Consider the following 57671-nt stretch of genomic DNA (forward strand, 5'->3'; position numbering starts at 1 on the left):
GTCCGTCGGGCGCCGGTCTGGGCCGAGGCGTCGCACCGGGAGATCTCGTACGCCCTCTGCGACGACCGCCGCACCCTGCTCTGGTTCGCCAACCAGCGGGCTGTGGAGTACCACCCGACGCTGGCCACCGTCGCGGACCTGCACCGCCCGACCCACCTGATCCTGGACCTGGACCCGCCGGACGGCGACGGGTTCCGCGCGGCGGTCGCCGCGGCTCTGCTGGTCCGCCAGGCGCTCGCCGACGCCGGCCTGGCCGGTGCGGTAAAGACCAGCGGCGCCAAGGGCGTGCACGTCTTCGTGCCGGTGACCGACGAGGCCACGGCCGAGGAGTTGGCCGCCGCCACCCGGGCGCTCGCCGTCCGCGCCGAGCGACTCGACCCGGCGGTGGCCACCACGGCGTACATCAAGGAGGACCGGGGTGGCCGGGTCTTCGTGGACGCCACCCGGGCGGGCGGGGCGACCGTCGCTGCCGTGTACAGCCCCCGGCTGCGCCCCGGGATGCCTGTCTCGTTCCCGGTCGACTGGGCCGATCTGACCGAGGTGACCCCCGCCGACTTCACCATCCGGACCGCGCCGTCGCTGCTCGCCGACGGCGACCCCTGGGCCGCGCTGATGCCGGCCCCACAACCGCTTCCCACCGATCTGGTCGCCGAGGGCCGGACCATCCCGGTGGCCCGGGTGCAGGCCATGCACGAGGGCAAGCGGCGGGCCCGCGCCCGCCGCGAGGCCGGCTGACCGACTCGTCGGCCCCGCTCGCGTCCGCGACCGGCCGATTGTCGGTGGGTTGTGGCACGATTTCCCAGGTGAGCAGCAAACCCGACGCGACGCAGCGACTGGGCGACCTGGCGCGGCTGCGCCGGGTCCGCGACCGGATCGACCGGGAGTACGCGCAGCCGCTGGACGTCGAGGCGCTGGCCCGTGGCGCGCACATGTCGGCCGGGCACCTCAGCCGCGAGTTCCGGCTGGCCTATGGCGAATCTCCCTACAGCTACCTGATGACCCGACGGATCGAGCGGGCGATGGCCCTGCTGCGCCGTGGCGACCTGAGCGTCACCGACATCTGTTTCGCGGTGGGTTGTTCGTCGTTGGGCACCTTCAGCACCCGCTTCACCGAATTGGTGGGGGTGCCGCCCAGCGTCTACCGGCGGCAGGCGGCGCAGGCGACGGCGGGCATGCCGTCGTGCGTGGCGAAGCAGGTGACCAGACCGGTCAGGAATCGAGAAGCGCGGGTCACCGAGCCGCAACTAGCGTGACCAGCATGGACATCACCATTCACTCAAGCTTCCTTCCGCACACCGATCCGGAGGCCTCCCTGGTCTTCTACCGTGACATCCTCGGTTTCGAGGTCCGCCTCGATGTCGGCTACGAGGGGATGCGGTGGATCACGGTCGGGCCGGTCGGCCAGCCCAGCACCGCCATCGTCCTGCACCCACCAACCGCCAACCCCGGCATCACCGACGACGAGCGGCAGACCATCCTCGAGCTGATGGCCAAGGGCAGCTACTTCGGCGTCAACCTGGCCACCACCGACCTCGACGCCACCTTCGCCAAGCTGGAGGCCAGCGACGCCGAGGTGGTCCAGGAGCCGACCGAGCAGCCGTACGGCGTGCGCGACTGCGCCTTCCGCGACCCGGCGGGCAATATGGTCCGCATCCAGGAAGTGCGCTGAACCGTCCGCGCCCGACACAGGGAGACACGATGAGCACGGCCAGCAAGCCGCACGTCGCCGACAGTCACGACCTGATCCGCGTGCAGGGCGCGCGCGTGAACAACCTCAAGGACGTCGACGTCGAGATCCCGAAGCGGCGGCTGACCGTCTTCACAGGTGTCTCCGGCTCCGGCAAGAGTTCGCTGGTGTTCGGCACCATCGCGGCCGAGTCCCAGCGGATGATCAACGAAACCTACAGCGCCTTCCTGCAGGGCTTCATGCCGACGCTGGCGCGGCCCGAGGTCGACCTACTGGACGGCCTGACCACGGCGATCATCGTGGACCAGGAGCGGATGGGCGCCAACTCCCGCTCGACGGTCGGCACTGCCACCGACGCCAACGCGATGCTGCGCATCCTGTTCAGCCGCCTCGGGCAGCCCCACATCGGCTCGCCCAACGCGTACTCCTTCAACGTCCCCTCGGTGAAGGCGACAGGTGCGATCACCGTGGATCGCGGTGCCGGCAAGACGAAGACCGAGAAGGCGACCTTCAACCGGCTCGGCGGCATGTGCCCGCGGTGCGAGGGCATGGGCGCGGTGACCGACATCGACCTGTCGGCGCTCTACGACGACAACCTCTCGCTCAACGAGGGCGCGATCACCATCCCGGGTTACAGCATGGAGGGCTGGTACGGCCGGATCTTCCGTGGCTGCGGCTACTTCGATCCGGACAAGCCGATCGCGAAGTTCGGCAAGCGGGAACTGCACGACCTGCTCCACCGGGAGCCGACCAAGATCAAAATCGACGGGATCAACCTGACGTACGCGGGCCTGATCCCATCGATCCAGAAGTCCTTCCTCGCCAAGGACATCGACGCGTTGCAGCCGCACATCCGCGCTTTCGTGGAGCGTGCGGTGACGTTCACGACCTGCCCCGAGTGTGCCGGCACCCGGCTCAGCAAGGAGGCCAGGTCGTCGAAGATCAAGGGTAAGAACATCGCCGACGCCTGCGCGATGCAGATCAGCGACCTCGCCGCCTGGGTACGGGAAATCGAGGAGCCCTCGGTGACCCCGCTGCTGGCGGGCCTGCAACACCTCCTCGACTCGTTCGAGAAGATCGGGTTGGGCTATCTCTCGCTCGACCGGCCGTCGGGCACCCTCTCCGGCGGCGAGGCGCAGCGCACCAAGATGATCCGCCACCTCGGCTCCTCGCTCACCGACGTCACCTACGTTTTCGACGAGCCGACCATCGGGCTGCACCCGCACGACATCCAACGGATGAACGAGCTGCTGCTCCAACTGCGCGACAAGGGCAACACCGTGCTGGTCGTGGAGCACAAGCCGGAAGCCATCGCCATCGCCGACCATGTCGTCGACCTCGGGCCCGGTGCCGGCACGGACGGTGGGACCGTCTGCTACGAGGGCACCGTGGCGGGCCTGCGGGGCAGTGGCACCATCACCGGCCGCCACCTCGACGACCGGGCGGCCCTCAAGGAGACGGTGCGGAAACCCGCCGGCAAGCTGGAGATCCGGGGCGCCACCGCCAACAACCTCCAGGACGTGAACGTCGACGTACCCCTCGGGGTGCTCGTCGTCGTGACCGGCGTCGCCGGCTCCGGCAAGAGTTCGCTGGTGCACGGGTCGATCCCGGCCGGCGCGGGCGTGGTGTCGATCGACCAGGGCGCGATCCGCGGTTCACGGCGCAGCAACCCGGCCACGTACACCGGGTTGCTCGACCCGATCCGCAAGGCGTTCGCGAAGGCCAACGGTGTGAAGCCGGCGCTGTTCAGCGCCAACTCCGAGGGCGCCTGCCCGAGCTGCAACGGCGCCGGCGTCATCTACACCGACCTCGGGATGATGGCCGGGGTCGCCGCCCCCTGCGAGGACTGCGAGGGCAAGCGGTTCCAGGCGTCGGTGCTGGAATACCGCTTCGGCGGTCGCGACATCAGCGAGGTGCTGGCGATGTCGGTGACGGAGGCCGAGAAGTTCTTCGGCGCCGGCGAGGCGCGTACGCCGGCAGCGCACGCCATCCTCAATCGGCTCGCCGACGTCGGGCTCGGCTACCTGAGCCTGGGGCAGCCGCTCACCACCCTCTCCGGCGGGGAGCGGCAACGACTCAAGCTGGCCACCCACATGGCCGAGAAGGGCGGGGTCTACGTCCTCGACGAGCCGACCACCGGTCTGCACCTGGCCGACGTCGAACAACTGCTCGGCCTGCTCGACCGCCTGGTCGACGCCGGCAAATCGGTGATCGTCATCGAGCACCACCAGGCGGTCATGGCGCACGCCGACTGGATCATCGATCTCGGCCCCGGCGCCGGCCACGACGGTGGCCGGATCGTCTTCGAGGGCACACCCGCCGACCTCGTCGCCTCCCGCTCCACCCTCACCGGCGAGCACCTGGCGGCGTACGTCGGCAGTTGAGCGAGAGCCGTCGCCGCCGGTCGAACGTCTACGCGACCGGCGGCGACGGCTCGCGCTGTGCCGTCCTGGCTGCGAGGACCCCGCAGGTGGCGGTGAGCAGCCCGAGGACTGTCGTGGTCGGGTTGACGTACCCGGGCACGGATGAGGTGACATAGGTGCCGCCGCCGCTGAGGCGGCACTCGAAGCGGATCGGCAGGTAGCTGACCTCGTACCCGTTGACCTGGCTCGCCCGCTGCGGCCCGGCCTCCCGACAGGGTTCGATCGGGAAGGAACCGGCGCCGCCGTCCTCTGCCCGCATCACCGCGTAGCCGAGGTGGAGCAGCCCCCACGCGTACATGGCGACGGTGCCGGCCCCGGCGAGGAGCGCCACCGTCCGCAGCCAACCCCGCCGGTCGCGCTCGCCTCTCCGGAACGCCGATTTGATGCCACGGACGGTGAGGACCGTCGCGGTGACAGCCCCGGCGAGTGCGGCGAGGAGCAACACGAGAAACAGCATGGCGACATTCTTGATCACCTGCGCTCGCTGGCCGCCGCGCGGCTCCCCTGTTCGATCGACAGCTTGGCTCGACCCGGGTCGTCGCCGTAGCCGACCAACAGCCAGTAGGTCATGTCGTCGAGGACGAACCGCGCCTGCTCACTCGGCAGCAGCTCGGCCACCGTAATGCCCGGCGGTTCGCTGATACGAACATCCTGATCAACGCCACCCTGCCCGGGCCTGGTCGCGACCGCCTTCACCGGCTTCCACGGCTCGCGCACCCCCGAGCAGGGCGCGGCCACAGCGATCCGGCTCGCCACGCTGCCCGACGACGGCCCGTCCGCCGCGTTCTTCGACGACGAAGGCGTCATCCCCTGGTAAGGACGATCCCTACCGCATGTCGAAGCGGACAGGCTGGCACCGATGTCGTGGGAGGTAGCAACACAGGTACCTGAGCGGCGTCCAACGATGCTGACCCCCAGAACCGAACAGGGCGGCTCCCAATCCCGGACCGCCCTTCGCAATGCCGGTGCGCAGGACTTCGGAAATCAGTGCAGTCGACTTCGGAAACCGACACTTGGCGTCCAACGCGTGTCAGGATGAGCCGAACCGGCGCATTGCCCCCGGCAGGAGCCGTGGAACATGGGAACGACTACGTCGGAGACGTTCCTACTTAAGCTAGTAGCCCTGTCTCCGAGAGGGTGAGACCGGGCGCCGTCTCGCGGGAACCGACGGACGGGCCGGAGGCGGCGAGGTCGAGGAGCGTCATCTTGTCGTGGTCCGGGCTGCCGGGCGGCGCCATGTAGATGACGAGGCGCTGGCCTTGTGCGCGGTTGAGGGACAGCCCTTCGTGCGAGAGCGTCATGGTGCCGACCTCCGGGTGTCGGAGCGTCTTCTCGCCGTCGCCGATCGTGTGCACCTCGTACCGCTCCCAGAGCCGATTGAAGTCGGGGCTCTTGACGATTAGCTCACCTACAAGTGCGGCGAGATCCGGGGCATCCGGATCGGTGCCAGCGATCGCCCGCAACTGGGCGACGCACCCCTTGGCCTTCTGTTCCCAGTCCGCCCACAGCTCGCGGGCAGCTGGGTGCAGGAAGGTGTACCGGACGGTGTTCCGCTGCCGCTCCGGCCAGTCAGCGAGGCCGTAGAGCAGCCGCAGCCCGCCGGGATTGGCCGCCAGCAGGTCGTTGGTGCGGCTCACGACGTACGCCGGGTTGGGCCGGAGCGTCTCCAGAAGCTGCGTGACGGTCGGACGGACCCGCCGTGACGGCAGGGGACGGGGCTCGGGCGCACGCCGCGCCGCCCGCGCCGCCAGCTCGTGCAGGAAGCCGCTCTCCTCCTGGTTGAGGCGGAGCGCGTCGGCCAGCGCCTCGACCACGGAGGGGCTCGGACGGGTTTCCTTGCCGCGTTCCAGACGTATGTAGTAGTCGATGCTCACACCGGCCAGCGCCGCCACCCTCATGTTGCCGGTCGGCCGTAACCGACGGGACGCGGTGACGGGGATGTCTGGCGCGGGGCCGGGTAATGCTCAACCTGAGGGAGCCGGGCGGCGCACGTCGTGAGGGCGCTCCTCGCATCGCCCCGGCCGGGTAAGGGGCGCCTGGTTCTTCGACCCCCGTCCTCGCTCCACCGCATGAACCAGTGGTGCTCACGGAAGCCTGTCTCGTCGGCCTCAAGCTGTCGGAAGATCTCCTCCGGCGAGTGCTCTGGGAACGGACCGGCCGGACCTCGCGCTGACCTACCCGCGGTGCGGCACAGCGCAGGTAGTGGCACAGTGAAGGTACATAGGCGACGTTGTCATCGGTCGTCAGCCGTCTGCCCGCAGCCCACACGTCAACGATGCGAAGGGCAGCGGATACGGCCTCGCCGACCTCTATGGCAAAGGTTGCCCGGTCACCGACACGTAGGGCGGAGAAAAACTTGGCGCGTATTTGGTGCGGACACCCGTAGAGGTCCGTTTTTGGCCATACACAGTCGTACAGATGTGCAAAAGCCGCTGGCCTGTCTCGGCAGGTCAGCGGCTTCGTCGTGCTGGTGATCGGTGGTGCCCCCGGCAGGATTCGAACCTGCGCCCCCGCCTCCGGAGGGCGGTGCTCTATCCCCTGAGCTACGGGGGCTCAGCGACTGGAGAAGACTAGCAAACCTCCCCTGCGTACGCCGAATCGGTATCGGGTGAGCCGATCGTGTCGGACCGGCCCACCCGGTGCTCAGGCGGCTACCGCCCGCCCGCAGCTGGGCAGCGGGTGCAGGACGATTCGCCGAGGGAGCCGGCGCGGCCACTCGTTGCGCGGCCAGGAGCCGTCCACGATCAGGTGGACGGTGCGCTGCTCCTCGCCGCTGAGCCGCAACACGAAGTCGCGGGGCAGCGGCGGGTCCACCGTCGGCGTGGTGATCATGAAGCGCACCCGACCGCGAGACGAGACAGCGGAGATGACGTCCGCCGCCGGCATCGTGCCGCGCAGCCGGACCCGGCCGATCCAGTAGACCTCCGCGAGGTGCTCCTGGGCGGCCCGGGTGATCGCCGGGTACTCGCTGCGGACCCAACGCTCGACCGCGCTGACGCAGAGACCGCAGGCCCGCTCGCGCGGCTCCCGCGGACCCAACCCCCAGGCCCGCAGGTACGCCCCGACCGCGCCAGCGTCCAACGGCAGGTCGAAGCGCCGCTGGATGAGCGTGGTGAGGCTCTGCCGCGTCCACAGCTCCTCGTCCAAGCCGAACTCGTCGGGGTGGACGCCCCGCAGCGTGTCGATCAACTCGAGTTCCTGTTCGCGGCTGAGCATTCCCGGCTCGCCCTGCCGCTGTCCGCGACGGACGGCTGCCACCGCCCCGTCACCACCGATGGTGTGGCGTCGGCACCAACTGGTGACCGAACGCCGTGCGTCTCTGAGTGCAACCCCCACGTCTTGGGCAACGAGCACGAATCGCAACTGGTCACGATATGTGGGTAGAAAACTCTCTAAGCAACGTAATCGCCTGTGCCACGCAAAACACCCATAGGGTACAAAGTAGGGTGATTGCCCCAGATGGGCGGCCGGCCCGCCTAGATCGACTCGGGTTTCTGGAAGTCGGGGTGTCCCAGCCACGCGGACAGCGCGGTTTCCTGAAAACCGAGTCGATCAAGACAAGGCCGTGGGGTGCGTTGGTGTCGACATGGCACCAGGCCCGCGTCACCGCCAACCTCGGCGGGGACGCGGGCCTGGTGCGCCCGTTCGGTCGGTCAGCCCTTGGCCTGCGCCTGGAGCTGCCGGAGGTTGTTCAACTCGGTCTGCTGGGTGTTCTTCATGGTCTGTGCCACCCGCACCACCTCGGCGTTGTCGGTCGCGCCCAGCGCCGCGTCGATCATGTGGATGCCGCCCAGGTGGTGGTCGTACATCAGGGTCAGGAACTGCCTGTCGACCTCGATGCCCTGAGCGTTGCGCAGGGCGGTCATCTGTTGCGGCGTGGCCATGCCCGGCATCAGCCCGTCCTTGACGGTGGCCCCGTCGGACATCCACGACATCGGCGGCTTCGACCCGGTCGGGCTGAGGCCCCATTCGCGCAGCCAGGTCTGCATCGCGCCGATTTCGCCCTGCTGCCCGGTGGCGATGTCGACGGCGATCTGGCGTACCTCGGGGAGGGTCGCCGACCGGTACGCGATCAGGCTCATCTCCACCGCCTGCGCGTGGTGGGTCGTCATGTCCCGGGCGAAGCCCGCCTCGACCGAGGCGTCACCGGGGCGGGTGAGCCGCGGGGTGAGCAGACCGCCCGCGTAGCCGAGGAGGAGCCCCACCACCAGCATGATGGCGAGAGCCAGCACGCCGTAACGCGACGCCGGGGCCCGGCCGCCCTCGTCCGGGGCGGCCGGGATCTCGTCGTACTCGCTGTCGGTGGTTGCCGGAGCGGTCATTGCCGTCCTTACTGGGTGGGCGGTTGTTGCTGCTGCTGAAGCTCACGCGGCGTGGTGCCGGTGGCGGTGATGCCGGTGTTGCAGAGCGCCGTGGGGCCCTCGACGGAGGCGTTCACCCGCAGGTCCTTGATGAACTCGTCGATCCGCGAGTCGTCGGCGTTGTCGACCTTGAGCTGGTAGCCCCAGGCCTGCAGCGAGATCGGCTTGTCCAGGCCCTCGTACGGGCTCATCAGCGTCTTCTCGACACCGCGCACCTTGCCGGCGAGCTTGTCGACCTGGTCCTTGGGCAGGTCGGGGCGGTACGTGATCCACACCGCGCCGTGCTCCAGGCTGTGCACCGCGTGCTCGTTGGCGATCGGGGCGTCGTACACGTCGCCCATGCAGTTCTGCCAGGCGGCGTTGTGCACCCCGCCCACCGGCGGCGAGTACTTCCAGGTCAGCGGGCCCGACTTGTGCGACTCGTACTTCAGGCTGTCCTTGTCGGTCTTGCGGATGTTGACGATGCCGTCGATGGCGTTGGCCCGCTTGTCCCACGGCTTGGAGCCCTGGAACGACGCCCAGGCGCCGTACCCGATGATGCCGGCCGCGAGCACGCCCACCGCGACGAAGAGCGCGATCGGCCCCCAGGCGCGGCCCTGGCTCACCTTGACCGGGGTGACCGGCTTGCGCGGGCCCTTGCCGCCGGCCCGGGGGGAGCCCGTCGGCTTGCCGGAACCGGCCTTGGCGCCGGGCGCCGGCCGGCCCGCGGCCGGCTTCTTGCCGGTGCTGACCACGGTCGGGCGGCGCTCAGGGCCACCCGGGGTGCTGATGCTCATCGTGCCTCGTCAAGTCGGTCGGGCAGGGGAGTGGCGGGCCGGATGACGCGCAGGGGAGCCGCCGAGTGCCCGAGTCTACCCCCGATAACATGGTTGGGTGACTCCTGCAGAACTAGCCTCGGTCGTCCTTGCCGCCGCCCACGCCATCTTCGAGCAGCGGGGGCTCGACCGCGCGGCGCTGCCGGCGAGCACGGTGGTGGAGCGACCGCGCAACCCCGAGCACGGCGACTACGCCTCGACGCTCGCGCTGCAGTTGAGCAAGAAGGTGGGCGTCCCGCCCCGGGAGCTGGCTACGGCCCTGGCCGACGAGCTGGGCCGGGCGCCGGGTGTCAAATCGGTGGAAATCGCCGGGCCGGGCTTCCTGAACATTCGGCTCGACGCCGCCGCGGCCGGTCAGCTCGCGCGGGTGATCGTCGAGGCCGGCGCGGAGTACGGCCGCAGTGACCGGCTCGCCGGCGAGAAGATCAACCTGGAGTTCGTCTCGGCGAATCCGACCGGGCCGGTGCACATCGGCGGGGTCCGCTGGGCGGCCGTGGGTGACGCGTTGAGTCGGCTGCTGCGGGCCACCGGCGCCGACGTCGGCACGGAGTACTACTTCAACGACGCCGGTTCGCAGATCGACAGGTTCGCCCGCTCGCTGCTCGCGGCCTCGAAGGGTGAGCCGGCACCGGAGGACGGCTACGGCGGGGCGTACATCGCCGAGATCGCCGCCGAGGTGCAGGCCCGTCGGCCGGAGGTGCGCTCGCTCGACGACGACGCCGCCCAGGAGGTCTTCCGGGTCGAGGGCGTCGCCTTGATGTTCGACGAGATCCGCACCTCGTTGCGCGACTTCGGGGTGGAGTTCGACACCTACTTCAACGAGAAGGACCTGCACGACCGGGGTGAGCTCGACCTGGCGTTGAACCGGCTGCGTGAGCAGGGGCACCTCTACGAGTCCGAGGGCGCCACCTGGCTGCGCACCACCGACTTCGGCGACGACAAGGACCGGGTGCTGCGCAAGTCCAACGGCGAGTGGACGTACTTCGCCGCGGACTGCGCCTACTACCTGGACAAGCGTGAGCGCGGCTTCGAGCGGGTCGTGATCATGCTGGGCGCCGACCACCACGGCTACATCGGCCGGATGAAGGCGATGTCCGCCTGCTTCGGCGACGACCCGGAGCGCAACCTGGAGATCCTCATCGGGCAGCTTGTCAACCTGCTGCGCGACGGTGCCCCGATGCGGATGAGCAAGCGGGCCGGCACCGTGATCACCCTGGAGGACCTGGTCGAGGCGATCGGCGTCGACGCCTCCCGGTACGCGTTGGCCCGCTACTCCAGCGACTCCCCGATCGACATCGACATCGAGCTGTGGACCCGGGCGACTCGCGACAACCCGGTCTACTACGTGCAGTACGTCGCCGCCCGTACGGCGGGTGTGGCCCGCAACGCCGCCGAGGTGGGGCTGGTCCCGGGCGACGCCGAGGCGTTCCGCCCCGAGCTGCTCGATCATGAGAAGGAGAACGAGCTGCTCAAGGCGCTCGCCCAGTTCCCCGCGGTGGTGGCGACGGCCGCCGAGCTGCGGGAGCCGCACCGGGTGGCCCGCTACCTGGAGGAGAGCGTCGCCGCCTCCTACCACCGGTTCTACGACAACTGTCGGGTGCTGCCGCTGGGTGACGAGGAGATTACCGACCTGCACCGCGCTCGGCTCTGGCTCAACAACGCCACCCGCACGGTGATCGCCAACGGCCTGTACCTGCTCGGCGTCTCCGCTCCCGAGAGGATGTGACATGAGGGCTCATGAGGCCGGTGCGCTGCACGCGGACATCAACAACCAGGGGCCGGCCTGGCTGCGTACCCCGGCCGACGTCAACGCCCTCGTGCCGGCGCTGTGGCCGCGGTCGGTGACGCGCGGCGCCGACGGCGCGGTCGCGGTCGCGGGCCTGAGCGTCCGCGACATCGCGGCCGAGTTCGGCACCCCGGTGTACGTCCTGGACGAGGCCGACCTACGGTCGCGCTGCCGCGACTTCCGGGCGGCCTTCCCCACCGAGGACGTCTTCTACGCGGGCAAGGCGTTCCTCTGCCGGGCGGTGGTCCGGATGATCGCCGAGGAGGGGCTGCACCTGGACGTCTGCACAGGTGGCGAGCTGGCCACCGCCCTCTCGGCCGGAATGCCGCCGGAGCGGATGGGCTTCCACGGCAACAACAAGTCGGTCGCCGAGCTGGGCCGGGCGCTGGACGCCGGGGTGGGCCGGATCATCGTCGACTCGTTCACCGAGATCGACCGGCTCACCGCGCTGGCCCGTGAGCGTGGGGTCCGGCCCCGGGTGCTGGTCCGGGTCACGGTGGGCGTCGAGGCGCACACCCACGAGTTCATCGCCACCGCCCACGAGGACCAGAAGTTCGGCTTCTCGCTGGCCGGTGGCGCCGCCGCGAACGCCGCGTTCAAGATCCTCGATGAGGGTGTGCTGGAGCTGCGCGGTCTGCACTCGCACATCGGCTCGCAGATCTTCGACGCCAGTGGCTTCGAGGTCTCGGCCCGGCGGGTGCTCGCCCTGCAGGCGCAGATCCGCGACGCGCGCGGGGTGGAGCTTCCCGAACTGGACCTGGGTGGCGGCTTCGGCATCGCGTACACCACCCAGGACGACCCGGCGACACCGGAGGATCTGGCCAAGCGGCTTCGCAAGATCGTCGATTCCGAGTGCGCCGCGGAGAACCTGGCTGTGCCGCACCTGTCGATCGAGCCGGGCCGGGCCATCGTCGGGCCGGCCGTGTTCACCCTGTACGAGGTGGGCACGGTCAAGGACCTCGACGGCCTCCGGACGTACGTCAGCGTCGACGGCGGGATGAGCGACAACATCCGCACCGCCCTCTACGACGCGTCCTACTCGGCGACGCTGGCCTCGCGGGCCTCCACCGCCCAGCCGTTGCTCGCCCGCGTGGTGGGAAAGCACTGTGAGTCCGGGGACATCGTGGTGAAGGATGAATTCCTGCCCGCCGACGTGCAGCCCGGAGATCTTGTCGCGGTGCCCGGCACCGGTGCGTACTGCCGAAGCATGGCCAGCAACTACAACCATGTGCCCCGGCCACCGGTGGTCGCGGTGCGCGACGGCCAGGCGCGCCTGATCGTCCGGCGGGAAACCGAAGAGGACCTGCTCGCATTGGATGTTGGATGACGTCACCTGTGCGCTTGGCGCTGCTCGGCTGTGGCACCGTCGGCCAGGAGGTGGTCCGGCTGCTGCACGAGCAGTCGGCCGACCTGGCCGCTCGGATCGGCGCCCCGCTGGAGATCGCCGGCATCGCCGTCCGTCGGCTCGGCCGTGACCGGGGTGACCTGCCGGTCGACGAGGCCCTGTTCACCAACGACGCGCTCGGCCTGATCAAGCGCGACGACGTGGACGTGGTGATCGAGGTGGTCGGTGGCATCGAGCCGGCCCGGAGCTGGCTGGTCGAGGCGCTGCGCGCCGGCAAGAGCGTGGTCACCGCCAACAAGGCGCTGCTCGCCGAGGACGGCGTGGCCCTGCACGAGGCGGCGGCCGACGGCGGCGGCGACCTCTACTACGAGGCGTCCGTGGCCGGGGCCATCCCGCTGCTGCGGCCGCTGCGGGAGTCGCTGCACGGCGATCGGATCAACCGGGTCACCGGCATCGTCAACGGCACCACCAACTTCATCCTCTCCGCGATGGACGCGACCGGCGCGGGCTTCGCCGAGGCCCTCGAAGAGGCCACCGCCCTGGGGTACGCGGAGGCCGACCCGACCGCCGACGTGGAGGGCTTCGATGCGGCGGCGAAGGCGGCGATCCTCGCCTCGTTGGCGTTCCACACCCGGGTCGGCGCCGCCGACGTGCACCGCGAAGGCATCACCGAGGTGACCGCCGCGGACATGGCCAGCGCCCAGGCGATGGGCTGCACGATCAAACTGCTCTGCATCGCGGCCCGAGGTGTCGACCCCACCGGCCGGGAGACGGTAAGTGTCCGGGTGCACCCGGCGATGATCCCGCGCAGCCACCCGCTGGCCAGCGTCGGGGACGCGTTCAACGCGGTCTTCGTGGAGGCGGACGCCGCCGGTCAGCTGATGTTCTACGGTCGGGGCGCCGGCGGCGCGCCCACCGCCAGCGCGGTGCTCGGTGACGTGGTCGCGGTGTCCCGCAACCGGCTCGCCGGGGTGCGCGCGGCCAGCGAGAGCGCGTACGCGGCCCTGGCGGTCCGGCCGATGGGTGAGGCGTTGACCCGCTACCACGTGAGCCTCGACGTGGCCGACCGGCCGGGTGTGCTGGCCTCGGTGGCGAGCGTGTTCGCCCGGCACGACGTGTCGATCGCGACCGTGCGGCAGGGCTCGGCCGGTGGGCCGGCGGGCCGCGACGGTGACGCCGAGCTGGTCATCGTCACGCATGTGGCGCCGGACGCCGCGCTCGCCGCTACCGTCGGCGAGTTGCGCGGTCTGGACATTGTCCGGTCGGTGACGAGTGTGCTGCGGGTCGAGGGCGACGCCTGAGTCGTTGCATCATCGACGGGACGGCTCGCGCGTCCCGCCAGGTGGGTAAGTGGGGGGTGTGCCATCGACCGCTCCGGCGGTTGGTCCAAGGTGGCCCTGATGTTCGGCTGGGCGCGGCGGTAGAGGCGAGGAGAGCGACATGTGGCGGGGTCTGATCGAGGCGTACCGGGATCGGCTGCCGGTCACCGCGGCCACGCCTGTCGTCACCCTGCACGAGGGGAACACCCCGCTGTTGCCGGCGCCGGTGCTGTCCGCCCGGCTGGGTTGCGACGTGCACCTCAAGGTGGAGGGCGCCAACCCGACCGGCTCCTTCAAGGACCGGGGGATGACCCTCGCGGTGTCCAAGGCGGTCGAGGCCGGCAACAAGGCCATCATCTGCGCGTCCACCGGCAACACCAGCGCCTCCGCCGCGGCGTACGCGGCTCGGGCCGGGTTGACCTGTGCGGTGTTGGTGCCGCAGGGCAAGATCGCGTTGGGCAAGCTGGCCCAGGCGCTTGTGCACGGCGCGAAGCTGCTCCAGGTGAGTGGCAACTTCGACGACTGCCTCGCGACGGCCGCCAAGCTCGCCCAGGACTACCCGGTCGCGTTGGTCAACTCGGTGAACATCGACCGGCTGCACGGCCAGAAGACCGCGGCCTTCGAGATCGTCGAGGCGCTCGGTGACGCGCCCGACATCCACTGCCTGCCGGTCGGCAACGCCGGCAACATCTCCGCGTACTGGATGGGATATTCGGAGGAGATGGCCGCCGGCGCCACCACCCGGACGCCGAAGATGTACGGCTTCCAGGCCGCCGGGGCGGCCCCCATCGTGACCGGCAAGGTGGTGCCGGAGCCGTCGACGATCGCCACGGCGATCCGGATCGGCAACCCGGCGAGCTGGACCAAGGCCCTGGACGCCCGGGACGCCTCCGGTGGTCAGATCGCGTCGGTGACCGACCGGGAGATCCTTTCCGCGTACCGTCTGCTCGCCCGCGAGGTGGGGGTCTTCGTCGAGTTGGGCAGCGCGGCCAGCGTGGCCGGCCTGTTGCAGCAGGCCGCGGCGGGCGCGGTGCCGCCCGGCTCCACGGTGGTCTGCACGGTGACCGGCCACGGGCTGAAGGACCCGGAATGGGCGATTTCCACCGCGCCGGCGCCGTTGACCATCGCGAACGATCCGCTGGCTGCGGCCCGCGCCCTCGACCTGGCCTGAGCGCGCGCCACCCTCCTGGTGGTGATCGACGGCAGGTGGGCGGACGGCGGACGGCCTGGGGGTGGCGGGGGTCGGGGTAGGCGAGTCCGGCACACTTTCGGGTATCCCCGCCCGCATTCTCGTTCAGGAGTGAGCCAGGCCGATGTCGCTGCTCGCCAGATTCAGCCTCGCCAACCGAGGGCTGATTGCCCTCATCGCGGTGGTGACCACGGTGTTCGGAGCGTTCGCCGTTCCGTCGCTGAAGCAGCAACTGCTGCCGTCGCTCGAGTTCCCGGCCGCGTTCATCGTGGCCCCCTATCCCGGCGCCGGCCCCGAGATCGTCGAGTCGCAGGTGACCGAGCCGATCGAGAATGCCCTCCAGGGCATCCCCGGGCTGGACAAGGTCACCTCCACGTCCCGTGAGGGCGCGGCGACCGTGCAGGTGACGTACGAGTTCGGCACCGACCTCGACGACGTGGTCAACAAGATGCAGACCGCGCTGAGCCGGATCGACTCCCAGCTGCCGGAGAGCGTCGACCCGCAGGTCATCGCGGGTAGCACCGACGACCTTCCGGCGGTGGTGTTGGCCGCGGCCGGCGCGGCGGACGAGCGGGCGCTCGCCGAGAAGCTGCGCGCGACGGTGGTGCCGGAGCTGGAGGGCATCGAGGGGGTACGCACGGTCGAGGTGACCGGCACCCGCGACGACGTCGTGGTGGTCACCCCGGACCCGGCGAAGCTGGCCGCCGCGAAGATCCAGCCGACGGCGATCGGCGCGGCGCTGAAGACCAACGGCGTGGCGGTTCCGGCCGGCGCGGTGACCGACGGCACGCTGGCCCTCCCGGTGCAGGTCGGTACGCCGATCGCCACCCTGGAGGACCTGCGCGGCATCGTGGTCGTCCCGGGCCCGGCGCCCGTCCGTCTCGGTGACGTGTCGACGGTCGAGCAGCAGCTTGCTCCGGCCACGGCGATCACCCGGACCAACGGCAAGGACAGCCTCGGCATCGCGGTCACCGCCGCGCCGGACGGCAACGCCGTGCAGATTTCGCACGAGATCCGCGACCGGCTGGACGACCTGAAGGGCGCCTCCGGCGCGGACCTGACAGTCGTCTTCGACCAGGCGCCGTTCGTCGAGAAGTCGATCGAGTCGCTGACCACGGAGGGCCTGCTGGGCCTGGTGATGGCGGTCATCGTCATCCTGGTCTTCCTGTTGTCGGTGCGCTCGACGGTGGTCACCGCGGTCTCCATCCCGCTCTCCGTGCTGGTGGCGCTGATCGCCCTGTGGATCGGTGACTACTCGCTCAACCTGCTCACCCTCGGCGCGTTGACCATCGCGGTCGGTCGGGTGGTGGACGACTCGATCGTGGTGTTGGAAAACATCAAACGACACCTGGAGTACGGCGAGGAGAAGCGGCACGCCATCATCACCGGTGTCCGGGAGGTGGCCGGTGCGGTGACCGCGTCCACCCTCACCACGGTGGCGGTGTTCGCGCCGATCGCGCTGGTCGGTGGGTTCGTGGGCCAGCTCTTCGCGCCGTTCGCGATCACCGTGACGGTGGCCCTGCTCGCCTCGCTGCTGGTGTCGCTGACAGTCATCCCGGTCCTCGCGTACTGGTTCCTCAAGCCGCGCGGCGGCACCGCGGACGACGAGGCGGTCCGCCGCGCCGCGGAGGAGAAGGAGCTGCACAGCCCGTTGCAGCGGGCGTACCTGCCGGTGATCGGGTTCGCCACCCGCAAGCGGTCGACCCGCTGGATCACCGTCGGGGTCGGCCTGCTGGTGCTCTTCGGCACCTTCGGGCTGGCGCAGAAGTTGGAGACCAACTTCCTGGACGACTCCGGCCAGGACACGCTCAACATGAGCCAGGAACTGCCGGCCGGCAGTGGTCTGGCGGCCACCGACGCCGCGGCCAAGCAGGTCGAGTCGGTGCTGTCCCGCACCGAGGGCGTCGAGACGTACCAGGTGACCGCGGGCGGTGGGGACAACCCGTGGGCGGGCGGCGGCGGCAACAACGTCGCCAGCTGGTCGTTGGCACTCGACGGTGACACCGACGCGAAGCAGATGCGTGAGGTGCTGCGCAAGGAGTTCGACAAGCTCGGCGCCGGTGTGGGCGAGATCAGCTTCGGCGGCGGGCAGGAGGCGTCGACCAGCCAGCTGGAGGTGATCGTCCAGGCCAGTGACCCGGAGGTGCTGACCCGGGCCGCCGAGGAGGCGCGGGCCGCGATGGCCGGCGTCCCGGACGTGGAGGACGTCACCACCAGCCTGGCCGCGCGGGTGCCGCGGGTCGACGTGACGGTCGACCGGGTCGCCGCCGGGCGGGCCGGGCTCACCGAGGCCGCAGTGGGGCAGCTCGTGTCGCAGGCGTTCCGGGGAGCGCCGCTGGGTCAGGTCGCGCTCGACGGCCAGCAGCAGAACGTGGTGCTGCGGTTGGGCACGCAGCCGCCGACGACAGTGGAGGCGCTGCGGGCGCTGCCGGTGGGTCCGGTCAAGCTGGACGACATCGCGGACGTCACGCAGGGTGAGGGTCCGCAGCAGGTCACCCGGATCGACGGTGAGCGCAGCGTCTCGGTGACCGGCGCGGCGACCGGCTCGAACCTGGGCGCGACAAGCAAGGAGTTGCAGAAGCGGCTGGACGGCATCGACGTGCCGGGCGCGAGTTTCACCATCGGCGGTGTCAGCGCGGATCAGTCGGACGCCTTCGCGGACCTGGGCCTGGCGGTGCTGGCCGCTATCGCGATCGTCTTCCTGATCATGGTGGCCACGTTCCGCAGCCTCACCCAGGCGCTGATCCTGCTGATCTCCATCCCGTTCGCGTCGACAGGTGCCATCGGCCTGCTGTTGGTCACCGGGACGCCGCTCGGTGTGCCGGCGCTGATCGGCGTGCTGATGCTTGTCGGCATCGTGGTGACAAACGCGATCGTGTTGCTCGACCTGATCAACCAGTACCGGGCGCAGGGCATGGGGGTTCGGGAGGCGGTGGTCGAAGGTGGCCGTCGCCGGCTGCGCCCCATCCTGATGACGGCGGTGGCGACCATCTTCGCGCTGCTGCCGATGGCGTTCGGCTTGACCGGTGAGGGCGGCTTCATCTCTCAGCCGCTGGCGGTCGTGGTGATCGGTGGTCTGCTCAGCTCGACGCTGCTCACGCTGATCCTGGTGCCGACGCTGTACTCGATGGTGGAGCACACCAAGGAGTCGCTGCGGGGTCGGCGCGCACGGCGTGGCTCCGGCGGGTCGGCGGTGACCACGACGGAGACGGACGAGGCGCCCGCCCCGAACCAGGTCGCGGTGCCGAGCGGCGCACCCGCCCCGGCCGCTGCCGAGGGTGGGGAGCCGGCCGGGCGACAGGCGCCGTCGGCCGCGTTGGTGGAGGGCACGGATCAGTTCGAGGTGCTGCGGCTGCCCCGTAGCCGTACCTCGCCACTGCCTCCGGCTGAGCCGACCGAGTAGGTCGAAGCCCGGTTCGGAACGCCCCCGGCGGATTTTCGCCGGGGGCGTTCCGGCTCCATCCGACCGAAACACTCCGACTCGACCGCCCCCACACATTGTGTAACTTCTTGCATACTCCTCGTGGATGGATGGGGTGTGGGTGAAGCGGGGCGGGCGGATGGCTGAGGGCGCGCGCGGGTGGGGGCGACGCGACCTGCTGCGCCGTGGCCTGTTGGTGGTGGGCGGTGTGGCCGTCGGCGCCGGGACGTCCGAGGCGTGGTGGATCACCCATCGCCGGATGCCGATCGCCGGTGGCCCCGCCAGTGCCACCCTCGGTAACGGCCAGCAGGATGTCGGCTCCGGCGCCCTGGAGGTCGTCTGGTCGGGGAGGACCAACCAACGCCTGGTGGCCCTCACCTTCGACGACGGCCCAGCACCACAGTGGACTCCGATGGTGCTCGACACCCTGGCCCAACACCGGGTTCCGGCCACCTTCTTCATGGTCGGGGCGCAGGTCCACCGGCACGCCGACGTCGTCCGTGACCGGCTCGCCGGGCACGAGGTGGGCAACCACAGCTGGGAGCATCGGGACCTGGCCGAACTGGACGCCGCCGAAGCGTACGACGACCTGCGCCGCAGCCACGACGCGATCGCCGATCTGACCGGGACGCCGCCGGTGCTCCTCCGCCCGCCGTACGGCCACCTGGGCGGGGCGGTGCTGCACGCGGCGGCCCGGCTGGACTACCGGCTGGTGCTCTGGTCGTTGCAGATGGTGGAGCGCGAGTTCCCCGGCGATCCGGCCGGGCACGCCCGGCGCATCGTGGCGGGGGTCCGACCGGGAACGATCGTGCTCGGCCACGATGTGGGGGCGCACCGGCGGCTGGTCGCACTGCGGGGCCTGACCGACATGATCAACGGCTTACGGTCCCGTGGTTACACCTTCGTCACGGTTTCCGCGCTGCTGGGAGCGGGTGTGGCTCCGACACCGACCAGGTAGGGTCGCGCTCCGTGGCGTCCACCCTCTCGGTCTTGACCGGCAATCGGAGCTTCCGCAACCTGTTCCTCGCCGAGTTGGTGGTTTTCGGTGCCGACTGGTTCGTCATGGTGCCGCTGTTGGTGCTGCTGCCGCACCTGACCGGCAGCGGCGTCTGGGGCGCGCTGGTGTTGGCGGTGGACACCGGCATCGTGGCGTTGCTGCTGCCGTACACAGGCACGATCGCCGACCGCTTCGACCGCCGGAAGATCATGATCGGCGCGAACGTGGCCGCGCTGGCGGGCGTGCTGCTGTTGCTCGGTGTGCGCAACGCCGGAACGGCGTGGCTGGCGCTTGTCGCGATCGGCGTGGTGGCGGTCGCCAAGGCGTTCTACTCGCCGGCCGCCCAGGCCGCGCTGCCCAACGTGCTGGAGCCGCACGAGCTGGCCGCTGGCAACGCCGTCGCCGGCTCGGCCTGGGGCACCATGACCGTGGTCGGTGCCTCCCTCGGCGGCGTGCTCAGCACCGCTGCCGGCCCGTACGTCTGCTTCTGGGTGGCGGCGGCTGGCCTGGCGGTGGCCGCGGGCCTCGCCACCCGGATCCGCCGGCCGTTGCAGGCACCTCGGGACGCCGACCAACCGACCCAGCGGACCTGGTCGGCGGTCCGCGAGGCGCTCGGCTACATCGGTCACCGCCCCCGGGTGCTCGCGCTGGTCACGGTGAAGTCCGCGGTGGGCCTGGGCAACGGCGTGCTGACCGTGTTCCCGCTGCTGGCCGGTGTGTACGGTGTCGGCCCGCTCGGCGCCGGCCTGCTCTTCGCGGTACGCGGAGCGGGAGCGTTGGTGGGTCCGATCCTGATGCGCCGGGTGCTGACCAACCGGGCCTGGCTGCTGCCCGGCCTCGCGTTGTCCATGTCGCTCTACGGCCTGTCCTACCTGGGCACCTCGGTGGTGCGATGGTTTCCGCTGGTGCTGCTGCTGGTGTTCGTGGCGCACTTCGCGGGTGGCAGCAACTGGGTGATGTCGAACTTCGCCCTGCAGGGCGAGGTCCCGGACCGGTTGCGCGGCCGCGTCTTCGCCACCGACATGATGCTGGCGACGCTGGCGATCTCGGTGAGCCAACTGGCGGTGGCCCTGGTGGTGGACGTGGTCGACGAACGGGTGGTGCTGGCCGGCTGCGGTCTGATCACCCTCGTGTACGCGGTCGGTTGGCGGATCGCCACCCGCCGGCTGTCGCTCACCGATCCGGCCGCCGAACCGGTACCGGACCCGGCCGGCTGAACTCGGCGGTCCCAGGCAGCGGGCACGGGGCCGGTTCGTCGGTGCCGACCCCTAGCATGAGCGCGTGCCGACGAACTTCACCGCCGGGCCGGTCCGTGTCCGGGTTCCCGCGACCAGCGCCAACCTGGGCCCGGGCTTCGACGCGCTGGGTCTCGCCCTCGGGCTCTACGACGACGTGGCCGCCGAGGTCGCGTCGGGCGGTGTCCGGGTGACAGTGACCGGGCAGGGCGCCGGTGAGCTGCCCGACGACGACCGGCACCTGGTGGTGCGGGCCATGCGCGCCGCGTTCGACGTGCTCGGGGCCCACCCCGAAGGGCTGAGCGTGGAGTGCGTCAACCGGATCCCGCAGGCGCGTGGGCTGGGCTCGTCGTCCGCCGCGATCGTCGCCGGAGTGCTGCTGGCGCGTGCCCTCGTCGTCGACGGGGAGCATCGCCTCGACGACGCCGGCGCGCTCCGGTTGGCCGCCGAGATCGAGGGCCACCCCGACAACGTGGCGCCGTGCCTGCTCGGCGGTTTCACCGTGGCGTGGTCCGAGCCGGGCGGTGCCCGGGCGGTGTCCCTGCCGGTCGCCGACGCGGTGCGGCCCACCGTTTTCGTTCCGTCGGAACGCGGACTGACCGCCACCGCGCGGGCGGCTCTGCCGGCCACCGTGCCGCATCGCGACGCCGCGTTGACCGCGGGGCGGGCGGCACTGCTGGTGCACGCGCTCACCGCGGACCCGACCCTGCTGCTGCCGGCCACCGTCGACCGGCTCCATCAGGATTACCGCGCAGCCGGGATGCCAGGCACGTCTGCCCTGGTCAGCGCGTTACGAGCGGCTGGTGTGGCAGCTGTGGTCAGTGGGGCGGGCCCGACTGTCCTGGCGCTCAGCGGGCCTCCAGCGGGCTTCCCGGTGGGAACAGACTGGGAGATCTGGCAGTTACCGATAGACGTCAGCGGCGCGCGGGTCGCACGGGGTAGACTTGGACACGCCGAGCGGGACCCTGTTGCCGCAGGTCGGAAGAGTTGATTACGCTCTAGACCTAGCACAGCCGCGAAGCACGCGATCTCCTGCGGGGCGGCGCACCCCCGAAGCTCTCGGCGGTCAGCCCGTCTACCCCTGCCAAAGGCCTACGCCGCACCGCAGTTTCCACAGGTCGCCGCAGACGGCGAGACCTGCTCACCGACGTTGGTGAGTCGGGATACCGACCGGCTGCTGTGTCACAGACTCCCGCGACGCGTCCTTGCGAGGCGGGTGCACCGAGGCCGCCCGGCCACCTGAGCTCCGACTCCGGGCAGTCCCGGCCTTATCGAGGGAAGGAATCCATTGAGCGACACCACCGACGTGACGTCGGATGTTTCCAACGTCGCTGGCGATGCCACCGCCGCCGCTCCCGCCCGTCGTCGGCGTAGCGGCACCGGTCTGTCGGCGATGCTGCTGCCAGAGCTGCAAAGCCTGGCTGCGTCGCTCGGCATCTCCGGCACGGCTCGCATGCGCAAGGGCGAGCTGATCGCCGCGATTTCCGAGCGGCAGGGCGGCAACGCCGCCGGCACCCCTCGACCACGGGCCGAGGTCGCGGCCGCGGCCGCCCCGACCCGTGAGGGGGTGCGCGCCGAGGTGCGGGAGACCGCAGACCGGCCGGCAGCCGAAGGGCGCGGCGCCGAGCAGGCGCCGGCCGAGCCGGCCGCCGAGACCGAGGGTCGTAGCCGCACCCGGCGGAGCCGGACCGCAACGGCCGAGGCCCGTGCCACCGAGACGCGCCCCGCCGAGGCGCGTGCGACCGAGGCGCGTGCGACCGAGGCGCGTGCGACCGAGACCCGTACCGACGAGGCGGAAGCCGGCGAGCGGGCCGACCGTGGCGAGAACCGCCGCGACCGGGCCGAGCGTCCGGAGCGCGCCGAGCGTGCCGACCGAACCGACCGGGCCGAGCGTCCGGAGCGTGCCGACCGGACCGAGCGTGCCGACCGGACCGAGCGTCCGGAGCGTGCCGAGCGGGGCGAGCGTGCCGACCGGACCGAGCGGGGCGAGCGGACCGAGCGGACCGACCGTGGCGAGCGGACCGACCGTGGCGAGCGCAACGACCGGAGCGAGCGTGCCGAGCGGGGCGACCGTGCCGAGCGGGGCGACCGTGCCGAGCGGGGCGAGCGTGCCGACCGGAGCGAGCGCAACGACCGGAGCGAGCGCTCCGACCGGGGTGAGCGGGCCGAGCGCACCGACCGCACCGACCGCGGTGACCGCAACGACCGTGGCCAGCGTGTCGAGCGGGACAGCGACGACGACGACGGTGAGGGTGGCGGCCGGCGCGGCCGGCGCAGCCGTTTCCGGGACCGTCGCCGTGGGCGCGGCGAGCGCACCGAGACCGGTGCCGACACCGGCGGGCGCGAGCCGCAGGTCAGCGAGGACGACGTGCTCGTCCCGGTGGCCGGCATCATCGACGTGCTCGACAACTACGCCTTCGTGCGGACGACCGGTTACCTCGCCGGCCCGAACGACGTGTACGTCTCGATGTCCCAGATCAAGAAGTACGGTCTGCGCCGCGGTGACGCGATCACCGGTGCGGTGCGGGCGGCCCGCGACGGCGGCAACAGCGGTGACCAGCGGCGCGACAAGTACAACCCGCTGATGCGGCTGGACACGATCAACGGGATGGAGCCGGAGGAGGCGCGGCGTCGTCCGGAGTTCTACAAGCTCACTCCGCTCTACCCGCAGGAGCGCCTGCGGTTGGAGACCGAGCCGCACATCCTGACCACCCGGGTCATCGACCTGGTCATGCCGATCGGCAAGGGCCAGCGGGCACTCATCCAGTCTCCGCCCAAGGCGGGTAAGACGATGGTGCTGCAGGCGATCGCGAACGCGATCACCCGCAACAACCCGGAGTGTCACCTGATGGTGGTGCTGGTGGACGAGCGGCCTGAAGAGGTCACCGACATGCAGCGGTCGATCAAGGGCGAGGTCATCGCGGCCACGTTCGACCGTCCGCCGCAGGACCACACCACGGTGGCCGAGCTGGCCATCGAGCGGGCCAAGCGCCTCGTCGAGCTTGGACACGACGTCGTCGTGCTGCTCGACTCGGTGACCCGGCTCGGTCGGTCGTACAACCTGGCGGCGCCGGCCAGCGGCCGGATCATGTCGGGTGGTATCGACTCCACCGCGCTCTACCCGCCGAAGCGCTTCCTCGGCGCGGCCCGCAACATCGAGAACGGCGGGTCGCTGACCATCATCGCCACGGCGCTGGTGGAGACCGGGTCCATGGCGGACACGGTCATCTTCGAGGAGTTCAAGGGCACCGGTAACGCCGAGTTGAAACTGGACCGGAAGATCGCCGACAAGCGGACCTTCCCGGCCATCGACATCAACCCGTCCGGTACGCGTAAGGAAGAGGTCCTGCTCGCACCCGAAGAGCTGGCCATCATCCACAAGCTCCGCAAGGTGCTGCACTCGTTGGACTCGCAGGCGGCGATGGATCTCCTGCTGGACCGGCTCAAGCAGTCCCGCACGAACATCGAGTTCCTGATGCAGATCGCGAAGTCGACGCCGGGGGAGTAACCATCCCGGTAGCGACGAAGGGGCACGGCCATCGCGGCCGTGCCCCTTCGCCATGCCCAGTGGCCGACGGGCACCTCAGAAGTCGCCGTCGGCCACCTGGAAGACGGTGAGGCCGAGGGCTCGCCACATCTGGACCACCTGGACGCGGTCGTCGAAGACACCGGCCACCCGGTAACGGTCCCGGATCTCCCGGTCGTAGATCTCCCGCTTGACCATCGAGTCCTTCCGGGAGTCGCCGACGGCCCGCAGGTGCAGACCCAGGTAGGGGACTCGTACGTGCCGGGCCAGCCACGCCTCGGTGGCCGCTCGGGCGGAGGCATCCCGCCCCGAGCAGAAGACCACCCCGTACCCGGCGGCGTGCATCGCCCGGACCGCCGCGATTACCGCCACGTTCGGTTGGTCCTCGCCCACCCGGGTCATGTCGTACGGGCTGCGGGACACGGCCAGCGCGACGGTGCCGTCGATGTCCACCAGAACGATCTCCGGTGGTTCGGTCGACGGCGGGTGCACCACGGCGGGGCGTCCGGTGCGTGCCGGCGGCACCGGCAACGGCAGCGTCCGCCCCTGGAGGAACCGCTCGTGCAGCCGGCGGATCGCGTCCGCGCCCACCTGCTCGGCGGCCGGGCGGGCGGCGTCACGGCGCAGGCACTCGGCCAGCGGCACGTCGGTGAAGTCGTGCACCTCGAAGTCCGCGCCGTGCCGCGCGGCCAGGTCGGCCCAGCCCCGCAGGGTTCGCGAGCGCAGGTTGGTGTCGTCCACGCAGACGTCCGCGCGGGCCCGTAGCAGCGCCTCGACCTGAGCCTGCTGTACGGCGGTCACCTGCGCCTCGGCCCACTGGGTGAACAGCCGCTCGCCGTGCAGCATCCGGCGCAGGTCGTCCCGGTTGACCCGCGAGACGGACGGCTGGAGTGTGCGGGCGAACGTCGTCTTGCCCGAGGCGGGCAGTCCCCGGGTGGCGATCAGGCGGGTCATCGACGCCCCTCCGGCTCGACGGGCGTACCCCGGACGGGGTACCTGGCGGCGGTCCGCCGGGCGCGCGAATGCCCGGCCGGGCGGCGGGAATGCGGACGGGTAGGCACGTGTTGACGATGCCGGACGAGGTGTGCGGCCCGATTACCGGGTCGGCTCAGGCCCATGGCACACTGGTCAATCGGCCACCGGTTCCGGTTCACGCCCGAGCCCGTCGCGTACGGCGCGACGAGCGATGACGGCGACCCGGCGACCACCAACGAGAGGACCGAGGCGATGAAGGCAAACATCCACCCGGAGTACGTGACCACCGAGGTCAGCTGCTCCTGTGGCAACACGTTCACGACCCGCAGCACCGCCAAGGGCGGGGCGATCCACGCCGAGACCTGCAGCGCCTGCCACCCGTTCTACACCGGTAAGCAGCGCGTTCTCGACACCGCCGGCCGGGTCGCGAAGTTCCAGCAGAAGTACGCCAAGGTTCAGGCCAAGAAGGCCAAGTAGCTAGTCGTTCGGCGCCCGCGTCCGGTTTTTCGCCGGACGCGGGCGCCGTCCGCATTTTCCTCTGTTTCCGTCCGGCCGCTGGCCTCCCGGCCCCGGCCTGGTCGTCGCGCACCGTCGAAGGAGCATCCGCAGCATGAGCAGCGAGCGTCTGGCCGGCCTTCTCGACGAGTACGCGGAGCTGGAGAAGCGGTTGGCTGATCCGGCCATCCACGCCGACCAGAGCACCGCGCGCAGGGTCGGCCGCCGGTACGCCGAGCTGGTGCCGCTGCACAAGGCCGCCGACGAGTTGGAGCAGGCCCGCGCCGATCTGGCCGCGGCTCGCGAATTGGCCGCCGAGGACCCGTCCTTCGCGGGTGAGGCGGACGCCATCGCCGGGTCCATGCCGGTGCTGGAGGAGCGCCTCGCCGAGCTGCTCATTCCGCGCGACCCGCACGACGCCAAAGACGTGATCGTCGAGATCAAGGCCGGTGAGGGTGGCGAGGAGTCGGCGCTGTTCGCCGGTGACCTGCTGCGGATGTACACCCGGTACGCCGAGCGGCACGGTTGGGTCACCGAGGTGATCGACGCACAGGATTCCGACCTCGGCGGGGTCAAGGACGTCTCCCTGGCGATCAAGACCAAGGGTGTGCCGGAGGGCGGCAACGGCGTCTGGTCGCGGCTCAAGTGGGAGGGCGGCGTGCACCGGGTGCAGCGCGTCCCGGTGACCGAGTCGCAGGGCCGGATCCACACCAGCGCCGCCGGGGTGCTGGTGCTGCCGGAGGCCGAGGACGTCGACGTAACGATCGACCAGAACGACCTGCGCATCGACGTGTTCCGCTCGTCCGGGCCGGGTGGCCAGTCGGTGAACACCACCGACTCGGCGGTGCGGATCACCCACCTGCCGACCGGCATCGTCGTCTCCTGCCAGAACGAGAAGTCCCAGTTGCAGAACCGGGAGCAGGCCATGCGGATCATGCGGGCCCGACTGCTCGCCGCCGCCCAGGAGCAGGCCGACGCCGCCGCCTCGGACGCGCGCAAGGCCCAGGTGCGCACCGTGGACCGCTCGGAGCGGATCCGCACCTACAACTTCCCGCAGAACCGGATCACCGATCACCGGATCGGCTATACCGCATACAACCTGGACCTGGCGCTCGGCGGCGAGCTGGACGGGGTGCTGGACGCCCTCACCGAGGCCGACCGGGCCGCCCGGCTAGCCGGCGACACCGAGCTGACCCGCCGCTAACCCCGCCCCGACCCCGACCCGGCGCCACACCTCGTCGATCTTGGAGTTGTGGTGGGCGGATTGTCACGCCCTACGGCTTTCGTGAGGCACCACAACTCCTTGATCGACGCCAGCGCGCGGGGGGCAGCGCGGGGGAGCGGCGCGGGGATCAGCTTGCGCGGGGGCGGGTCTTGGCGCGGAGCATCTCGCGGTCGGCCTGCTCGAACGCGACGCTGAGCGCGTCGCGCAGCCCGCCGCCACCGGAGACCTCGGCGAAGCCGATGCTGACCCCGACCGGGGTGCCCGGGACCAGCGATTCCCAGTCCTCCAGGCGGACCGCCGCCTCGATCCGGCGGGCCACCTCGGCTGCCTCGGTCATGCCGGTGTCCGGCAGCACCACCACGAACTCGTCACCGCCGTAGCGGGCCACGAAGTCGCCCCGGCGCATCACCCGGTTGATCACGCCGGCGATGCGCTGGAGCACCAGGTCGCCGGAGTGGTGCCCGTGCCGGGTGTTGACCGCCTTGAAGCCGTCCAGGTCGCAGACGCCGATCACCACCCGTTCGCCACGGGTGACCACGGCGGTGATGTACCGCTCCAGCCGGCGGCGGTTGGGCAGCCCGGTGAGCGGGTCGGTCAACGCCTCGCCCTCGAAGCGTGCCGCCTCACGGCGCATCTCCTCGTGGTCGATGCGGGCGGCGATGCCGTCGATGTAGACGTCGCGTAGCCGGTCGTTGCGCTGCGCGGCGAGCCGGAACGCCAGCCGGTCGGCCCGGTGCGCCGCCAGGTGGTCCCCGGCGCGGGTCAACGCGATGCTGCGCAGCCGGGCCGGCTCGGCCGCCCCGAGCGTCTCGTTGGACACCTGGACGGTGTCCAGTCGGGCGACCGCCTCGATCGGCCGACCGTCGGCGACGGCGAGGCACACCTGCCCGAGCTGACGCAGGTCGCGGGCTCGGGCGCTGTCCCCTCCGTGGCTGATCAACCGGGCCGGCTCGGGGCCCTCGGTCGCCACCTGGTCGCCGAGCGCGGCCTGCCGGGCCGCCGCGTAGCCGTACGCCGCGAGGCTGCTCGGGCGCAGTTGGCCGGCCCGCCCGGCCCGGACGAAGCGGGTCAGGTCGGCGGCCACGTCCCTGAGCACCCGCAGACAACCGTCGCTGTCGCCGTTGTGGTCCAGGGCCACGGCGTTGCGCAGCCGGATGCCCGGCGCGGCGAACGTCTCCTCCGGGATCCCGGCGGTCAGCCCGAGCTGCCGGGCCCGCTCGATGGCGCCCAGGGCGTACCCGTGGAAGCTGAGGTAGCTGTAGGCCATGGCCAGGTCGTGCCAGCCCCAGGCGGTGTCCCGGTCCGGGTCGGCGACGGCGCCCAGCGCCCGGGCGGCTCGGACGAGGTGCATGACGCAGCGGTCCAGTGCGCCCTGGTGGTGCGCGGCGAGCGCGGCCAGCGCGTTGAGGTGACCGTGCAGGTAGGGCTCGGCGAGGTCGCGGACCGCCGCCGACGCCTCCTCGATGGCCCGGGTGAGCTCCGCGGTCCGACCGAGATTGATCAGCGCGGAGAGGCGCTGCACCATCGCGTCCGCCCGTGCCATCGGGTCGGTGGTGGTGCGGATCACACGCTCCAGCAGGACGTACGCCTCCGCGGAACGGCTGGCCTCCTGCAACGCACGGGCGTGCGTCAGGGCGTCAACCTGGTCATCGACCCGGTCGAGCCAGCCCACCCGCCAACCTCCTGTCGTGCGCGCCTGCGCGCACCTGTTCGTCACGTCGCCCGCGACGCTTCATGATTATGTCGTGAGTACTTTGCCGCAACACCCCCCCGAAGGGACAGGCCCCCTCCGGCCTTCCGCCGCGGTGGCCCGAGCGGCCCGCGCGCTCACCGCCGCCGGGGTCGGCTCCGCCCGGGTGGAGGCCGAGGTGCTGACGGCGTACGTGCTGGGGGTTCCCCGGGGTCGGTTGGCTCTCGCCGACGACCTCGGCGACGACGAGTTGGCGCGCCTCGACGAGTTGACGCGCCGCCGCGTCGCGCGTGAGCCGTTGCAGCACCTGACCGGTCGGGCCGGGTTCCGGCACCTGGAGCTGTCGGTCGGCCCGGGCGTCTTCGTGCCCCGACCGGAGACCGAGCTGTTGGCCGGCTGGGGCGTCGAGCAGGCCCAGGGCCGGCCCGACCCGGTGGTGGTGGACCTGTGCAGCGGCTCGGGCGCGATCGCGCTGGCGGTGGCTCAGGAGCTGCCGGGGGCGCGGGTGATCGCGGTGGAGCGGTCCCCGGCGGCGCTGGCCTGGCTGCGGCGCAACGCGGCTGAGCGGGCGGCGGCGGGGGACCGGCCGATCGAGGTGGTCGAGGCCGACGTGACCGCGCCGGACCTGCTGGCGGAGCTGGTGGGTCGGGTGGACGTGCTGCTCTGCAACCCGCCGTACGTCCCGGACGACGTGGTGGTCCCGCCGGAGGTGGCTGAGCACGACCCGGCGGAGGCGGTCTTCGGCGGCGCGGACGGTCTGGGGGTGATCCGGCCGGTCGTCGCGCGGGCGGCGGTGCTGCTGCGCCCCGGGGGCGTGTTCGGCGTCGAGCACGACGACACCCACGGCGCGGCGGTGCCCGCACTGCTCGCCGAGGACGGCGGCTTCACCGCTGTCGCGGAGCATCCGGACCTCACCGGGCGTCCTCGCTACGCGACCGCGTCCCGACGGGCGGACGGCCAGCACGCCCCGATCGGGGCGGCGTGGCAGACTGACTCCTCGTGATGCTCTACGACTGCCGGTCGCCCGCCGATCGGGACCGCGGCATCGCTGCGGCGATCGAGGCGGTCAAGAACGGCGAGCTGGTCGTTCTCCCGACGGACACCGTGTATGGGATCGGCGCCGACGCGTTCACCCCGTACGCGGTGAAGGCGCTGCTCGATGCCAAGGGCCGGGGTCGGCAGATGCCGCCGCCGGTGCTGATCGGCTCGCGGCACACCCTGGACGGGTTGGTCTTCTCGCTGCCCACGGCCGCACGGGACCTGGTGGAGGCGTTCTGGCCGGGTGCGCTGACGATCGTGGTCGAGCACTCGCCGAGCCTGCAGTGGGACCTGGGCGACAAGACCGGCACGGTGGCGGTGCGGATGCCGCTGCACCCGGTGGCGTTGGAGGTGCTGCGCGAGACCGGCCCGATGGCGGTGTCGTCGGCCAACAAGACCGGCCAGCCGGCCGCGGTCACCGCCGAGGAGGCGCGTGACCAGCTCAGCTACTCGGTGCGGGCCTACCTGGAGGCCGGGCCGTGCCCGGACCCGGTGCCCAGCACGATCGTGGATCTGACCGGTGAGGTGCCGCAGTTGTTGCGGGCCGGGGCGATCCCACTGGAGAAGCTGCGCGACGTGGTCCCGGATCTCGTCGACGGTCGGGCGGTCTGAGTGCCCCCGTTCACGGTTCTGCACGTCTGCATGGGCAACATCTGCCGTTCGCCGATGGCGGAGCGGCTGCTCGCTCTGGCGGTGCGGGAGCGGCTGACCCGGCGTGCGCAAGACCCGGCTCAGGCCGAGGAGTTGGTGCACAGCCACAGCGCCGGCACGGGTGGTTGGCACGCGGGCGAGGAGATGAACCCGCCGGCGGCACGGCAGGTCACCGGGCGGGGTGGCGACGTGGAGGGGTTCGCCGCGCGCAAGCTGCGCTCGGACCACATCGATGCCGCCGACCTGGTCCTGACCGCCACCGCCGACCAGCAGGAGTATGTGGTGGCGCTTCGTCCGGACGCGGCGGCCCGCACGTTCGTGCTTGGCGAGTTCGGCCGGCTGCTGGCCGCGGTGGACGCCGCCGCGCTGCCGCCGGGCGACGCCACCCCGGAGGCCGTGTACGCCCGGGGCGTGGCCCTGGTGGCGGCGGCTCACGATGCGCGGCTGGGCGATTCGGCGCTGACCACCGATGATCTGGACGACCCGTGGGGTCGTGGCGACCAGTGCTTCAGCCGGGTCGCCGACGAGATCGAGGAGACGGTCCACCCGCTGGCCGGCGCGCTGCTGCCCTGAGCGTGGTGCGAGTTTCCTCCGGGTTTGGGGAAAACCCGGGGCTAAAGGGGTGTTCCGGGTCATTCTGAACGGGTCCTAGCGTGAACGGCTCCTGCGGGGAGAGCTGATGATCCGGGCCCAACTCGACAAACTGCTGACCGTGGTGATCGCCGGAGTGCTGGCCGGGTTGGTGCTGGCCGCCGCCGCACTGCCCGCGGCCCTGGTCTTCGGAATCGGCTTCAGCGCCCTGTCGACGCCGTACTCGGAGCTGCCGAACACACTCCGCACGCCGCCCACCGCCCAGCGCTCCAACCTCTACGCCAACGACGGCACCACCCTGATCACCTCCTTCTACCAGGAGGACCGGGTGGACGTGCCGCTGCACGAGGTGGCTCCGGTGATGCGCCAAGCGATCGTGGCCGCCGAGGACGTCCGGTTCTACCAGCACAGCGGGGTCGACCTGCGGGGCGTGGTGCGCGCGTTCACAGTCAACAAGCGCGACGGCCGGACCCGGCAGGGCGCGTCCACGCTGACCATGCAGTACGTCCGCAACGTGCTCAGCAACGACCCCCGGCTGACCGAGACGCAACGGGACGCGGCCACCGAACTCACCACCGTCCGCAAGCTTCAGGAGATGCGGTACGCGCTCGCGTTGGAGCGGGAGCTCGACAAGGACGAGATCCTGACCCGCTACCTCAACATCGCCTACTTCGGTGCCGGGGCGTACGGCATCGCGGCGGCCAGCAAGCGGTACTTCTCCCGGTCCCCGGCCGAGTTGACCCTGGCCCAGGCGGCACTGCTCGCCGGCCTGGTGCGTTCGCCGGACAGCGACGATCCGATCAACGGCGACGCCGACAGCGCGGTGGCCCGGCGGTCGTACGTGTTGGAACGGCTGGTGGAGTCGGGGCAGGTGCCGGCGGACGCGGCCGCTGCGGCGGCCGCCGAACCGCTGCAACTGCGGCCCAGCGAAACCCCGAACGACTGCACGGGCGTGCCCGACGCGCACAACGACTGGGGCTTCTTCTGCGACTGGTTCACCCGCTGGTGGAGCAGCCAGTCGGCGTTCGGGGCGACCGCCGACGAGCGGCAGCGCGCGCTGCGCCGGGGCGGCTTCTCCATCGTGTCGTCACTGGACCCGGGCGTGCAGCGGACCACCACCGAGCAGGTGTTGAAGATCTATCCGACGACCGGGGCCCAGGCGGTGCCCACCGCCGTGGTGCAACCGGGCACCGGGCGGGTGCTGGCGATGTCGGTGAACCGCACGTACAGCGTGGCGGACAACCCGGTCGGGCAGAAGAACCGCCCGAACACCGTCAACCAGTTGGTCGCTGGCGGCGGCGCGATCGAGGGGTACCAGGGCGGCTCGACGTTCAAACTCTTCACCCTGCTGGCCGCGCTGGAGTCCGGCCTGCCGCTGTCGACCGACTTCGTGGCGCCGACCCAGTTGCTCACCCGCTTCCCGGTGACCGGGGAGGCGAGTTGCGACGGGCGGTGGTGCCCGGCGAACGCCAGCCCGTCGTCGATGGACGGCCCCCGCACCATGTGGAGCGCGTTCGGCCGCTCGGTGAACACGTACTTCGCCTGGCTCACCGAGAAGGTCGGCGCCGACCGGGTGGTGGAGATGGCCGAGCGGCTCGGCATCGTGCTGCGGGCCGAGTCGGACGCGAAGTTGGCCCGCTACGGCGCGAAGGACTGGGGGCCGTTCACCCTGGGCGTGGCCGCGACCACCCCGTTGGACCTGGCCACCGCGTACGCCACGGTGGCGGCCGAGGGGACCTGGTGCGCTCCGCTGCCGGTGGTCTCGATCACCGACTCGGGCGGAAGGCCGGTCGACGCCGCCAAGCCGGACTGTCGACAGGTGCTCGACGCCGACGTGGCGCGGGCGGCCACCGACGCTGCCCGCTGCCCGGTCGGGGACCAGTCGATGTACGGGCGCTGCGACGGGGCCACCGCACCCGGCCTGCGGGCGAAGCTCGGCCGTCCGGTGGCGGGCAAGACCGGCAGCTCGGAACGGTACGAGACGGAGACGGTGGTGGCGTTCACGCCGCAACTCGCGGTCGCCTCGATGGCGGCGAACCCGGACGACCCCCGGGACGCGGTCGGTCAGGCGGTGCAGGCCGAGATGGTGAACGCGGTGGGCGCTGTGCTCGCCTTCGCCCTGCGCGACCAACCGGTCCGCGACTTCGTCCCGCCGAGCGAACGCACCGCCTTCCGAACCCAACCCCAAGCCGGCAACTGACCCGGGTGGTCAGGGGGTTTGTTCGGCGTTGCGGGCTATGTTGCGGACCATTCCGCCGAAGACCGCCGCGTGGAACGGCGCCACCGACCCCCAGTAGGCGTGCCCAGCCAGGCCGCGCGGCAGGAAGACCGCGCGCTGCTGGTAGCGGCTGCGGCCGCCGCCGGCCGGTAGTACCCGCATCTCCAGCCAGGCCCGGCCGGGCAGCCGCATCTCGGCGCGCAGCCGCAGCAACTCGCCCGGGATGATCTCCTCGACCCGCCAGAAGTCCAGCGCCTCACCGACCTGGAGACGGTGCGGGTCGCGTCGACCCCGCCGCAGCCCGACCCCGCCGACCAGCCGGTCCAGCCAGCCCCGGATCGACCAGGCCAGGGGGAACGAGTACCAACCGTGCTCGCCGCCGACGCCCTCGACGACCCGCCAGAGCGCTGCGGGTGACGCGTCCACCGCCCGCTCCCGGACGTCGGTGTAGACGCTGCCGCCGGACCAGTCCGGGTCGGTGGGCAGCGGCTCGGCGGGCGCGTCCGGGCCGCTGGCGGTGGACCAGCGGGTCTCCACCTGGGCGTCGCGCACCTTGGCCAGCGCCAGCGCCACCGCCTCGTCGAAGCCGGTCAGCCCGCCGGGCGGGTCCGGCACGTAGCGGGCGATGTCGTGTTCGTGGGCCACCGCCTCGTGGATCAGGCTCTCCACCAGCGGGCGGGCGATCTTGTTCGGCACCGGTGTGATCAGACCGACCCAGTGCGAGGAGAGCGACGGGGTGAGCGGGCGGACCGGCACGATGACTCGGCGGCGCAGCCCGGCCACCCGCGCGTACCGCTGCATCATCTCGCGGAACGTCAGCACGTCCGGCCCGCCGATGTCGAAGCCCCGGTTGACCTCCGCCGGCAGGTCGGCGCAGCCGGCCAGGTAACGCAGCACGTCGCGGACCGCGATCGGCTGGATCCGGTTGCGGACCCAGCGCGGAGTGATCATGGCGGGCAGTCGTTCGGTCAGGTAGCGCAGCATCTCGAACGACGCCGACCCGGACCCGATGATCACCGCGGCGCGGAGCACCGCCGTGGGCACCCCGCTGGCCAGCAGGATCCGGCCCACCTCGGCGCGGGACCGCAGGTGCGGAGACGGCACCTCCGCGTCGGACGCCGGCTCCGGGCCGCCCAGGTAGACGATCCGACGGACACCGGCCGCGCGGGCCGCCGCCGCGAAGTTGGTCGCCGCCGTCCGGTCGGCCGCCTCGAAGTCGGACCGGCCCAGCGAGTGCACCAGGAAGTACGCGACGTCCACGTCGGCGAACGCGGCGGGCAGCGTGTCCGGTCGGCTCAGGTCTCCTTCGACGATCTCGGCCGTCGAGGCCCAGGGCACGTCACGCAGCCGCACCGCCTTGCGGGCGAGGCAGCGCACGGTGTGCCCGTCGGCGAGCAGCAGCGGTGTCAGCCGCCCGCCGATGTAGCCGGTAGCGCCGGTGACGAGGCATCTCACGGGTTCCAGTGTGCGGCCCCCTAGACTCGTTCGCTGTGGAGACCGAGACGAGCACCTTCTGGGGGCCGGATTTCGCGCAGCTCAGAGCCACCGATCCGGAGATCGCCGGGGTGGTCCTCGGTGAGCTGGACCGGTTGCGGGGCGGCCTGCAGCTCATCGCCAGCGAGAACCTGACCTCGCCGGCGGTGCTGGCCGCGCTCGGTTCGACCCTGACCAACAAGTACGCCGAGGGTTACCCGGGCCGGCGCTACTACGGCGGCTGCGCCGAGGTGGACCGGGCCGAGGAGATCGGCATCGCCCGGGCCAAGGAGCTCTTCGGGGCCGAGCACGCCAACCTCCAGCCGCACTCGGGGGCGAGCGCCAACCTGGCCGCGTACGCCGCGCTGGTGCAGCCGGGGGACACGGTGCTGGCGATGGACCTGCCGCACGGCGGGCACCTCACCCACGGCAGCCGGGTGAACTTCTCCGGCAAGTGGTTCCGCCCGGTCGGCTACCCGGTCCGGCCGGACACCGAGCAGATCGACTACGACGAGGTACGGGACCTGGCGCGGACGCACCAACCCAAGCTGATCATCTGTGGGGCCACCGCGTACCCGCGCCTGATCGACTTCGCGCGCTTCCGGGAGATCGCCGACGAGGTCGGCGCGTACCTGATGGTGGACGCGGCGCACTTCATCGGCCTGGTCGCCGGGCGGGCGATCCCGTCCCCGGTGCCGTACGCCGACGTCGTCTGCGCCACCACCCACAAGGTGCTGCGTGGGCCGCGCGGCGGCATGATCCTGTGCCGGGAGTCGCTGGCTCAGCGGATCGACAAGGCGGTCTTCCCGTTCACCCAGGGCGGCCCGCTGATGCACGCGGTCGCGGCCAAGGCGGTCGCGCTGCGCGAGGCCGCCCAGCCGGAGTTCCAGACGTACGCCCGGCAGGTGGTCAGCAACGCCCAGGCGCTCGCCGCCGGGCTGGCCGACGAGGGGATGCGCCCGGTGTCCGGTGGCACCGACACCCACCTCGCCCTGATCGACCTGCGGGCGGTGGGCGTGACCGGCACCGAGGCCGAGCGCCGCTGCGACGCCGCGTCGATCACCCTGAACAAGAACGCCATCCCGTACGACCCGCAGCCGCCGATGGTGGCCTCCGGCATCCGGGTGGGCACGCCGAGCGTCACCACGCAGGGGATGCGCGAGGGGGAGCTGCGCCAGGTGGCGACGCTGATCGCCCGTGCGGTGCGCACCGATCCCGGTGCTCCGGGCGGGGCCGACGAGTTGACCCGGCTCGGTGCCGAGGTGTCCGAGCTGGTCGCGGCGTTCCCGGCGTACCCCCGTGGCTGAGCCCGGGGTGGTCGAGCCGGACACCGACCGGCGGTGGCGGCTGCGGCACCTGCCGGTGCTGTTGGCCGCGTCGGCGGCGCTTGCCGCGGTCGCCGCGGTGGTGGGCGGGGTGACCGGCGGTGCGACGGCCGCGCTCGGCGCGGCGGCAGGCGTGGGCGTCACGGTGTTCAGCTACACCCTCACCACAGTGGTGTTGGCCCGGGCCGACCAGGTCAACCCGCAGTTGCTGCTGCCGCTCGGCCTGGGCCTGTACGTGCTGAAGTTCAGCCTGCTGGGTGCGGTGCTGGTGGCGGTGGCGTCGACCGGTTGGCCCGGTTTGATCCCTCTCTGCCTCGGCATCGTCGCCGGGGTGGCAGTGTGGACAGCGGTGCACCTCTGGTGGCTGACCACGGTGCACGCCCGCCGGCCGCGCGGCTGACCCGGCGGTCGTCCCAACCAGCGGACGCGCCGCAATGTGTCGGCCTCCGGTCATTTTCCGACGGGCGGAAGGGGAGTAGCGTGCCCACAGACGACGGCGCCCACGAGAAGCCCACACAACGATGGTTGTGCGGGGGGTGAGGCACAGCCTCGTCTTCCCGGCTGATATCGTTCGCCCCGTCATGGCTGATGACCAAACCCCCCGTCCCCCCGGTCAACCGGACGACTATCCGTCCGGTGCCGGTCAGGGCTGGACCGCACTCAGCTACCTCATTGGAGGCATGCTCGTGTGGGGTTTCATCGGCTGGCTGGTCGACCAGTGGCTCGACACCGGTGGCGTCGCCACCGGGATCGGCTTCGTGCTCGGCATGGCTGGGGGAGTCATCCTGGTCATCCGCCGACTCGGCACGCCTACTTAGGAAGGGACGCGGTGTTCGGACAGGCGAACGTCCTGGCAGCTGGCCAGGCGGAATTCCCACCCAGTGTGGAGGACTTCTACCTGCCCGCGATCGTGCCCTGGGGTGTGGAGAACGCCCCGTGGTTCACCAAGTTCACGCTGATGATCTGGGTCGCGGTCGGCTTCTTGATCATCTTCTTCCTGGCGACCTATCGGAACCCGAAGCTGGTGCCGACCAAGAAGCAGTGGTTCGCCGAGTCGATCTACGGCTTCGTGCGCAACAACATCTCGGTCGACATGATCGGTCACGCGGGTGTGCGGTTCGCTCCCTACTTCACGACGCTGTTCTGCTTCGTGCTGGTGACGAACGCGTTCGCGATCATCCCGTTCTTCCAGATCTCGCCGAACTCGCACATCGCCTTCCCGGCGATCCTCGCGGTGATCAGCTACGTGCTGTTCAACTACATCGGCATCCGGCACCACGGGTTCGGCAAATACTTCAAGCACGCCCTGATCCCGCCGGCACCGTGGTACATCCTGCCGCTGCTGATCCCGATCGAGGCGTTCTCGACCTTCATCATCCGGCCGTTCTCGCTGGCCGTCCGTCTCTTCGCGAACATGTTCGCCGGCCACATGCTCCTGCTGGTCTTCACGCTCGGCGGCTTCGCGATGCTCAACGCCAACGCCTGGCTGGCGCCGGTCTCGGTGGTCTCCTGGGTGATGACCGTGGCGCTGACCCTTCTCGAGGCGCTGGTCATCGTCCTGCAGGCCTACGTCTTCACGGTGCTGAGCGCCAGCTACATCCAGGGCGCGCTCGCCGAAGAGCACTGATCCACGCACCAACCGTTGTCGTCCCGCGTGAGAGTCACGCGTGATAACCAGGAGGAACCACTAATGGATTACGTCGCCGCGGTAGAGGGCAGCACCGCCGCCATCGGCTACGGCCTCGCGGCCATCGGCCCGGGCATCGGCGTTGGCCTGGTCTTCGCCGCCTACATCCAGTCGACCGCCCGGCAGCCCGAGTCGTCGCGCATGACCCTGCCGTACGTCTGGATCGGCTTCGCCGTCATCGAGGCGCTCGCGCTGTTCGGCATCGCCTTCGGCTTCATCTGGGCCGGCTGATCCCGCCCCTTCCGACCGGGAGGTCACCCATGTTGTTCCTCCTCGCCGCCGAGGGTGGTGAGTCAGACCACAACCCGATCATTCCGATCTGGCAGGAGATCGTGGTCGGCACGGTCGCCTTCGCCGTGCTCTGCTTCGTCCTGATGAAGTTCGTCTTCCCGCGCATGGAGCAGACGTTCCAGGCTCGGGTCGACGCCATCGAGGGCGGCATCAAGCGCGCCGAGGCCGCCCAGGCCGAGGCGAACCAGCTGCTCGAGCAGTACCGTGCCCAGCTCGCTGAGGCCCGGACCGACGCCGCCAAGATCCGTGACGACGCGCGGGCCGACGCCGAGGGCATCCGCCAGGACATCCTCGCCAAGGCGCGGGAAGAGTCCGACCGGGTCATCCAGGCGGGCAAGGACGCACTCGCCGCCGAGCGGGCCACCATCGTGCGCGAGCTGCGCGCGGAGGTCGGCACCATCGCGGTGGACCTGGCCAGCAAGATCGTTGGCGAGTCGCTTGCCGACGAGGCGCGGCGTAAGGGCACCGTCGACCGGTTCCTGAGCGGCCTCGAGAGCACGGGGGCCCGCTGATGCAGGCCGCCAGCCGGGAGTCGTACAAGGTCGCGGCCGAGCGCCTCGACGCGTACGTCCGCGGCGCGGAGCCGTCGGCGGTGGCCTCCACCGCCGACGCCATCCTCTCCGTGGCGAGTCTGCTGCGGCGTGAGCCGCGGCTGCGCCGGGCGCTCTCCGAGCCGGCTCGTTCCGGCGAGGACCGCGGCGCTCTGCTCGGCGACATGCTGGGTGGGCGGATCGGCGCGGACGCGCTCGACCTGCTCGTGACGCTGGTGTCCGGCCGTTGGTCGGCACCGTCGGAGCTGCTCGGCGGCGCCGAGCGGCTGGGCGTGGAGGCGCTGCTCGCCAGCGCCGACAAGGCCGGCGAGCTGGGCGAGGTCGAGGACGAGCTGTTCCGCTTCGGTCAGGTCGTGGCCGGTCAGTCGGCGCTGAGCAACATGCTCGCCGACCCGGTCGCCCCGGTCGAGCAGCGGGCCACCCTGGCCCGGGAGCTGCTCGCCGACAAGGCCCGCCCGGTCACCGTCCGCCTCGTCGAGGTGGCGTTGAGCGGGTTCGGGGGACGCTCCTTCAGCGGGGCGCTCACCCGGCTGGTCGAGCTTGCCGCCGACCGGCGTGACCGGCAGGTGGCATACGTGACCGTCGCGGCCCCGTTGAGTGACGAGGACGAGCGTCGGCTGGGTGCGAGCCTCACCGCGATATACGGTCGAGAGGTCTCCGTCAAGCAGACGGTCGACCCCGCCGTCCTGGGTGGCGTGAGCGTCCGGGTCGGCTCCGACCTGTACGACGGCACCATCCTGCGCCGCCTCAACGAGACCCGCAACGCGCTCGCGAAGCGCTGAACGGCTCCGCCGCCCAGCGGCTGAGCGGCTGCGCCGCCCAGTCGGGCGGCTCTGCCGCACAGCGCCCGGATTGACAGACGCCATTCGGACCGGTTGGTACTAGGTATCCCGGGCCCCTGAATTTTAAGGAAGCAGAGGATGGCCGAGCTGACCATCTCGACGGAGGAGATCCGCGGCGCCCTGGAGCGCTACGTCTCCTCCTACTCGTCCGACGTCTCCCGCGAGGAGGTCGGCACCGTCGCCGACACCGGCGACGGCATCGCCCATGTCGAGGGCCTGCCCTCGACCATGACCAACGAGCTCCTGGAGTTCGAGGACGGCACGCTCGGCGTGGCGTTGAACCTCGACGTCCGGGAGATCGGTGTCGTCGTCCTCGGCGACTCCGCCAAGCTGGAGGAGGGGCAGCGCGTCAAGCGCACCGAGCGGGTTCTCTCCGTTCCGGTCGGCGACGCCTTCCTCGGCCGCGTGGTCGACGCGCTCGGCAAGCCGATCGACGGGCTCGGTGACATCGCCAACGAGGGCTTCCGCGAGCTGGAGCTGCAGGCTCCGAACGTGATGTCCCGGCAGTCGGTGTTCGAGCCGCTGCAGACCGGCATCAAGGCGATCGACGCAATGACTCCGATCGGTCGGGGTCAGCGGCAGCTGATCATCGGTGACCGCAAGACCGGTAAGACCACTGTCGCCCTGGACGCGATCCTCAACCAGCGGGACAACTGGCGCACCGGCGACCCGAAGAAGCAGGTCCGCTGCATCTACGTCGCCATCGGCCAGAAGGCCTCCACGATCGCCTCGATCAAGGGGCAGCTCGAGGAGGCGGGCGCGATGGAATACACCACCATCGTCGCCTCGCCGGCGTCCGACCCGGCCGGCTTCAAGTACCTCGCCCCGTACACCGGCTCGTCCATCGGGCAGCACTGGATGTACGGCGGCAAGCACGTTCTGATCGTCTTCGACGACCTGAGCAAGCAGGCCGAGGCGTACCGTGCCGTGTCGCTGCTGCTGCGTCGCCCGCCGGGCCGTGAGGCGTACCCGGGTGACGTCTTCTACCTGCACTCCCGCCTGCTGGAGCGCTGCGCGAAGCTCTCCGACGAGCTGGGTGGCGGCTCGATGACCGGTCTGCCGATCATCGAGACGAAGGCCAACGACATCTCGGCCTTCATCCCGACCAACGTCATCTCGATCACCGACGGTCAGATCTTCCTGGAGACCGACCTGTTCAACCAGGGCGTCCGTCCGGCGATCAACGTCGGCACCTCGGTCTCCCGGGTCGGTGGCGCCGCGCAGGTGAAGCCGATGCGCAAGGTCGCCGGTTCGCTGCGGCTCAACCTCGCCCAGTACCGCGAGCTGGAGGCGTTCGCCGCCTTCGCCTCCGACCTGGACCGGGCCTCTCGCGCCCAGCTCGACCGCGGCGTCCGCCTCGTCGAGCTGCTCAAGCAGCCGAACTACTCGCCGTTCCCGGTGGAGCAGGAGGTCGTCTCGGTCTGGGCCGGCGTCGAGGGCAAGCTGGACGACATTCCGGTGGGCGACGTTCGGCGGTTCGAGGCGGAGTTCCTCCAGTACCTGCGGCACAAGCACCAGGGTGTGCTGGCCGGTATCGCCGACAACCAATGGGGCGACGACATCGTCGGTTCGTTGGATGCGGCGATCGCCGAGTTCAAGCAGGTCTTCCTCAACAAGGACGACGAGCGCAAGGTCAACGACGCGCCGGCCGCGCCGCTGGAGGGCGACGAGAACCGCGAGACGGTGACCCGCTACCGCGACGGCGCGACCGACCGCCCGGCCGAGAGCTGATCCCGTGGCGGCCCAGGTACGCGTTCTTCGTCAACGGATCCGCTCGGCGAAGTCGATGAAGAAGATCACCAAGGCGATGGAGCTCGTGGCGACGAGCCGGATCGCCAAGGCTCAGGCCCGGGTGCAGGCGTCCCTGCCGTACGCCCAGGCCATCACCGGTGTGCTCACGGCGCTGGCGTCCAACGCGCGGATCGACCACCCGCTGCTCACCCCGCGTGAGCGGGTGCGGCGGGCGGGCGTCCTGTTGGTCACCAGTGACCGTGGTCTGGCCGGCGGCTACAGCTCCAACGCGATCAGGATGGCGGAGTCGCTGATCGCGCGGCTCAAGGCGGACGGCAAGGAGCCGGTGCTCTACGTCATCGGGCGTAAGGGCGTCGGGTTCTACCGGTTCCGCAACCGGCCGATCGAGGCGAACTGGACCGGCTTCAGCGAGCAGCCGTCGTTCGAGGACGCCCGCACCGTCGGTGAGACGCTGATCAAGGCGTTCACGGCCGGTGCGGACGACGCCGACGGCGGCGCCGGAGCGGACGGGGTGCTCGGCGTCGACGAGTTGCACATCGTCTACACCGAGTTCCACTCGCTCATGACGCAGAACCCGGTTACCAAGGTCATCGGTCCGATGCAGGTGGAGGACCGGCCGCGCTCCGAGGGGCTGCTGCCGGCGTACGAGTTCGAGCCGGAGGCGGAGGCGCTGCTCGACGCGCTCCTGCCGAGGTACATCAACACGCGGATCTACGCGGCGTTGATCGAGTCGGCGGCGAGTGAGTCGGCGGCACGGCGGCGGGCGATGAAGAGCGCCACCGACAACGCCGAAGAGATGATCGAGAAGTACACGCGCGAGATGAACTCGGCTCGCCAGGCCGGGATCACCCAGGAGATCAGCGAGATCGTCGGCGGCGCCAACGCGCTGGCCGCGTCGGGAAGTGAAGTGTGATGACTGCACCAGTAGAGACCAAGACGGCCACGGGTCGCGTGGTCCGGGTCATCGGCCCGGTCGTCGACGCCGAGTTCCCGCGCGACGCCATGCCGGCCCTGTTCAACGCCCTCAACGTCAAGGTGAACCTGTCCGGCGGTGAGAAGACGCTGACCCTGGAGGTTGCCCAGCACCTGGGTGACAACCTGGTCCGTGCCATCTCGATGCAGCCGACCGACGGCCTGGTTCGCGGCGCGGAGGTGCGTGACCTCGGCGAGCCGATCAGTGTGCCGGTGGGCGACGCGGTCAAGGGCCGCGTGTTCAACGCGATCGGCGAGGTGCTCAACCTCAAAGAGGGCGAGACGTTCGAGGCCGACGACCGGTGGGGCATCCACCGCAAGGCTCCGGCCTTCGCGGACCTGGAGCCGAAGACCGAGATGCTGGAGACCGGCATCAAGGTGATCGACCTGCTCGCCCCGTACGTCAAGGGCGGCAAGATCGGCCTGTTCGGCGGCGCGGGCGTGGGCAAGACGGTGCTCATCCAGGAGATGATCACCCGGGTTGCCCGCAACTTCGGTGGTACCTCGGTGTTCGCCGGCGTGGGTGAGCGCACCCGTGAGGGCAACGACCTCATCGCCGAGATGACCGAGTCCGGCGTCATCGACAAGACCGCGCTGGTCTACGGCCAGATGGACGAGCCGCCGGGCACCCGGCTGCGGGTGGCGCTCTCCGCGCTGACCATGGCCGAGTACTTCCGGGACGTGAAGAAGCAGGAGGTGCTGCTCTTCATCGACAACATCTTCCGCTTCACGCAGGCCGGTTCGGAGGTGTCCACCCTGCTCGGCCGGATGCCGAGCGCCGTGGGTTACCAGCCGACCCTGGCCGACGAGATGGGCGAGCTCCAGGAGCGGATCACCTCCGTCCGGGGCCAGGCCATCACCTCCATGCAGGCGATCTACGTGCCGGCGGACGACTACACCGACCCCGCCCCGGCCACCACGTTCGCCCACCTGGACGCGACCACCAACCTGGAGCGGTCGATCTCCGACAAGGGCATCTACCCGGCCGTGGACCCGCTGGCGTCCTCGTCCCGGATCCTCGCCCCGGAGTTCGTCGGCCAGGAGCACTTCCAGGTCGCGACCGAGGTGAAGCGGATTCTGCAGCGCTACCGCGACCTGCAGGACATCATCGCCATCCTCGGCATCGAGGAGCTCTCCGAGGAAGACAAGATCACCGTGGCTCGCGCCCGGCGGATCGAGCGCTTCCTCTCGCAGAACACCTACGCGGCGGAGCAGTTCACCGGCGTGCCGGGCTCGACGGTCCCGATCAAGGAGACCATCGAGGCGTTCCGCAAGATCAGCGAGGGTGAGTACGATCACTTCCCCGAGCAGGCGTTCTTCATGTGCGGCGGTCTCGAGGACCTGGAGCGCAAGGCTGAGGAGCTGATGAAGGACTGACCAGTCCTCGTCGATCCGTAGCAAAAAGACTGCCCCGGCAATGCCGGGGCAGTCTTTTGTTCATGTTCGCGTCCTACCATCGTCGCGGTCCGTTACTCGTGGTCGTCGCTCCCCAGGCTCCCGAGCTACGGTTCGTTCCGCGCGCTCACCTGAACGAGCGTTGATCTTTGCAACCTCTCGACGACGTGCGCCCGTCTTCCTCGTCGTGGGCGTAACGAACGGAGATGCTCGTGGGTAAGGCCGGCAAGAGTGGCCGCAAGCCGTCCATCTGGCGAGGTGTGCCGCGGTGGGCCAGGATCTGCACGGTGTTCGGCACCGTGTTGACCGTGCTCAGCGGCGCGGTGCTGGTCGGCACCGAGGTGCTCATGGCCCGCTACGAGGGGGCTGTCGGCAAGGCCGACCTGTTCGGTGACCAGGCGGCGGGTGCCCAGGCGAGGAAGACCGACATCAAGGGTCCGCTCAACATCCTGCTCGTCGGCATCGACCCGCGTACGCCGACGGCCGCGCCGCTGGCCGACTCGATCATGGTGCTGCACGTGCCGGCGTCGATGGACCGGGCCTACCTGTTCTCGCTCCCACGTGACCTCTACGTGCACATCCCGGAGTTCAAGAAGGCCAACTTCCCGGGCGAGACCACGAAGATCAACGCTGCCATGTCGTTCGGCAGCAAGGTGCCGGGGGCCAACCCCGACGCGGCACGAGGCTTCGAGCTGCTGGCCACCACCGTGCAGAAGGTGACAGGCATCAAGCGCTTCGACGCCGGCGCGATCATCAACTTCACCGGCTTCCAGAAGATCGTCGACGCCATGGGTGGCGTCGACATGTACATCGAGCGCGACGTGAAGTCCGAGCACAAGCAGCCGGACGGCAAGCCGCGGCCGGGCAACACCCGCGGTGAGGGCTACGTCGGCCCGCAGGCGCTCTACAAGAAGGGCAACCGGCACCTGAGCGGCTGGCAGGCGTTGGACTACGTTCGGCAGCGCTACCCGAAGAACGGCGTCCCGGACTCCGACTACGGTCGGCAGCGCCACCAGCAGCAGTTCGTCAAGGCCATGGTCGGCCAGGCGTTCAGCGCCGACGTGGTGTCCAACCCGATCAAGCTGGACAAGGTGCTCCGCGCCGCCGGCCAGTCACTGATCTTCAACGGCCGGGGTAACAGCGTGGTCGACTTCGGGCTCGCCCTGAAGGACATCCGCCCGAACACCATCGAGATGATCAAACTCCCCGGTGGTGGGGTCTTCGAGGGTAAGAAGTACCTGGGCGAGCAGTTCCAGGAGGGGGTCCCGGACTTCTTCACCGCCCTGCACAACGAGCAACTCGACCCGTTCCTGCTCGAGCACCCGGAATTCGTGAACAAGGCCAAGTAGTCAGGGCGTGGTTGTCGCCACCCGCGTTGGGCGCGCCGCGTCGTCAGGCTAGACTTTCGGCAATCCATAGCCGCAGCAAGGAGACAGCGTGGCACAGCAGCTTCACGTCGAGCTCGTCGCCGTCGAGGAGAAGGTCTGGTCCGGTGACGCCGAAATGGTCGTCGCGCGGACGACCGAAGGCGAGCTCGGTGTCCTGCCGGGGCACGCGCCGCTTCTCGGCCAGCTCGCCGAGCCCGGCCAGGTGCGCATCAAGCTCGCTGGCGGCGAGCAGGTCGCCTACGAGGTAGCCGGCGGCTTCCTCTCCGTGAGCGCCGACGGCGTCACCGTGCTGGCCGAGAGCGCAACCCCGGTCTCCGCGCCGAGCCGCTGAGCCACGCCGGGGATGGAGATCGTCGAAGGATTCGGGATCGGCGTCGTCGTCATCCTCGGCGCGCTTCTGACCCTCTTCGTCCGGCGAGCTCTGGTCACCCGCAGCGGTGGCATCATCCGGCTCAGCGTCCGGGTCTCCACCATGCTCGACGGCCGCGGCTGGTCGCCCGGCTTCGGCCGGTTCGCCGGTGAAGAGCTGCGCTGGTATCGGATGTTCAGCTTCGCGATCCGACCCAAGCGGGTGCTCTCCCGCAAGGGGCTGGCCGTGGAGCGCCGCCGTTTGCCCGAAGGTCAGGAACGGTTCTCCATGCCGGCCGACTGGGTGATTCTCCGCTGTACCAGTAACCACGCACCGGTGGAGATCGCCATGGCGCGATCGACAGTGACCGGTTTCCTCTCCTGGCTCGAGGCCGCCCCTCCGGGGGCGGTCTCGCCGCGTATGGCCTCCCAGGACTGGCCTGCTGCCTGAGGCTGCTCGGGCTGCTTAGGCTGCTCGTTGGTTGCGCTTGGGGCTCCCCCGGAAACCCGTCGTTGCCGCTGTGCGTCGGTCCGGCGCGGCCCTTCATCACCTGCCGTTACCGGTGCAGGCAAGTGTCGCCTCCCCGGGTCGGTTTCCCGGCTTCGGCGCCGAGCCGGACTGGACGCTCGGGGCTCGGCCCGTGCCGGGGGTGGAGCCGGTGTCTCCGTTGAGCCTGATGCCTCTGAGTCAGCTTGATGCCGCACAGTCATCACGCTCAACGCGGCTCTGCCCCGCATGCTGCGACACACCCACCGGACGGTGCCCGGCATGACTCCTCATCCCGACGGCAAGGAACCGGAGTTGATCAAAGCGCTGGTCAGCCTGGCCGCCGAAGGTGTCAGCCTCGCTACGCGTGGTGGCGGGCAGAGTGGGAACCCGGACCTCGACGTGGTGCTCAGAGTCGACGTTCAGCGCTTGCCGCCCGGCACCCATAGCACGTCTCCTGCCGGATTTGCCGTTCTTGACAGGATAAAGAGCAGATCGGAGAGCCGGTTGAGATACTTTGCCGGGAGCGTGCTGGTTCGTTCCGGATCGTGGCTGACCAGCGCCCACGCCGCCCGTTCGGCACGCCGGGCGACGGTCCGCGCCACGTGCAGCAGCGCCGCGCCCGCGGTGCCGCCGGGGAGGATGAAGGAGTCGAGCTTGCTCAGGCGTGCGTTGTACTCGTCGCACCAGCCCTCCAGGCGCTCGACGTACTCCTCGGTCACCCGCAGTGGCGGGTACTTCGGCTCCGGCTCGACCGGGGTGGACAGGTCGGCGCCGACGTCGAACAGGTCGTTCTGCACCGACCCCAGCAGGCCGCGAAGCTCCTCGTCGAGGTTTCCCAGCGCGAGCGCGACGCCGATCGCCGCGTTGCACTCGTCGACATCCGCGTACGCGGCGATCCGTGGATCGGTCTTCGGCACCTGCTCGTTGTTGCTCAGCCTGGTCATGCCGGCGTCGCCGGCCTTGGTGTAGATGCGCGTGAGGTGGACGGCCATGACGCACAGCCTACGGATTCCCGACCTGACCATCCCGGCGCGGCCGGACAGCACCGCCGGCTGGCCGGTGGTGGTGGGCCCCGGCAACGCCGGCGATCCGGCCCTGAACGATGTCGACGTCATCCGGGTCCACGGTGACGCCCGGCTGGCCGGGACCGTGCATGTGGTCGGTGCCAAGAACTCGGCGTTGAAGCTGATGGCCGCCGCGCTGCTCGCGCCGGGCCGTAGCGTGATCACAAACGTCCCCCGGATCACCGACATCGCGATCATGGGCGAGGTGCTGCGCCGGCTGGGCTGTGACGTCCAGTTCGACGCGGACGACCCGGTCGACCCGATGGTCGCCCGTGGCGGTGTGGCCCGGTCCCGGTCGGTGACCATCGACGTACCCGAGCAGCCGGGCGCGGAGGCCGACTACGACCTGGTCCGACGGTTGCGCGCGTCGATCTGCGTGCTCGGCCCGCTGCTGGCCCGTCGGGGGTACGTGCGGGTGGCCCATCCCGGCGGCGACGCGATCGGGTCGCGGGGGTTGGACATGCACGTCTCCGGGCTCACCCGGATGGGCGCGGAGATCTCCGGTGAGCACGGGTTCGTCATCGCCTCCGCCCCGCACGGGCTGCGGGGCGCGGACATCGTGTTGGACTTTCCCAGCGTCGGCGCGACCGAGAACCTGGTGATGGCGGCGGTGCTGGCCCAGGGCACCACGATGATCGACAACGCGGCCCGGGAGCCGGAGATCGTCGACATCTGCACGATGCTCAACCAGATGGGCGCGCGCATCGTCGGCGCGGGCACGTCGACGTTGCGGATCACAGGTGTGCCCGGTCTGCGTCCGGTGCGGCACGCCACGGTGGGGGACCGGATCGTCGCCGGCACCTGGGCGTTCGGCGCGGCGATGACCCGGGGCGACGTGACGGTGACCGGGCTGGACCCGGCCTTCCTGGAGGTCGCCCTGGACAAGGTGGTGGCCGCCGGCGGGCTGGTGGAGACCCGGGGGGACGGCTTCCGCGTACGGATGGACGAGCGCCCCCGGGCGGTGGACGTGGTGACGCTGCCGTACCCCGGCTTCGCCACCGACCTGCTGCCGATGGCGATCGGGCTGGCGGCCGTCAGCGACGGCGCGTCCCTGATCACCGAGAACATCTTCGACGGCCGGTTCATGTTCGCGAACGAGATGATGCGGCTGGGCGCGGACATCAAGACCGACGGGCATCACGCGGTGGTCCGGGGGCGGGCTCGGCTCTCCGGTGCACCCGTGCAGGCCACCGACATCCGGGCCGGTGCCGGGCTCATCATCGCCGGGCTCTGCGCGCAGGGGGTCACCGAGGTCTCGCACGTGCACCACGTCGATCGGGGCTACCCGGACTTCGTGGCCGACCTGCGGGCGCTCGGGGTGGCGGTCGAGCGGGGCACCACGCCGGAGGAGCCGGCGCTGGAGATCTGAGGTCGGCCCCTCGGCGACCCGGCCCGACCGCCACTTAGCCATCGTTCAGTCTCGCCGACTAGGGTGCAGGGAGCACTCAATCGCAGCGAGGGAGAAGTAGATGGCGGGTCGACTCGCGGTCGTCGGGGCCGGGTTGATGGGTTCCGGCATCGCCCAGGTGGCGGCGCAGGCGGGCTGGCAGGTGACGCTGCGCGACCTGGACGACGCGGCCACCACCCGAGGGCTCGGCGGCATTCGGAAGTCACTGGAGAAGTTCGCCGAGAAGGGTCGGATCGAGGCGTCCGAGGTCGAGGCGACGCTGGCTCGGATCACCCCGACCACCGACCTGGAGGCGGCGGCGGACGCGGACATCGTGGTCGAGGCGGTCTTCGAGCGGCTGGAGATCAAGCACGAGGTGTTCCGCGCCCTGGACAAGATCTGCAAGTCGGACGCGGTGCTGGCCACCAACACCTCGGCCATCCCGGTCACCCAGATCGCCGCGGTGACCGAGCGGCCCGAGGCGGTCGTCGGCACGCACTTTTTCTCCCCGGTCCCGATGATGCAGCTCTGCGAGCTGGTTCGCGGTTACAAGACCAGCGACGCCACGCTGGACACCGCGCGGGCCTTCGCCGAGGAGATCGGCAAGACGGTTGTCGTGGTCAACCGGGACATCGCCGGCTTCGTCACGACCCGGCTGATCTCCGCCCTGGTGATGGAGGCGGTCAAGCTGGTCGAGGCCGGGGTGGTGTCCGCCGAGGACCTGGACACCGCCTGCCGCCTGGGCTTCGGGCACGCGATGGGTCCCCTGGCCACCACCGACCTGACCGGCGTGGACGTGCTGCTGCACGCCTCGAAGAACATCTACACCGACACCGCCGACGAGAAGTTCTTCCCGCCGGAGCTGCTCCAGCGGATGGTCACCGCGGGCGATCTGGGCCGCAAGACCGGCAAGGGCTTCTACACGTACTGAGTTGTGGAGACCGGGGCGGACGCCCGCCCCGGTCGGCCGCTCAGCCGTCGCGCTTGGTGGTCCAGCGGAAGGTGGTCAGGCAGAGCACCACGCCGATCACGCACCACAGGGCCAGCACCACGGCCACCCGGCCCAGCTCGAACGAGCCGCCCGGCTCCTGGGCGCCGAAGCTCTCCGGCAGGAACACCGACCGCAGCCCCTGGCACATCCACTTGAGCGGGAACAGCGCAGCCACCTGCTGCATCCAGGTGGGCAGGTCGGTGAAGACGAAGAACACCCCGGAGATGAACTGGAGCACCAGGGCGACCGGGGTGACCACCGCCGAGCCACTGCGGGCGGTGCGGGCCAGCGACGAGATCGCGATGCCACACAGGGTGCACGCGGTCACCCCGAGCACGGCGACCCAGCCGAAGGTGAACCACTTCGCGGCGGTGCCGGGCAGGTCGAGGTCGAACAGCGCCACCGCGACGGCGAGCAGCAGGGCCGTCTCGGCGATGCCGATCGCCACCACCATGATCACTTTGCCGGCGAACCAGACCCACTTCGGCATCGGCGTGCCCCGGTAGCGCTTGAGCACGCCCCGGTCCCGTTCGATCGGGATCCAGATGCCGAGGTTCTGAAAGCTCACAGTCATCAGGCCGGTCGCGATCATGCCGGTGATGAAGTACTGGGTGAACTTGACCCCGCCGCCGATCGTGCCGTGGAAGATCGACGCGAAGATCAGGATCATGATGATGGGGAAGCCCATCGTGAAGACCACCGACTCCCGGCTGCGCAGGAACTGGGTGATCTCCAGCCGGCCCTGGCGCAGGGCGAGCGCGCCGGCGCCCGGCCGCCGGCCGCGGGTCGTGGCCACCGGCGTCGCCGGCTTCGTCGTGGTCGTCATCGCGCGTGTCCGATCATGGTGAGGTAGACGTCCTCCAGGGTCGGCCGGGTCACCGTGAGCCCGGGGACCTCGCCGCCGTAGCGCGCGGCGAGGTCGGCCACGAAGGCCGTCGGCATCGCGGTCTGCGCACTCTCCAGCGTCCCTTCCGGGGTACGCCAGGAGACCGTCGCCAGGGCCTCCTGGCGATTGCCCAGCCGGTCGGGTGCGGCGACCTCGACCAGTCGACCGCCGGCGATCACGCCGACCCGGTCGGCGAGGGCCTCGGCCTCGTCCAGGTAGTGGGTGGTGAGCACGATTGTGGTGCCGGCCGCGGCGAGGTCGCGGATCAGCTCCCAGAACTCGCGGCGGGCCTCCGGGTCGAAGCCGGTGGTCGGCTCGTCGAGGAAGAGCAGCTCGGGACGGCCGACGATGCCCAGGGCCACGTCCAGGCGGCGCTTCTGCCCGCCGGAGAGGGTGTGCGTCCGGGCCTTCGCCTTGCCGGCCAGCCCGACCCGCTCGATCACCTTGTCCGGGTCGTCCGCGTCGGGGTAGAAGCCGGAGAAGTGCCGGATCACCTCGGCCACGGTCAGCTCGTCGAACTCGCCGGTGCCCTGGAGCACGATCCCGACCCGGGAACGCCAGTCGGCGTCGGGGTGTCGTGGGTTGCGCGAGGAGCGAGCTTGCGAGCCCCGCAGTCGTGACCCGAAGGCGAGCTCAGGGTCGACGCCGAGCACGGCGACCTCGCCGGCGTCGCGGCGGCGGTAACCCTCCAGGATCTCCACCGTGGTGGTCTTGCCGGCGCCGTTCGGGCCGAGCAACGCGAACACCTCGCCACGGTGCACGTCGAGATCCACGCCCGCCACCGCCACGTTGTCGCCGTACGCCTTGCGTAGTCCGCGGACGGAGATGGCCAGCTCGTCATCCATGCCGTCCAGTGTGCGCCCTGACCCGGGCCAGGCGGTGCCCCGGGGTGTGGCGGTCCGCGCCACTACGGCCATTTGGCACCCGGACGTCCCCGACATGGACCTGTGTGGTTTTCCACAGCTCCTTTTACTGAACGGTAACTTAGACTCCGGCCATGGACGAGATGGCATTCCCGGGGCGGCTACCCGAGCGGGACCGGCCCTGGGTGATGCGCACCTACGCCGGCCACTCGTCGGCCGCGGCGAGCAACGCCCTCTTCCGCCGCAACCTGGCGAAGGGGCAGACCGGCCTCTCGGTCGCCTTCGACCTGCCCACCCAGACCGGGTACGACCCGGACCACGAACTCGCCACCGGTGAGGTAGGACGGGTCGGTGTGCCGGTGGCCCATCTCGGCGACATGCGGGCGCTCTTCGACGGCCTCCCACTCGCCGACACGAACACCTCGATGACCATCAACGCCCCGGCGATGTGGCTGCTCGCCCTGTACGGCACTGTCGGGCTGGAGCAGGGCGCCGACCTGACCCGCTGCGCCGGCACCACCCAGAACGACATCATCAAGGAGTACCTGTCCCGGGGCACCTACATCTTTCCGCCCGCCGCGTCGCTGCGGCTCACCGCCGACGTCGTGGCGTACACGCTGCGCGAGATGCCCCGGTGGAACCCGGTCAACATCTGCTCGTACCACCTCCAGGAGGCCGGTGCCACGCCCGTGCAGGAGGTCGGCTTCGCGCTGGCCACCGCCGTCGCCGTGCTGGACGCGGTGCGGGACTCCGGTCAGGTGCCGGCCGAGCGGATGGGCGACGTGGTCCAGCGGATCTCGTTCTTCGTCAACGCCGGGGTGCGCTTCGTCGAGGAGATCGCCAAGATGCGCGCGTTCGGCGTGCTCTGGGACCAGATCACCCGGGACCGGTACGGGGTCACCGACGCCCGGCAACGGCGGTTCCGCTACGGCGTGCAGGTCAACTCGCTCGGCCTCACCGAGGCGCAGCCGGAGAACAACATCCAGCGCATCGTGCTGGAGATGCTCGGCGTGACGATGTCCCGTGACGCCCGGGCCCGCGCGGTCCAACTCCCCGCCTGGAACGAGGCGCTCGGCCTGCCCCGCCCGTGGGACCAGCAGTGGTCGCTGCGGATGCAACAGGTCCTGGCGTACGAGTCGGATCTGCTCGAGTATCCCGACCTCTTCGCCGGCTCGCACGTGATGACCGCGCTTGTCGACGAGGTCGTCACCGGGGCGCGGGTCGAGCTGGACAAGGTGCTGGAGCTGGGCGGCGTCGTCGCCGCCGTGGAGACCGGCTACCTCAAGAGCGCGCTTGTCGCGTCGCTTGCCGAACGCCGCCGGCGGATCGAGTCCGGCGCCGACGTGGTGGTCGGGGTCAACAGGTACACCGAGACCGAATCCTCCCCGCTGACCGCAGCCGGTGCGGACGCCGTCGAGCAGGTCGATCCCGCGGTCGAGGCGGCCGCCGTGGACGCCGTACACCTGTGGCGGGCCGACCGGGACGCGGCCGTCGTCGACGCGGCGCTGGCCCGGCTCCGGGCGGACGCCGCGACCACCACCAACCTGATGCCGGCCACCCTGGCGTGCGTGCGGGCCGGGGTGACCACCGGCGAGTGGGCCGGCGCGTTGCGCCAGGTCTTCGGCGAGTACCGGGCACCTACCGGTCTGGCCGGCGCCACCGGCAGCGGCGGCGAGCCGGGCCTCGCGGCGGTCCGCGAGCGGGTCGCCGCCACGGCGCGGGAGCTGGGCAGCGGCCGGCTGCGGCTGCTGGTCGGCAAACCCGGCCTGGACGGGCACTCGAACGGCGCGGAGCAGATCGCGGTACGCGCCCGGGACGCCGGCTTCGAGGTCGTCTACCAGGGCATCCGGTTGACCGCGGGGCAGATCGTCGCCGCCGCCGTCGAGGAGGACGTCGACCTGGTCGGGCTGTCGGTGCTCTCCGGGTCGCACCTGGCCGCCGTGCCCGCGGTGCTCGACGGGCTGCGCGCCGCCGGCCGGGCGGACCTGCCGGTGGTCGTGGGCGGCATCATTCCGGCCGGTGACGCGGACACCCTCCGGGCGGCCGGGGTCGCCCGGGTCTTCACCCCGAAGGACTTCGCCCTCACCGGCATCATCGACGACCTGGTGACGGTGATCCGTCGCGCCAACGACCTGCCCTGATCGGGCGTCGCCCCGGTTGGTCAGCGGCCGGCGTAGGTCATGCAGTCGGCCATGTCGTTGTCCGGGCCGACCCGGATGGAGGCCGCGTGGCACTCCAACTGCTCGTTGTGCCGGCAGTCGGAACGCTGGCAGGCGCCCACCTGCGCGATCATGCTCTCTACACCGCCCCGGACGGGCGACTCGACGAAGGTGTGGCAGTGGGCGTGATCCATGCTGCCGATCGTGATGGCGAAGGCGTGGCAGTCACCCGACTGGTTGTACGCGCACGCGGCGACCACACATTCCTGGACTCGGGGCATCTCCAACGCTGCGGTCATGCCGACCTCCTCTAGGCTCTTGCCCCGATACTAGGCTTTTGCCGGCCCGCAAAACCCCGGTCCGCCAAGCCCGCCCGCCCGTCAGACGCGGAAGCCGGCGGCGCGGGCCGCCTCTCGTTCGCGGCGTCGTTCGGAACGACGGCGGACGAACCAGAAGATGAAGAACGCCAAGCCGACAAGGAAGGCCAGCACCAGCACCGGCAGGATGATCGCCACCAGGGAGACCACCACGCTTGTGGCGTCCTCGGCGGTGCTGGCGACCGGGGCGCCGAAACCGGCGGTGGTCGCGTTGATCACCGGGCGGGCCGCGGACTTGAGCAGATGCACGCCCAACGCCAGCAGCACGCCGGTGACGACCGGCACCCACTGGTGGGACGAGAAGAAGCTCCCCGGGTCGCTGACCGTCACCGTCTCCGACGAGGAGCCGGCGCCGAAGGCCAGGCCGCCGGCGGTGGGCCGGACCACTGTCTGCACCACGTCGTTGACGTGGTCGACCACTGGCACCTTGTCGGCCACCATCTCGACGGCGAGCAGCACGGCCATGATGGCGATGACCCAGCCGTTGCCGAGCCAGGTCCAGCCGCCGGGCAGGTCGATCAGGTCGGTGTAACGGCCGAGCAGACCGAGGATGAGCAGGGGTATGTAGGCGTTCAGCCCCGCCGAGGCGGCGAGACCGGTGCCGGTGAGGACTTCGAACACGGTCTCAGCATCGCATCGACGCGCCAGTGCCGCTCGCTGGCGACCGGTGGGTGCTCGGCTACCCTCGTCGGGTGCGGTTGGTCATTGCGAAGTGCTCGGTGGACTATGTCGGACGGCTCTCGGCTCACCTGCCGCTGGCCACCCGGTTGCTGATGGTGAAGGCGGACGGGTCGGTGTCTATTCACGCCGACGACCGGGCGTACAAGCCGTTGAACTGGATGAGCCCGCCGTGTCGGTTGGAGGAGGCCCCCGGCGTGTGGCGGGTCGTCAACAAGGCCGGCGAGGAGCTGCGGATCACCCTGGAGGAGATCTTCCAGGACACCTCGTACGAGTTGGGTGTGGATCCGGGCCTGCGCAAGGACGGGGTGGAGGCGCACCTGCAGGAGTTGCTGGCCGCCAACCCGGGCGCCCTGGGCGAGGGGTTCACCCTGGTCCGCCGCGAGTATATGACGGCGATCGGCCCGGTCGACCTGCTGTGCCGGGACGCCAACTCGGGCTCGGTCGCCGTCGAGGTCAAGCGCCGTGGCGACATCGACGGGGTGGAGCAGTTGACCCGCTATCTCGAGTTGATGAACCGCGACCCGCTGCTCAGCCCGGTCGTCGGGGTCTTCGCCGCCCAGGAGATCAAGCCGCAGGCCCGGGTGCTCGCCACCGACCGGGGCATCCGGTGTGTGGTCGTGGACTACGACAAGTTGCGCGGCATCGTGAAGGACGAGCTGACCCTCTTCTGATCGGCGTCCTATCCGGTGCGCACCGCGATCAGTGACTTCGGCAGGCCGAACACCCGCTCCACCAGCATGGTCGAGTCGGGGAAGTAGTGGCGCATCTGCGAGCGGTCCAACAGCTCGGTCCAGAGCACCTGGTGGATGGCGGCGGCGTGGCTGCGGGTGGGCTTGTGCCCCAACGGCCAGCGTTGGGCGAACGCGGTGCGCAGTCGTACCGGCAGGAACTGCATCCCCGGCGCGATCCAGTGTGGCTCGATGGGGAAGTAGCGGTAGGGCGTCTGCACCCAGTGCCGGTCGGCCAGTGAGCGGGCGGCAGCGGCGAAGCGGATGCGGCGTTCGTGCCCGCCCACATGCTCCAGCACCGAGTTCGAGAAGACCAGGTCGTAGGTGCCCTTGGTCAGGTGCGGCGGCAGGTCGCAGGCGTCGGCCTGCTCGATGTGGGCCCATTCCGGGACGACCGTGGGCGGCTGCTCCAGGTTGACGACTGTCACGCGGGCCGGTCGGACGGTGGCGCGGTGCCAGGTGCCGAGCCGGCCGCCGAGGTCGACGACGTGCATGTCACCGATGTCGGGGAAGGTGCGCGCCAGCCAGTCCGAGCGGTGTTGACGCCGCCGGGCCGCCCACGACTGGTCACTGTCGACAAGGCGGTAGCGCAATCGATTGGGGCCCATTTAACGCAATGTACCGCCGCGACCACGGCGTATAAACATGTGGATGCGCCGATCCTTCATGATGATCGGTTATCCGACACTTACCTCCCGTACATCGCCTTGATCGCCTTGACGAGTCGAGCCACGTCGGTGGGGGTGCGGTCGAAGGTCATCGACGGCAGCAGCGACCGGGCGCGACGTCGGGTGATCGCCTTGGATCGGCCGAACTCACGCAGGCCGTCCTCCCCGTGGATCCGACCGAAGCCGGAGTCACCGACCCCGCCGAACGGCAGGGTGGACATGCCGGCGAAGGTCAGCGTGGAGTTGATCGAGGCCATCCCGGAGCGCAGTCGCCGGGCGATGGCCACCGCGCGCCGTCGGCCGAAGACCGAACCCCCGAGGCCGTACGACAGGGCGTTGGCGCGGGCGATGGCCTCGTCGGCGTCGCGGACCCGGCTGATGGTCAGCGTGGGGCCGAAGGTCTCCTCGCGGACCGCGGCCGACTCCTCCGGGACGTCCACCAGCACGGTGGGGTGGACGTACGGCGGCTGCACGGCGCTCGGGCCGCCGAGCACGGCGCGCCCGCCGGACACGATCGCGGCGTCGATGTGCCGGCGGATCACGTCGATCTGCTGGGGCATGGTGATCGGCCCGATGTCGGTACCCTCCGGCCCGACCGTCAGCTGGCCGGCGCGAGCCACCACCTTGTCGACGAAGGCGTCGAAGACGGCGTCTACGGCGTACACCCGCTCGATGCCGATGCAGGTCTGGCCCGCGTTGGTCATGCCGCCCCAGACGCACGCCTCGGCGGCCGCGTCCAGGTCGGCGTCGCTGTCGACGATCATGGCGTCCTTGCCGCCGCCCTCGATGAGCACCGGGGTCAGCGTCTCGGCGCAGGCGGCCATCACCTTCCGGGCGGTGGCGGTGGAGCCGGTGAAGGCCAGCTTGTCGACCCCGGAGCGGCAGAGCGCCGCGCCCACGTCGCCCAGCCCGTGTACGGCGGCGAACACCGGCTGCTCGGGCACCACCTCGGCGAAGCTGTCCACCAGCCACTGGCCGACGGCGGGCGTGTACTCGCTCGGCTTGAGCACCACGCCGTTGCCGGCGGCGAGGGCGTACGCGGCGGAGCCGATCGGCGTGAAGACCGGATAGTTCCACGGCCCGATCACGCCGACCACCCCGTACGGCTGGTATTCGAGGTGCGCGGAGAACTCGGCGAGGATGAGCCGGGACCGCACCCGGCGTGGGCCGAGCACACGACCGGCGTTGCGGGCGGCCCAGTCGATGTGCTCGATCGCGGTGACGATCTCGACGATGGCGTCGGCGACCGGCTTGCCGCCCTCGACGTGCACCAACTCGGCCAACTGCTCGATGCGCTTGGCGAGCAGGGCACGCCACCGCAGCATCCGCTCGCGGCGGCCGGTGAAGCCGAGACCGGCCCACCACTCGCCGGCGGCGCGGGCGCGGTCGACGGCCTGCCGCACGTCGGCCTCGGTGGCGACCGGAAGGCGACCGGCCTCGGCACCGGTCGCCGGGCTGGTGGAAACCAACTGGCCCGCGTCGATGACCGGAACGCCCGGGATATGCACTGCCGTCATGGCGGAAGTCTAGACCCGAAGATTACTCACCGGTAGGGTCCTCGATTCGAGGTGGGGAGGCCGGCGTCGCAGCGAGCCGACCGATCGTTGATCAGTGCAGGTCAGGGCGGTGGTGACGGATGCGACCCGCCCGAATCGTCGAACGGCAGGTGGCCGGGAGGTGACGAGAGGCTGACCGGCCGGTCGGTATTGACGACTACCGTCTGATGGCAGGCTGACGCGCGGAGTGACGGTGTGGGGTGGGAAGGGCTGACTGTCCATGGAGGAACATCCGGAACTGATGCCGCTGTTGACGGTCGCGGGTGGACCGATGCGCGGCGCGAGTTTTCGCGTACGAGCCGAACCGCAGGTGATCGGCCGCGCGCCGACCGGTCAGGTGGTCATCAACGACCCGCACCTGAGCCGTCGCCACGCCGAGGTGTGGTTGGCGCCGGAGGGCCCGTCCCTGCGGGACCTGGGCTCCACCAACGGCACCTGGCTCAACGACCGGCGAATCACCGAGGTGGAACGACTCTCCGACGGTGACGTGATCCGGCTGGGCCGTACCGAGCTGCGCCTGTTCGACCCCGGGGTGGCGCTCACCGATCCGGTGGGGCTGAGCTTCGGCCCGTCCCGGCGCGACGTTCGACCGACGCTGCCGCTACCGCTGGCCGCGCCGCCGGGCACGCGTCGCTGACCGCCTGGCGATCGGCCACACCGGGCAGCGCCGTTGGGTGGCGGTCCGACACCTGGACCGGCGGAGACACCCGTGGCAGCATGCCGCGGATGGAAACCGAGCAAAGGACCGTGACGGCGAACGGCATCACCCAGGCGGTACGGGTGGCCGGCCCGTCGGACGGCACGCCGGTG

54 protein-coding genes and 1 tRNA gene (2 of these 55 running past the window's edge) are annotated in these 57671 nt (G+C 70.6%); 38 read left to right on the forward strand and 17 right to left on the reverse strand.

The features are described from left to right. From ACLQ3B_RS20730 to ACLQ3B_RS20745, 4 genes are all read left to right on the forward strand, one after another. A protein-coding gene (locus ACLQ3B_RS20730; RefSeq protein WP_425782353.1) for a DNA polymerase domain-containing protein crosses the window boundary here: on the forward strand, positions 1-735 show its 3' portion. It extends 225 nt beyond the left edge of the window; only the last 735 of its 960 coding nucleotides appear in the window; its start codon lies beyond the left edge, outside the window; it ends in the stop codon at positions 733-735. Positions 736-803: 68 nt separating this feature from the next. Next, complete coding sequence (locus ACLQ3B_RS20735; protein WP_425782354.1) at positions 804-1253, forward strand: helix-turn-helix transcriptional regulator; 450 nt, start codon at positions 804-806, stop codon at positions 1251-1253. Positions 1254-1258: 5 nt separating this feature from the next. Further along, positions 1259-1669, forward strand: coding sequence for a VOC family protein (locus ACLQ3B_RS20740; RefSeq protein ID WP_425782355.1), 411 nt, complete (start codon positions 1259-1261; stop codon positions 1667-1669). A gap of 29 nt (positions 1670-1698) precedes the next feature. Next, positions 1699-4071, forward strand: a complete 2373-nt coding sequence (locus ACLQ3B_RS20745) for an ATP-binding cassette domain-containing protein (RefSeq protein WP_425782356.1) — start codon at positions 1699-1701, stop codon at positions 4069-4071. 28 nt (positions 4072-4099) lie between these two features. On the opposite strand, the gene ACLQ3B_RS20750 is transcribed toward ACLQ3B_RS20745, so the two are convergent. From ACLQ3B_RS20750 to ACLQ3B_RS20780, 7 genes are all read right to left on the reverse strand, one after another. Then, a complete protein-coding gene (locus tag ACLQ3B_RS20750) occupies positions 4100-4567 on the reverse strand; it encodes a hypothetical protein (RefSeq protein ID WP_425782357.1) in 468 nt (155 codons plus the stop codon). A gap of 14 nt (positions 4568-4581) precedes the next feature. After that, on the reverse strand, positions 4582-4866 hold the full coding sequence (locus ACLQ3B_RS20755; protein ID WP_425782358.1) for a hypothetical protein: 285 nt from the start codon (positions 4864-4866) through the stop codon (positions 4582-4584). A gap of 353 nt (positions 4867-5219) precedes the next feature. Continuing rightward, positions 5220-6008 (reverse strand): helix-turn-helix transcriptional regulator, encoded by a 789-nt coding sequence (locus ACLQ3B_RS20760; protein WP_425782359.1) that lies wholly within the window; start codon positions 6006-6008, stop codon positions 5220-5222. A 580-nt stretch (positions 6009-6588) separates the two neighbouring features. Then, positions 6589-6663, reverse strand: a tRNA-Arg gene (locus ACLQ3B_RS20765). 90 nt (positions 6664-6753) lie between these two features. Beyond that, entirely contained in the window at positions 6754-7446 is a 693-nt protein-coding gene (locus ACLQ3B_RS20770) for a winged helix-turn-helix domain-containing protein (RefSeq protein ID WP_279519737.1), read from the reverse strand. 317 nt (positions 7447-7763) lie between these two features. Next, positions 7764-8432, reverse strand: coding sequence for a DUF305 domain-containing protein (locus ACLQ3B_RS20775; protein WP_425782360.1), 669 nt, complete (start codon positions 8430-8432; stop codon positions 7764-7766). Between the two features lie 8 nt (positions 8433-8440). Further along, positions 8441-9247: a DUF3105 domain-containing protein gene (locus ACLQ3B_RS20780; protein ID WP_425782361.1), complete on the reverse strand. Its 807-nt coding sequence runs from the start codon at positions 9245-9247 to the stop codon at positions 8441-8443. A gap of 97 nt (positions 9248-9344) precedes the next feature. Between ACLQ3B_RS20780 and argS the strand changes: the two genes are divergently transcribed. The 9 genes from argS to rho all read left to right on the forward strand — a co-directional run bounded on the left by argS (position 9345) and on the right by rho (position 24086). Continuing rightward, complete coding sequence (argS, locus tag ACLQ3B_RS20785; protein ID WP_425782362.1) at positions 9345-11012, forward strand: arginine--tRNA ligase; 1668 nt, start codon at positions 9345-9347, stop codon at positions 11010-11012. Position 11013: 1 nt separating this feature from the next. Beyond that, positions 11014-12399 (forward strand): diaminopimelate decarboxylase, encoded by a 1386-nt coding sequence (gene lysA / locus ACLQ3B_RS20790; RefSeq protein ID WP_425782363.1) that lies wholly within the window; start codon positions 11014-11016, stop codon positions 12397-12399. 8 nt (positions 12400-12407) lie between these two features. Beyond that, complete coding sequence (locus ACLQ3B_RS20795; RefSeq protein WP_425782547.1) at positions 12408-13718, forward strand: homoserine dehydrogenase; 1311 nt, start codon at positions 12408-12410, stop codon at positions 13716-13718. A gap of 139 nt (positions 13719-13857) precedes the next feature. Next, the gene (gene thrC, locus ACLQ3B_RS20800) at positions 13858-14907 is read left to right on the forward strand and encodes a threonine synthase (protein ID WP_425782364.1); all 1050 of its coding nucleotides are present in this window, start codon (positions 13858-13860) and stop codon (positions 14905-14907) included. A 142-nt stretch (positions 14908-15049) separates the two neighbouring features. Beyond that, positions 15050-18328, forward strand: a complete 3279-nt coding sequence (locus ACLQ3B_RS20805; protein ID WP_425782365.1) for an efflux RND transporter permease subunit — start codon at positions 15050-15052, stop codon at positions 18326-18328. A 124-nt stretch (positions 18329-18452) separates the two neighbouring features. Then, positions 18453-19304: a polysaccharide deacetylase family protein gene (locus ACLQ3B_RS20810; protein WP_425782366.1), complete on the forward strand. Its 852-nt coding sequence runs from the start codon at positions 18453-18455 to the stop codon at positions 19302-19304. A gap of 11 nt (positions 19305-19315) precedes the next feature. Next, complete coding sequence (locus ACLQ3B_RS20815) at positions 19316-20560, forward strand: MFS transporter (protein WP_425782367.1); 1245 nt, start codon at positions 19316-19318, stop codon at positions 20558-20560. A 64-nt stretch (positions 20561-20624) separates the two neighbouring features. Then, positions 20625-21569 carry a homoserine kinase gene (gene thrB, locus ACLQ3B_RS20820; RefSeq protein ID WP_425782368.1) on the forward strand — a complete coding sequence of 315 codons (945 nt, stop codon included), beginning with the start codon at positions 20625-20627 and terminating at the stop codon, positions 21567-21569. A 297-nt stretch (positions 21570-21866) separates the two neighbouring features. Continuing rightward, entirely contained in the window at positions 21867-24086 is a 2220-nt protein-coding gene (gene rho, locus ACLQ3B_RS20825; RefSeq protein WP_425782369.1) for a transcription termination factor Rho, read from the forward strand. Positions 24087-24161: 75 nt separating this feature from the next. Here rho and ACLQ3B_RS20830 read toward each other — a convergent pair whose 3' ends face one another. Further along, the gene (locus tag ACLQ3B_RS20830; protein ID WP_425782370.1) at positions 24162-25058 is read right to left on the reverse strand and encodes an AAA family ATPase; all 897 of its coding nucleotides are present in this window, start codon (positions 25056-25058) and stop codon (positions 24162-24164) included. Between the two features lie 273 nt (positions 25059-25331). On the opposite strand from ACLQ3B_RS20830, the gene rpmE reads away from it, so the two are divergent. Together rpmE and prfA are read left to right on the forward strand one after the other, a co-directional pair. Next, positions 25332-25556 carry a 50S ribosomal protein L31 gene (gene rpmE, locus ACLQ3B_RS20835; RefSeq protein WP_030333150.1) on the forward strand — a complete coding sequence of 75 codons (225 nt, stop codon included), beginning with the start codon at positions 25332-25334 and terminating at the stop codon, positions 25554-25556. A gap of 133 nt (positions 25557-25689) precedes the next feature. Then, the gene (gene prfA, locus ACLQ3B_RS20840; RefSeq protein ID WP_425782371.1) at positions 25690-26778 is read left to right on the forward strand and encodes a peptide chain release factor 1; all 1089 of its coding nucleotides are present in this window, start codon (positions 25690-25692) and stop codon (positions 26776-26778) included. Positions 26779-26926: 148 nt separating this feature from the next. Here the strand turns inward: prfA and ACLQ3B_RS20845 are convergent, their stop codons facing one another. Continuing rightward, positions 26927-28471: a diguanylate cyclase domain-containing protein gene (locus tag ACLQ3B_RS20845; RefSeq protein WP_425782372.1), complete on the reverse strand. Its 1545-nt coding sequence runs from the start codon at positions 28469-28471 to the stop codon at positions 26927-26929. Between the two features lie 73 nt (positions 28472-28544). Between ACLQ3B_RS20845 and prmC the strand changes: the two genes are divergently transcribed. The 4 genes from prmC (at position 28545) to ACLQ3B_RS20865 (ending at position 32969) form a co-directional block, all read left to right on the forward strand. Then, positions 28545-29492, forward strand: a complete 948-nt coding sequence (gene prmC, locus ACLQ3B_RS20850; RefSeq protein ID WP_425782373.1) for a peptide chain release factor N(5)-glutamine methyltransferase — start codon at positions 28545-28547, stop codon at positions 29490-29492. Next, complete coding sequence (locus ACLQ3B_RS20855) at positions 29492-30139, forward strand: L-threonylcarbamoyladenylate synthase (RefSeq protein ID WP_357106976.1); 648 nt, start codon at positions 29492-29494, stop codon at positions 30137-30139. Before prmC ends, ACLQ3B_RS20855 begins: the two co-directional genes overlap by 1 nt. After that, positions 30140-30751 carry a phosphotyrosine protein phosphatase gene (locus ACLQ3B_RS20860; protein WP_425782374.1) on the forward strand — a complete coding sequence of 204 codons (612 nt, stop codon included), beginning with the start codon at positions 30140-30142 and terminating at the stop codon, positions 30749-30751. A 106-nt stretch (positions 30752-30857) separates the two neighbouring features. After that, the gene (locus tag ACLQ3B_RS20865) at positions 30858-32969 is read left to right on the forward strand and encodes a transglycosylase domain-containing protein (protein ID WP_425782375.1); all 2112 of its coding nucleotides are present in this window, start codon (positions 30858-30860) and stop codon (positions 32967-32969) included. A gap of 9 nt (positions 32970-32978) precedes the next feature. On the opposite strand, the gene ACLQ3B_RS20870 is transcribed toward ACLQ3B_RS20865, so the two are convergent. Further along, positions 32979-34442: an SDR family oxidoreductase gene (locus tag ACLQ3B_RS20870; protein WP_425782376.1), complete on the reverse strand. Its 1464-nt coding sequence runs from the start codon at positions 34440-34442 to the stop codon at positions 32979-32981. A gap of 35 nt (positions 34443-34477) precedes the next feature. On the opposite strand from ACLQ3B_RS20870, the gene glyA reads away from it, so the two are divergent. From glyA to ACLQ3B_RS20935, 13 genes are all read left to right on the forward strand, one after another. Then, the gene (gene glyA / locus ACLQ3B_RS20875) at positions 34478-35767 is read left to right on the forward strand and encodes a serine hydroxymethyltransferase (protein ID WP_425782377.1); all 1290 of its coding nucleotides are present in this window, start codon (positions 34478-34480) and stop codon (positions 35765-35767) included. Next, entirely contained in the window at positions 35760-36185 is a 426-nt protein-coding gene (locus tag ACLQ3B_RS20880; RefSeq protein ID WP_425782378.1) for a hypothetical protein, read from the forward strand. The genes glyA and ACLQ3B_RS20880 overlap by 8 nt, the downstream gene beginning before the upstream one ends. Before the next feature lie 181 nt (positions 36186-36366). Next, positions 36367-36603 carry an AtpZ/AtpI family protein gene (locus ACLQ3B_RS20885; protein ID WP_357246376.1) on the forward strand — a complete coding sequence of 79 codons (237 nt, stop codon included), beginning with the start codon at positions 36367-36369 and terminating at the stop codon, positions 36601-36603. Between the two features lie 11 nt (positions 36604-36614). Continuing rightward, positions 36615-37412, forward strand: a complete 798-nt coding sequence (atpB, locus tag ACLQ3B_RS20890; RefSeq protein WP_425782379.1) for a F0F1 ATP synthase subunit A — start codon at positions 36615-36617, stop codon at positions 37410-37412. Positions 37413-37475: 63 nt separating this feature from the next. Then, entirely contained in the window at positions 37476-37703 is a 228-nt protein-coding gene (locus tag ACLQ3B_RS20895; protein ID WP_074314047.1) for an ATP synthase F0 subunit C, read from the forward strand. Between the two features lie 32 nt (positions 37704-37735). Beyond that, complete coding sequence (locus ACLQ3B_RS20900) at positions 37736-38275, forward strand: F0F1 ATP synthase subunit B (RefSeq protein ID WP_112584053.1); 540 nt, start codon at positions 37736-37738, stop codon at positions 38273-38275. Beyond that, positions 38275-39096, forward strand: a complete 822-nt coding sequence (locus ACLQ3B_RS20905) for a F0F1 ATP synthase subunit delta (RefSeq protein ID WP_425782380.1) — start codon at positions 38275-38277, stop codon at positions 39094-39096. Before ACLQ3B_RS20900 ends, ACLQ3B_RS20905 begins: the two co-directional genes overlap by 1 nt. 138 nt (positions 39097-39234) lie before the next feature. Continuing rightward, a complete protein-coding gene (gene atpA / locus ACLQ3B_RS20910; RefSeq protein WP_425782381.1) occupies positions 39235-40887 on the forward strand; it encodes a F0F1 ATP synthase subunit alpha in 1653 nt (550 codons plus the stop codon). Positions 40888-40891: 4 nt separating this feature from the next. Then, positions 40892-41821 carry a F0F1 ATP synthase subunit gamma gene (locus tag ACLQ3B_RS20915; RefSeq protein ID WP_357246359.1) on the forward strand — a complete coding sequence of 310 codons (930 nt, stop codon included), beginning with the start codon at positions 40892-40894 and terminating at the stop codon, positions 41819-41821. Continuing rightward, the gene (atpD, locus tag ACLQ3B_RS20920) at positions 41821-43257 is read left to right on the forward strand and encodes a F0F1 ATP synthase subunit beta (RefSeq protein WP_425782382.1); all 1437 of its coding nucleotides are present in this window, start codon (positions 41821-41823) and stop codon (positions 43255-43257) included. The genes ACLQ3B_RS20915 and atpD overlap by 1 nt, the downstream gene beginning before the upstream one ends. Positions 43258-43481: 224 nt before the next feature. Beyond that, positions 43482-44624: an LCP family protein gene (locus ACLQ3B_RS20925; RefSeq protein WP_425782383.1), complete on the forward strand. Its 1143-nt coding sequence runs from the start codon at positions 43482-43484 to the stop codon at positions 44622-44624. Between the two features lie 88 nt (positions 44625-44712). Continuing rightward, positions 44713-44994 carry a F0F1 ATP synthase subunit epsilon gene (locus tag ACLQ3B_RS20930; RefSeq protein WP_151491389.1) on the forward strand — a complete coding sequence of 94 codons (282 nt, stop codon included), beginning with the start codon at positions 44713-44715 and terminating at the stop codon, positions 44992-44994. Positions 44995-45006: 12 nt separating this feature from the next. Next, positions 45007-45462 carry a DUF2550 domain-containing protein gene (locus tag ACLQ3B_RS20935; RefSeq protein ID WP_266304553.1) on the forward strand — a complete coding sequence of 152 codons (456 nt, stop codon included), beginning with the start codon at positions 45007-45009 and terminating at the stop codon, positions 45460-45462. Between the two features lie 458 nt (positions 45463-45920). On the opposite strand, the gene ACLQ3B_RS20940 is transcribed toward ACLQ3B_RS20935, so the two are convergent. After that, positions 45921-46493: a cob(I)yrinic acid a,c-diamide adenosyltransferase gene (locus ACLQ3B_RS20940; protein WP_425782384.1), complete on the reverse strand. Its 573-nt coding sequence runs from the start codon at positions 46491-46493 to the stop codon at positions 45921-45923. Between ACLQ3B_RS20940 and murA the strand changes: the two genes are divergently transcribed. Continuing rightward, the gene (gene murA / locus ACLQ3B_RS20945) at positions 46492-47934 is read left to right on the forward strand and encodes a UDP-N-acetylglucosamine 1-carboxyvinyltransferase (protein WP_425782385.1); all 1443 of its coding nucleotides are present in this window, start codon (positions 46492-46494) and stop codon (positions 47932-47934) included. The two genes, ACLQ3B_RS20940 and murA, sit on opposite strands and share 2 nt — an antisense overlap. A 100-nt stretch (positions 47935-48034) precedes the next feature. Continuing rightward, positions 48035-48883: a 3-hydroxyacyl-CoA dehydrogenase family protein gene (locus ACLQ3B_RS20950; RefSeq protein ID WP_358085700.1), complete on the forward strand. Its 849-nt coding sequence runs from the start codon at positions 48035-48037 to the stop codon at positions 48881-48883. A 40-nt stretch (positions 48884-48923) separates the two neighbouring features. On the opposite strand, the gene ACLQ3B_RS20955 is transcribed toward ACLQ3B_RS20950, so the two are convergent. Both ACLQ3B_RS20955 and ACLQ3B_RS20960 read right to left on the reverse strand, forming a co-directional pair. Continuing rightward, positions 48924-49769, reverse strand: coding sequence for an ABC transporter permease (locus tag ACLQ3B_RS20955; protein WP_425782386.1), 846 nt, complete (start codon positions 49767-49769; stop codon positions 48924-48926). After that, positions 49766-50674, reverse strand: coding sequence for an ABC transporter ATP-binding protein (locus tag ACLQ3B_RS20960; protein ID WP_425782387.1), 909 nt, complete (start codon positions 50672-50674; stop codon positions 49766-49768). Before ACLQ3B_RS20960 ends, ACLQ3B_RS20955 begins: the two co-directional genes overlap by 4 nt. 152 nt (positions 50675-50826) lie before the next feature. On the opposite strand from ACLQ3B_RS20960, the gene ACLQ3B_RS20965 reads away from it, so the two are divergent. Beyond that, positions 50827-52833 carry a protein meaA gene (locus ACLQ3B_RS20965; RefSeq protein WP_425782388.1) on the forward strand — a complete coding sequence of 669 codons (2007 nt, stop codon included), beginning with the start codon at positions 50827-50829 and terminating at the stop codon, positions 52831-52833. 20 nt (positions 52834-52853) lie between these two features. On the opposite strand, the gene ACLQ3B_RS20970 is transcribed toward ACLQ3B_RS20965, so the two are convergent. Next, the gene (locus ACLQ3B_RS20970; RefSeq protein ID WP_124821207.1) at positions 52854-53150 is read right to left on the reverse strand and encodes a DUF1540 domain-containing protein; all 297 of its coding nucleotides are present in this window, start codon (positions 53148-53150) and stop codon (positions 52854-52856) included. Between the two features lie 81 nt (positions 53151-53231). Beyond that, a complete protein-coding gene (locus tag ACLQ3B_RS20975; protein WP_425782389.1) occupies positions 53232-53849 on the reverse strand; it encodes a DUF4126 domain-containing protein in 618 nt (205 codons plus the stop codon). Positions 53850-53920: 71 nt separating this feature from the next. On the opposite strand from ACLQ3B_RS20975, the gene nucS reads away from it, so the two are divergent. After that, the gene (nucS, locus tag ACLQ3B_RS20980) at positions 53921-54580 is read left to right on the forward strand and encodes an endonuclease NucS (RefSeq protein ID WP_112584054.1); all 660 of its coding nucleotides are present in this window, start codon (positions 53921-53923) and stop codon (positions 54578-54580) included. 8 nt (positions 54581-54588) lie between these two features. On the opposite strand, the gene ACLQ3B_RS20985 is transcribed toward nucS, so the two are convergent. Together ACLQ3B_RS20985 and ACLQ3B_RS20990 are read right to left on the reverse strand one after the other, a co-directional pair. Continuing rightward, entirely contained in the window at positions 54589-55245 is a 657-nt protein-coding gene (locus ACLQ3B_RS20985) for a methyltransferase domain-containing protein (protein WP_425782390.1), read from the reverse strand. Between the two features lie 80 nt (positions 55246-55325). Further along, positions 55326-56822, reverse strand: a complete 1497-nt coding sequence (locus ACLQ3B_RS20990; protein ID WP_425782391.1) for an aldehyde dehydrogenase family protein — start codon at positions 56820-56822, stop codon at positions 55326-55328. Positions 56823-57081: 259 nt separating this feature from the next. Between ACLQ3B_RS20990 and ACLQ3B_RS20995 the strand changes: the two genes are divergently transcribed. Together ACLQ3B_RS20995 and ACLQ3B_RS21000 are read left to right on the forward strand one after the other, a co-directional pair. Then, complete coding sequence (locus ACLQ3B_RS20995) at positions 57082-57498, forward strand: FHA domain-containing protein (protein ID WP_425782392.1); 417 nt, start codon at positions 57082-57084, stop codon at positions 57496-57498. Positions 57499-57578: 80 nt separating this feature from the next. Continuing rightward, a protein-coding gene (locus ACLQ3B_RS21000; RefSeq protein ID WP_425782393.1) for an alpha/beta fold hydrolase crosses the window boundary here: on the forward strand, positions 57579-57671 show its 5' portion. 981 nt of this gene lie beyond the right edge of the window; the window shows 93 of its 1074 coding nt (coding positions 1-93); the start codon lies at positions 57579-57581; its stop codon lies beyond the right edge, outside the window.

This window comes from Micromonospora sp. DT53, assembly GCF_049841535.1.
GTDB lineage: Bacteria > Actinomycetota > Actinomycetes > Mycobacteriales > Micromonosporaceae > Micromonospora.

Coding starts and splice junctions, on each gene's coding strand:
- ACLQ3B_RS20780 (WP_425782361.1), bottom strand. CDS start 9,247: ATGAGCATCAGCACCCCGGGTGGCCCTGAGCGCCGCCCGACCGTGGTC.
- ACLQ3B_RS20990 (WP_425782391.1), bottom strand. CDS start 56,822: ATGACGGCAGTGCATATCCCGGGCGTTCCGGTCATCGACGCGGGCCAG.
- ACLQ3B_RS20955 (WP_425782386.1), bottom strand. CDS start 49,769: ATGACGACCACGACGAAGCCGGCGACGCCGGTGGCCACGACCCGCGGC.
- ACLQ3B_RS20950 (WP_358085700.1), top strand. CDS start 48,035: ATGGCGGGTCGACTCGCGGTCGTCGGGGCCGGGTTGATGGGTTCCGGC.
- ACLQ3B_RS20830 (WP_425782370.1), bottom strand. CDS start 25,058: ATGACCCGCCTGATCGCCACCCGGGGACTGCCCGCCTCGGGCAAGACG.
- ACLQ3B_RS20885 (WP_357246376.1), top strand. CDS start 36,367: ATGGCTGATGACCAAACCCCCCGTCCCCCCGGTCAACCGGACGACTAT.
- ACLQ3B_RS20760 (WP_425782359.1), bottom strand. CDS start 6,008: ATGAGGGTGGCGGCGCTGGCCGGTGTGAGCATCGACTACTACATACGT.
- ACLQ3B_RS20995 (WP_425782392.1), top strand. CDS start 57,082: ATGGAGGAACATCCGGAACTGATGCCGCTGTTGACGGTCGCGGGTGGA.
- ACLQ3B_RS20865 (WP_425782375.1), top strand. CDS start 30,858: ATGATCCGGGCCCAACTCGACAAACTGCTGACCGTGGTGATCGCCGGA.
- thrC (WP_425782364.1), top strand. CDS start 13,858: ATGTGGCGGGGTCTGATCGAGGCGTACCGGGATCGGCTGCCGGTCACC.
- ACLQ3B_RS20960 (WP_425782387.1), bottom strand. CDS start 50,674: ATGGATGACGAGCTGGCCATCTCCGTCCGCGGACTACGCAAGGCGTAC.
- rpmE (WP_030333150.1), top strand. CDS start 25,332: ATGAAGGCAAACATCCACCCGGAGTACGTGACCACCGAGGTCAGCTGC.
- ACLQ3B_RS20740 (WP_425782355.1), top strand. CDS start 1,259: ATGGACATCACCATTCACTCAAGCTTCCTTCCGCACACCGATCCGGAG.
- ACLQ3B_RS20855 (WP_357106976.1), top strand. CDS start 29,492: ATGCTCTACGACTGCCGGTCGCCCGCCGATCGGGACCGCGGCATCGCT.
- atpA (WP_425782381.1), top strand. CDS start 39,235: ATGGCCGAGCTGACCATCTCGACGGAGGAGATCCGCGGCGCCCTGGAG.
- ACLQ3B_RS20940 (WP_425782384.1), bottom strand. CDS start 46,493: ATGGCCGTCCACCTCACGCGCATCTACACCAAGGCCGGCGACGCCGGC.
- ACLQ3B_RS20805 (WP_425782365.1), top strand. CDS start 15,050: ATGTCGCTGCTCGCCAGATTCAGCCTCGCCAACCGAGGGCTGATTGCC.
- murA (WP_425782385.1), top strand. CDS start 46,492: ATGACGCACAGCCTACGGATTCCCGACCTGACCATCCCGGCGCGGCCG.
- ACLQ3B_RS20985 (WP_425782390.1), bottom strand. CDS start 55,245: ATGGGCCCCAATCGATTGCGCTACCGCCTTGTCGACAGTGACCAGTCG.
- ACLQ3B_RS20895 (WP_074314047.1), top strand. CDS start 37,476: ATGGATTACGTCGCCGCGGTAGAGGGCAGCACCGCCGCCATCGGCTAC.
- ACLQ3B_RS20970 (WP_124821207.1), bottom strand. CDS start 53,150: ATGACCGCAGCGTTGGAGATGCCCCGAGTCCAGGAATGTGTGGTCGCC.
- ACLQ3B_RS20905 (WP_425782380.1), top strand. CDS start 38,275: ATGCAGGCCGCCAGCCGGGAGTCGTACAAGGTCGCGGCCGAGCGCCTC.
- ACLQ3B_RS20925 (WP_425782383.1), top strand. CDS start 43,482: ATGCTCGTGGGTAAGGCCGGCAAGAGTGGCCGCAAGCCGTCCATCTGG.
- ACLQ3B_RS20775 (WP_425782360.1), bottom strand. CDS start 8,432: ATGACCGCTCCGGCAACCACCGACAGCGAGTACGACGAGATCCCGGCC.
- ACLQ3B_RS20810 (WP_425782366.1), top strand. CDS start 18,453: ATGGATGGGGTGTGGGTGAAGCGGGGCGGGCGGATGGCTGAGGGCGCG.
- ACLQ3B_RS20965 (WP_425782388.1), top strand. CDS start 50,827: ATGGACGAGATGGCATTCCCGGGGCGGCTACCCGAGCGGGACCGGCCC.
- lysA (WP_425782363.1), top strand. CDS start 11,014: ATGAGGGCTCATGAGGCCGGTGCGCTGCACGCGGACATCAACAACCAG.
- prfA (WP_425782371.1), top strand. CDS start 25,690: ATGAGCAGCGAGCGTCTGGCCGGCCTTCTCGACGAGTACGCGGAGCTG.
- ACLQ3B_RS20745 (WP_425782356.1), top strand. CDS start 1,699: ATGAGCACGGCCAGCAAGCCGCACGTCGCCGACAGTCACGACCTGATC.
- ACLQ3B_RS20750 (WP_425782357.1), bottom strand. CDS start 4,567: ATGCTGTTTCTCGTGTTGCTCCTCGCCGCACTCGCCGGGGCTGTCACC.
- ACLQ3B_RS20935 (WP_266304553.1), top strand. CDS start 45,007: ATGGAGATCGTCGAAGGATTCGGGATCGGCGTCGTCGTCATCCTCGGC.
- atpD (WP_425782382.1), top strand. CDS start 41,821: ATGACTGCACCAGTAGAGACCAAGACGGCCACGGGTCGCGTGGTCCGG.